The following is a 57671-nucleotide window of genomic DNA, read 5'->3' as shown; positions in this document are numbered from 1 at the left end:
CTCGCCGGGGGCGATGACAATCCGCTTGGCCAGCAAGCGCTCGAACACCCGACGCATGTTCACCGGGCGCGTGGCCTCGACCCAGAATGCGGCACCGCCGAGCGGCGCGAGGATGCGCAACTGACCCTCGGTGTGTTCGTGCAGCAGCTCCTGCATGCTGTGCATGCGTCCGATCAGCAGGCTGCGCAACATCTGCGTGTGCTGATCGATCCGCCGGGTGGTGAACAGCCGGGCAATCGCCTTTTGCCGAATCGGCGACAGACGAAACGCCCGCTCGAGAAACAACCGATGCAGCTCCGGCCCCTGAAACCGGCTCAGCACATAACCGTACGGGGCTTCCGAGCCGATGATCTTGTCGAACGTGGAAAACACCACCAGGCGCTCGGGATCGGCAAAGTCGCGGTAGCGCGTGGCGCCCGGTTCGAAACAGAACTCGCCGTAGCTGTCATTCTCGAACAGCCAGATGCGGCGCTCGGCCAGCCAGCGGCAGATCTGCTTCTTGTCCTCGGCAGGCATCAGGCTGCCATGGGGAATATTCACCGTGGACGACAACACCGCCAGGCTGATCGGCTCGCGCTGCAACAACTGCTGCAACTGCGGCAAGTCAAAGCGCCCGTCGTCAGCCAGCGGCACTTCGATCACGCGAATCTTCGCCGCGTGCAACTGGCGCAGAATCGCCCAGGAACAGGGCGACTCCACCAGCGCCACGGTGCCCGTCAGTTGCAGGGCTTCGAGGGACAGTTCCAGCACACTGCGCAGGTCGGAGCCGATATACACGTGCTCGGCCCGCCAGTAGCAGCGCGTCGAGTGGGTGTAGCGGTCGGCCAGGACGCTGCGCAACTCGTTTTCGCCGAACGGTTGATAGAGCGGCGCATGGGAGCGCGGATACTGGCGCGCCAGTTCGCGTTCGGTCATCAGCAGCGGATTTTCCAGCGACAACAGCATGGCCGGGGCATCGCTGCTGAGCGCCAGCATGCCGGGTTGCCGGGCACTGGCGAAGACACTGTCGAGCAGGTTGGGCGAGCCCTCGCTCACCAGTGCCGAAGGCATTGCCCTGGTGTAGTAACCCAGTTTGGGACGGGCGTAGATCCGCCCTTGGTCTTCCAGGAGTGAATAGGCATATTTGGTCGTGGACACCGACACGTTCAAGCGCTGCGCCAATTGGCGCAGCGACGGCAGTTTCTGCTCTCCCTCGGGACTCGCGGCTTCGATCAGTTCGACGAGATAGCGGTAAACGGCCTGGTAGGTAAATGTCGAATCTTTACTTGGGTTCATGCTCAATCGCTTTAAATCCTGGTGCGTTAGGTACTGCGTCGGCCCGTCGAGTTCAACATCCGGGGCAAACACTTGCACTTGGCCATCCATGCCAACGCTCGGGCATCGTACAGATACCAGTCGGTCTAAAAGCGTCATAGCAGTGGGCGTTTTCGATCGTCACGTCATGTGCCTGAAGAGGATCGGCACGGCATTCTCCCTGAACGAGCGGCGATAGCCAGGCACACGGCATCTTCGGCAGTCGCGGGGCAAATTTCCAGCGTTCAGGGTTGACCCGTTTGGCACAGAGTAGTGCATGCCCACATCGGCGCGATGCGAGAGAGAGGGCGGTTTTCACCCACCTGCGAACGAGCCAGCAGCGCGAGGGGCAGCGCCGGGGATAGTGCTCGCTTTCTTCGGTCGACGCCAACCGTTACCGCGTGCTCCGCAGGGAACACGCGGTGGGCGGCGAGCGATCAGCGGTGATAACGCCGCACCACGCTGCTGTTGCGCAGCACGTGGCCCTTGATTTTATCCATCAGCTCGGCGCGGGTCAGGCCCGCGGGCAAGGCGTCCGGGGCCAGGTCCAGCGCATAGATCTGAATAATGTAGTGGTGGGCACTGTCACCGACCGGCGGGCACGGCCCGACATAGTGGGTGGTGCCTTTGCTGTTGGTGCCGCCGAAACCCTCGAGGTTGGATTTGGCGCCGACGCCGGCCGGAATCTGCCGGGTCGAGGCCTTGATGCCGTAGTGAATCCAGTGATCGACGCCCAGGCCTTTCTGGCCATCCGGATCGTGCATGACGATCGCGTAGCTCTGCGTGCCCGCCGGACCGGCGCTCCAGTTCAGCGCCGGCGACTGGTTCTTGCCGCCGCAACCGGCCGCATCGCTGGCCGCCGCCGAGGTGAACAGGCGGTTGTCGGACACGCCGGGGATGTCCAGGACGAAGCGCTCCTGGGCCGCCTGCGCCGAAAACTGCACGCAAAGGGCGACAGCGACGCCCGCCAGCCAAGGGGTAAGAGAGGTCAATCGGGTCATTCCGGGAGCACCTTGTGCAGTTGGGCCATCAGCGGCCTGCAAACTATAGCTGTACCGTTCGTGCCGTGGCAGTAGCAAATGGCTGAACCTCGCACTCCTGCGCAAACTCGTAAGAGAAATGCCTGCGAGGAACCCGAATATGGCCCTGCACCGTGTCGCCCGTTGCACCGATGTCCCTGATGACCGTGGTCTGCAGGTAGAAATCGGCGACTGCAAGATCGTCCTGCTGCGCGCCGCTGGCCAGTTGCGTGCGTTTCAGGGCGAATGCCCACACGCCGGCGCGCCTTTGGCTGACGGCGCCCTGTGTCACGGACGCCTGATCTGTCCGTGGCACAAGGCGGCGTTCCGTGCCGAGGACGGTGGCTTGTGCGAACCACCGGCGCTCGACAGCCTCAAGCGCTACCCGTTGGAGCTGCGCGGCGAGGACATCTGGGTCGATGACCAGCCGCTGGCCGATGCGCACACGCCGCCGGCCGACGATCCGCGCACCTTCGTCGTGGTCGGTGCCGGCGCCGCCGGTACGGCTTGCGCCGCCGCCCTGCGGGAGAAGGGCTTCGGCGGCCGTATCGTGCTGATCGACCGCGAATCCGAGGCCGGTTACGACCGCACGGTACTGAGCAAATTTGTCCTCGCCGGGGACATGCCGGTCGAGGAAGTCCCGCCGCTGCGCGATGCCGACTTCTACCGCGAGCAGCGTATCGAGCGCCAGCAGGGCGAAATCAGCGCACTGGATGCCCAGGGCAAACGCCTTGAATTGCAGGATGGCCAGACCCTGCAGTATGACGCTGTCGTGCTGGCCACCGGCGGCGAGCCGAATCCGCTGCAGTTGCCCGGCGCCGATCTGCCGCAGGTCTTTCTGCTGCGCAGCAAAGCCCAGGCCGAGCAGATCATGCGTGCAGCCAGCCCCGAGCAGCGCGCGGTAATCATCGGCGACAGTTTCATCGCCCTCGAATGCGCCTCGGCCCTGCGCCAGTTCGGCCTCGACGTCACCGTGCTCGCCCGCCACGCCGTGCCCTTTGCCGCGCAGTTCGGCGAGGCGGTGGGCAAGGCGATCCGCGCACTGCACGAATCACACGGGGTGAAATTCATCAGCGAACACGCGGCCACGGAAATCGTCGGCGACGGCAAGGTCGAGGCGGTGTTGCTGGACAATGGTCTGCGCCTGTCGGCGGACCTGGTGCTGGCGGGCGTTGGCGTGCATCCGGCGACCGCCGCCTTCGCCTCGCTGCCGCGGGAGAAGGATCAGTCGCTGCGCGTCGACGCCGGCCTGCGGGTCACCGATGGTGTGTGGGCCATCGGCGATATCGCTACCTTCGCGCTGAACGGTCAGCCGCAGCGCATCGAACACTGGCGCCTGGCCCAGCAGCACGCGCGGATCGCCGCCGCCAACATGCTCGGGGGCGAGGAGCATTATCTCGACGTTCCGTTTTTCTGGACCTGGCATTTCGGCAAGAACTACGACTACCTCGGCCACGCCGAGCAGTGGGACGAGGTGGAATTTCTCGGCACACCCGAGCAGCCGCCCTTCATCGGGCTGTTCGGCCGCAATGGCCTGGTCGTTGCCGCCGTCGCCTGCGAGAAGGAACGGGCGATGGCGCTGCTGGCGGAGCGGATGAAACAGCCGCTGTCCATCGAGGAGGCGTGGCGGCTGATCGGCGATTGAGCGCCGCAGGCGCCGGTCAGGTTTGCGCCGCCTGCCGAGGATCGGGCTTCAGCGATGCAACGGCTCGCGATTGTCGTCATCCTCGGCATGCAGAAAGATCACCCGTGGGTGTTCGATCGGGGCCAGCGGTGGTGGCAACTGCGCCGGTTCCACCGGCCAGAAATGCGTCACCACGTGACTGATGTCGCCTTCCTGATCGTTGTGAATGGTCATGACCCCGGGCGAACGGAGTTTCTGCAGACGCTCATCGTTGAGCCTGAAGCTTTTGCTCAAGCCGTCGTCGTCGACCACCGGCGCCGGCAGACGGCGCTGGGCGAAGCTTCTGCTTTTGCGCTGCTGATAGCGCGCCCAGGAAATCAGGATCACCGCGTTGACCAATGCAATCCACAGGTACACCTGCAGGGTACCGAGGGCGTCGAATGCCGAGTGGTCGAGGCGCGGCCCGCCGGCGTGGGTTTCGATCAAAGGCCACAGGCCACGGATCAACAGAAACAGCAGGCCGACCCAGGCCAGCACCGTGAGGATCACATCGATCACGACCAGGAACGGTCGCTGGCGGGTCCGGATGATTTTCATTTGATAACCTCCTCTTCGTCGTCGCCGATCGGCTTGATGCCCCGGTCAGGACTGACCCAACGTGCACGTTTCTGATGCTGGCCGAACAACACCTTGGGGAAGCTGACCAGCGTGGTCAGCAGGCTGATCAGCCAGAACACCAACGGATACCAGACCACCCAGAACATGGTGCGGCCCAGGCCCGGCTCGTAGCGCCGGTCGATGATGATGCTGACCGCAAACTGCACCAGGCAGACAAAGGCCAGCAGCAGGCCGGTGAACGCCGGCGGCATCAGGTGATCGACGGCGATGGCTTCGGGCATGACCACGAACTTGCCGACGCCCCAGAAAATCACCGAGAGCAGGAAGGTGAACGCCCAGCCGGTCGACAGGCAGTATTCGAACAGCAGCGGCCACAGGTAGCGATGGCGGTACTGCCAGATGCCGCGAATGTTCTTGAACAGCACTTCGGCGCCGCCCTGGGCCCAGCGCAGACGCTGCTTCCACAACCCGGCGAGGGTTTCCGGCATGAGGATCCAGCACAGGGCGCGCGGCTCATAGAAGATGCTCCAGTGATCCAGTTGCAGCTTCCAGCTGATATCGATGTCTTCGGTGATCATGTCCGGGCTCCAGTAGCCGACCCGGTTCAGCGCGGTACGGCGGAACGCAACGATCACTCCGGACACGGTGAAGATCCGCCCGAACACCCGCTGCGTGCGCTTGATCAGGCCGATGATCGACGAGAACTCACCAACCTGGACGCGCCCGACCAGCGTCGAACGGGTGCGGATCCGCGGGTTGCCGGTCACCGCGCCGAGGCGCGCGTTGTCGAGCATCGGTGCAACCAGATAGGCGGCGGTGTTCGGCGCCAGCAGCGCATCGCCGTCGATGCACACCAGGTATTCGCTGCGCGCGGCAATCGCCCCCATGCGCAGGGCCACGGCCTTGCCCTGGTTTTCCGCCAGGTGCAGCACGCGCAGGCGCGGGTCTTCCTTGGCCAGGCGGTCGAGCACTTCGGCGGTGTTGTCCTTGGAGCCGTCGTTGATCGCGATGACTTCGATGTTCGGGTAATGCTGGGCCAGCGCCGCGTGGATAGTGTCGGCGGCGTTTTCGCCTTCGTTGTAGCAAGGAATCAGGATCGAGATCAGCGGCTCGCCTGCCAGCGGCGGCGGCAGCGTGTCGTCCTGCCATGGCCAGTGGCGTTCCCAGTGCAGCCAGAAATACAGGCCACCGGAAATCCACAACCCGGACATGAACAGGGGGTAGAAGAACACGAAGTCCATCAGGAACTGCCCGGTGACCAGGAAGATCAGCCCCAGCGGCACGCCGAGGACGAGCGCCAGAACAAGCAGGGCTAACAGTCTATCCAGCATGTTATGGATTCCATTTATTGGAGAGCGCCGGCCGCACGGTTTTCAGGTCCGGCAGGTTGTCGAGGAAGTTGTCCGGGTAGTAGCCGAAACTTGTTGCGCCCTGGCGCTTGAGGCGGCCCATCCAGTCCGCCAGTTGGGCACCGTCGATGTCGGCCTGATCCTTTTTCGTCCAGTCGCGGGCCTGCAGCTCGAACACCGTGCGATCCAGCGCGCCGGGGCGCTGCTTGATCTTCGCCACCAGTCCTTCGAGCCACGGGCCGGATTGCGCGTGGGTCTGTTTTTCCATCAGCGGCATGGCCATCGGCGCGGTCCAGTCGTAGGTCACGAGGAAGTCGTCGAGGTTCTGCGCAAACCAGGTTTCGCTCTCAGGATTGAGCACCGGCTCGGCGAAGATGTTGCGTGCGGTCAGCACCTGCGGGCCACGGATCGCACGGACCTTGGCGGTCAGTTCGCGGGTGAAGTCGATCAGGTATCGGCTCTTGAAACGCGTCCAGCGCTGCAGCGTTGCCGGATCGTCGCGCAGGGCGGCGATCGAGCCCGGCAGGCCGTGGGCGGCGTAGGCCTTGAGCGCCGCCGGGCTGGCGTCCTCGAAGTCGGAGAGCAGCGCATCATCGTGGTAGAGAATGCCGTCGACCGACGTCAGGCGCGCCACGTCTTCGTAGATCTCGCCAATGATCCGCCGTACTTCCGGGTCGAATGGCGACAGGCGCTGATACTGATCCGGATCGACCGCAGTGGTGCCAGTCTTCGGATCCCAGCGAGTCACCCGCGGCAGCTTCGCATCGAGACCGAAACTGAGCACCGGCATCCACGCGAAAACCTTCACGTGCGCCCGAGTACGCAACTGCCAGGCAACGCGGTCGAAGATGTCGGCGCGTACCGGCAGGTGACGGTTGGGGAAGTACAGCGAGTCCACCAGGCCGTCGCCCTTGGGATCGGCGAAGGCCTGCAGGAACACCGTGTTGGCGCCCATGTCGGCCATGCGCTGGATCAGTTTGCCAAGGTTGATTTCCTGTTGCGCCGGATCCGGGTCGTAGACGTTGTCCAGGTCGACATGCACCACGCGCATGACGAAATCCGACTGCGCGCCGACCACGCTGTTGGCGAAATGCTCGCCGTCAGGATCTGAGGCGACCAGGAAACGCGGACTGCTCATCAGGTTGTCGAGGGCATCGAGGCCGTCGTCGAGGGTCAGGGCTATTTCGTAGCCCTGCTCGCTGATCACGGTGAGCGATGTACCGTCCGCCGTACCGTACGGCCAGACCCAGACCCGCGGCTTCTTGCCAGTGACCTTGCGGATTTTTTCCGAGATCGCGACCACATCGCTGCGGATCCGCGCCTGGAACTCTGCTTCCGATTCGTAGCGTTTGCTCACCGGGTCATAACGCCGGGTCGCGGCGGCCGGCTGCATGTTGCCTTGCGGGTTGGCGAGGATGCCCTTGTGGCTGGCGTCGGTGTGGGCGGCGATTTCCACCAGCCCGGACTGCGAGATCTCGCGCACCTGATCCCAGGTCAGGAAGTCCGAACGGGCGCGGGGCGTGCCGGCGAAGTCGACCGGCTGATTGAGCGGCGTGTCGATCCAGGTGCCGACCGGCGCCAGCAGCGCATGCCAGTTGTAGGCACGCAGCACCGGCATTACCCGGGTATAAAAGCTCGCATAGCCGTCGTCGAAACTGAGCAGGATGGCCTTCGGCGGCAACTCCGGCCCGCCGTTGCGCGCGGCCATGATCTGGTCGACCGTGACCGGTCGGTAGTTGTTCTCGCGCAGCCACGCCAGCTGTTCGATCATGCGCTCGGTGCGCACCGCCACCACGGCCTGATCGGGATCGCGATCCTCGACGTCATGGTAGGCAATGCCCAGCACATGGTTTTTCGGCCACGGTTGTTCGTTGGCCGCCAGCGGCCGCTTGGACGGCGGCGTGAAGGCCGGGGCTTGCTGGGCGCAGGCGCTGACCAGCAGCACTCCCAGCAGAAGGATGAAACGCGAAATCAAAGGCATCTTCAAACTCTTCTAGAAGCGGAAAGTGAGGTCGACGATCAGGCGCAGATCGGTTTCCCGGTCGCCGTCAAAGGGCCGGTTGATCGCGCTCAACAGGCCGCCGACCTCGAACACGTCGTTCCACGCATAACGTTGGCCGTAACCGAGCAGAAACAGGCCGCCGGTGCCGTGATCACGCTGGCTGTACGTACCCGCGCCCGCCTGGAACTGTTGGCTCCAGGAGGTTTCGTAGCGGTGGTAGAGCACATGGTTGACGTTGACCAGCGGCAGGACGCTGAAGTCGGACTTGGGGTTGAAGTACGGCACGTCATCGGACTTGGAGTTGTGACTGGTGCCGACTTCGAGACCGGCGTCGACCTGCACGTTCGGGGCGCTGTAGATGCCCTCGCGCCCGGTGAGCAACGCCTCGACGCGATTGTTGCCGTCGCTGAAATGCGACGGGCTGACGGCCAGTTTCCACTCGCGGCTTTCATTGGCGCGCCAGCGGATGAAACCGCTGCCGCCGTTGGCCTTGATGTCACTGTTGAGCGCGCGCAGGGGCGTCTCGGCCGACAGGTACTCGAGGCTGCCGCCGTACTGCCAGTGGTCGTCGATGTCGCGGGCGATGGCCAGCCGCGCCCCTTGCTTGTCGCCATAACCGTAGGAGTGGTTGGAGACTTCGGCCTCCAGGGTCATGTCGCGGGTGCGACGTTCCAGGCCGACACGCTGGAAGCGATGGTTGCCGGTGCCTTCGGCAAAATCGCCGGTGGCATAACCGACCCCGGCGAAGAGCCGCCAGTCTTCATTGATCGGCGGGCTGTAGAGGGTGCTCTGGATACCGAAATCCCGGCTGCCGCTGACCGCGCCGGCCCCGCCACTGCCGCCGCCATTGGCCTTGCCGCCGTAGGCTTCGACGCGCAATTCGGCCATGTCATGCACTTCGCGCTCGCGGGCCAGACGCTGCACCTGCCGATTGTCCGGGAAGCGTGCCACCACGTCGTCGGTCAGGGCATCCATCTGCCGCCATTCCTGCAGCTCCATGGCGGTACGGGCCTGGGCGATTTCCAGACCCATGTCGCGCGGCACCATGCTCTCGGTTTCCTTGAGCTGGTTTTCCGCGCGGCGCGGCCAGTTGCGGGCCAGGTACAAATCCGCCTGGGCCAGGCGCAGACCGACGTTGCCGGGCGCCTGATCGACCAGGGCCTGCAGGCGTTCTTCGCCGTGGGGCAAGTCGGAACCGTAGGTGCCGGCCTGCGCCGCGAGTTGCTGGGCGTCCATCCATTCATCGTTGGGATTGCCGATCGGCAGGCCCTTGAGTTCGATCCGCGGCCGCTGGGACTTGGCTGCCTCTTCAGCAACCTTGCGCGCCTCCTCGGCGCGGTCGCTTTCGAGCAGCGAGTAATACAGGGCGGTGGTGTCTTCCAGGCGGTCGCCGACATCGGCATCGGGGGCCGCGAGAACCTGCCGATAGAGCTCGGTGGCGACTTCGGGCTGACGCTGATCGAGATACGCTGACGCCACCCAGCGCAGGGCGTACGTCGGAATACTCACGCCTTCGGCCTGCAGCTGCTGGTATTCGCTGATGACGTCGGCGGTCCGTGCGCGCGCCTTGAGCGCGCCCATGCGGTCGATGCGCCAGCGGGTCACGTCGTCATGGGCCGTGGGGTCCGGCGTCCAGGTAGCGAGCAGTTTGTCGTAGTCGGCCAGCGCCCGGTCAGCGATCACGTAGCGTTCTTTTTCGCTGCGGGTGGCGAGTTCGGCGAGGCGTACACGCTCGGCGGCCAGATCGCCTTCGAGGCGGCGGTGAGTCACCGGGTCGATCAGGTCCGGGCGCTGATTGGCCAGGCGCAGGGCCGGCTCGGGCAGACGCGCGCGTTGCAGCGCGCCGATGTATTCACGGGCGACTTCCGGCTTGCTGCCCGCGCGGCTGAAAGCCTGGTCGTATTCGAACAGGGCGTCGTACTGCTTGCCGGCGCGGGTCAGGGCGTAGCCCAGGGCGAGGCGGCGCGAAGGGTCAGCGGGTTTGGCGGCCACCAGCGCCTTGGCGCGGGTCACGGCCTCATCCGGCTTGCCAGCGTCAGCCTGGGTCAGCGCGAGGCCGAGCTGCAGGTCGGCGTTGTCCGGCTCCAGCGCCAGGGCCTTGTTGTAGACCTGGGTGGCCTGATCCCAGCGCTTGAGGTTGCGGTAGGCGCGGGCGGTGGCGGTCAGTGCCTGGATCGGCAGAACGCGGTCGCGGCCTTCGGTTTCATAGACCTTGACCACTTCGGCATCGAGCCCGGCCCAACTGGCGATCTGCAGGTGATCGCTGACCTGGCCGGTGGTCGACTGGCCCGGCGGCACCTGGCGCAGCACAGTCAGCGCGGGCGTGTAGTGCCCGGCCCGTGCGTCCAGCACCATCTGATCGTACGCCGTATCGGCGAACGCCAGCACCGGCCAGAGCAACTGGCTGCACAGCGCGACTCGGAACAAAGGGCGTAAACCACGATGTAATACGGGAACATCAATACGCGGCATTCGTCAGCATCCTTACATGGCCAGCCGGGTCGCAATGCCCTCCTTGCCCATTCGTAACGGTGGCCGAGCAGAAAACAAACTCAACCAAGCTTAGTCAGGCAGTCTTGCACGCAAGCGTAGACCAATATTCAGAACACAATATTTGTTCAGATTCGTGACGAAGATGCCCGGGCGCGGGGCGCAAACGCGGATGCCAGACAGCAAAACGCCCGGCGTCTGCGTAGCGCAGAGGCCGGGCGTTGCGGTGTCGCGTAAGGGTGTTACTGCTCTTCGCTGACGGTGACGCCAGCGAACTTGCTCATCAGAAATCCGACGAACTGCTCGACGGTCATCTTCTGCCCGTTGAACTCCACCTGATTGGCGGCGTAATGCAGTTTGGTCACCACATTGGTGCCGTCCAGCGTCGCCATCTGCGAGCCGACGGCCATGCCGGCGAACATGTCGGCGGTGGCGCTGGCCTGGTCGACAATGGCTTTGGCATCGGTCTGGCCATCGACCTGCGCCTGCACGCTGAGCAGATCGATCAGCATCGGCTTGGACACTTGCACATTCAGGTCGAGCAACGCGATCAGCTGTTTGCCCAGCTGATCCGGCGGCAGGTCCATCGAGGCCGGTTTGGTCAGGTCAATCACCAGGTTGGCGCGGCTTTCGCCGTTGGCGGTTTTCAGCGAGAGGTTTTCCAGCGCCACTTGCGGACCGGCGGCGAGCAGTTTCTGCAGGTCAGCCTTGACCTGGGCCGACTCGGCTTCGCTCAGGTTCAGCTCCGGCGCCGGCAGACCGGCGGCAGTGGCTTCGGCCGCGGCCTTCTCGTAGGGCTGCAGCTTGGTCTGGTAGATCTGCATCAGCGACATGGTCGACGGGATGTCGAGGTTCTTCAGGCTCATGGTCATTTGCGCAGAGCCGATCTTCTTGTCGTTCAGCGTGACCTCGCCGATCGAGTAGTCGGCACGCCCGGAAGCGTTGGTGCCGGTCTCTTCGGTCTGGTTCTTCATCTCGAACTTTTTCAAGCCCAGCACCGACTGCTTCACGCCGAAGGTGGTCTTGCTGCTGGTCAGTTCCAGGGTGTTTTCGCCGGTGTAGTAGCCGTAGCTGCTCTTGACGAGGTTGCTGGCCAGGGTCAGGCCGTTGAGCTCGACCTGCACCGGCGACTGATCTTCGGCGACGGTGGTCAGGTGCAGGCTGTCCATGTAGCCGTTGGCCTTGACCTTCTGCGCCTGGGCACTGGCGGAGATGTCCATGTTCAGGCCGGAAAACTTCAGGCTGGATTTGTCGTCCAGGGCGGTTTCCAGCGGCAGCAGCTCGAGGTTGCCGGTGGTCGACTGGTCGTAACCGATGTTGACCACACCTTTGAGCGGTGCGGCGCCCTTGGTCGCGGCGAACCATTTTTCCGTGGTCGGGGTCTTTTCCAGCTCGTAGTTACTGGTGGCCATGACCGGCAGCCATTTCAGCGATACCAGGCGCGAAAACGGCAACGGGCCGTGTTCGATATGGTCGACGAACAGCAGCTCGACCGGTGCCTCGCCGAACATCTCGCCTTCGCCCTTGAGGCGATAGTGCGCGGTGCTGCTGAAGGTGTGGCGCTCCAGCGACACCAGTTCCAGCGTCGCCGTGCCGTTGGAGCCGGCCATGGCGGTCTGCAACTCTTTGTTGGCGTCGACGACGGCGTTGTTGAGTACGCCTTCGATCTTGGTGCCTGTGTACCAGGCCCCACCGACGCTGATGGCGCCAATGGCCACGACAATTCCAAGAAGCACGCCTGCTGATTTATTCATGAATGACCTGATCGATATCCGTGGCTGAAAATGTGGTCGTCTTCCCTGAACCCGTGATCGGGTTGCGGCTCGACTCCGCTGAAATTAGCGTTGCAGATTAGCACTGGCGACGCCTGGCGGCCCAATGTTTAAAGGTTAAAGAGTGTCTATGGGGAGTGTGGACAATGAGCAGACAATCAGAGTTTCGCTGTTTTTGCAGACGCCAGCGCTGGCAAGCCAGCTCCCACGGGGTTGGTGGCTGTTCACAAAGTCCTGGAACACCACAAAACGGTGGAAGCTGGCTTGCCAGCGATAAGGCCAGAGCAGTCGCAGACGATCAGGAATACTGAACCTCAATCTCATCCAGTTGATGATCGAAGCTTTTCAGGCGTGCGGTCCAGGTATACACCAGTACTTCGAAGTCGCGGTCGATCACCGCGCCGCCCGGGCCGTCGGCGCGCGGATCGCAGAAATCCAGCTGATAGCGTTCGCGGGCCATGGCCGTGGCTACGTCGGACAACTCGCGCGCATTGTTGAGCCAGTGCCAGCCTTCGTCGGCAATCTGCTTGTCGAGCTCCAGGCATTGTTTTTTCAGGGCTTCGAGGCTTTTTTCCAGCGGCGTGCCGGTGAGCTCGCCCATGACTTCGGCGAAGGTTCGACCGGGCTGCCAGTAACTGCCCCAGAAGTAGCGGTCGAACACGGTTTCGACCCGGCGCAGGGCGACTTTGGTGTCCCAGATCAGCACCAGGGTCTTGCCCTGTTCGAGCTGACGCTTCTTGACCCGCTGCACCTGCACCGAGGCCCAGGCCACGACCACGATGGCCATCACCGCGATCAGCGCGGTGGCGCTGTCGAGGAACACCATCGCCTTGTCGATCTGGTGGGCCAGCATGATGCCGTAGAAATAGGTGGCCGAGAGCAGCACCAGCGCTGCCAGGGCGCACCAGAAGCCGAGAGCGTAAGGGTTTTTCATTATTGTTTCCCCTAGACCAGCGCTAGCGATGTGCGTGGCCGGGGCGCTTTGCTCGGGGCGCCCCGCCAACACTTCAAAGCATAGCAACGGCCTCAGGGTTTGCTGGCGCTCGAGGCTTGCGTTCGTCCGCTTTCCCAGCCGCCGCCGAGGGCAAGGAACAAATCGATCTGGCTCATGGCCACTTGGGTGTTGGCGGCGGCCAGTTGCGCGGTGACATCGGTGTAGGTGCGAGTGGCCTGCAGATCAGCGAGGAACGACGCCCGACCGGCCTGGAAGAAGCGGTGAGTCTGCTCCGCCGCCAGTTTCGCCGACTGCTCGGCTTCGGCCAGCGCATCGCGGCGCTGCAACAATGCGCTGTACTGGGCCAGGCCGGTCTGGGTTTCGCGAATGGCGTTGAGCACCACGCCATCGAAACGCGCCAGCGCGCCCTGGGTGGTCGCTTCGGCTTCGCGGATGCGGGCCCGGGCGCCGTTGGTCGGTACCTTCCAGGTCAGCGACGGGCCGAAGCCCCAGCGGTTGGTCGACGGATCGCCGAGGTCGTCGATGATGCCGACGGTGCCGATGGTCGCGCCGATGGCGATGTTCGGGTACAGCTCGCCCGTGGCGACGCCGATGCCGGCCGTGGCGGCCGCCAGATGCCGCTCGGCCTGGCGGATATCAGGGCGGCGCTTGAGCAACGCGGCACCGTCGCCGACAGGCACCAATTGGGCGATTTTCGGCAGTTCGGCGCAGCTTGCGGTGCCGGCCGGCAGTTGCTCGACCGGTTTGGCCAGCAGCATCGACAGGCGGTACAGCCCGGCCTGCCGCGCCGCTTCATAGCGCGGCATCTCGGCACGCAGGGATTTGAATTGGGTCTGCGAGCGGGTGACCTGGGTTTCATCGCCGCGCCCGGCGTCACGCAGACGCTGGGTCAACGTGGTGCTCTGCGATTGCAGGTCGAGCGAATGCTGGGCGATTTCGCGTTCTTCGTTGGCCGCGCAGACCTGGGTGTAGGCGCGCACCACGTCCGCCACCAGGGTGATGCGCGCGGTATCGGCAGCCGCCTGCGTCGCATCGGCATTGGCCTTCGCCCCTTCGATGCCGCGTTGCAGGGTGCCCCACAGGTCGAACTGATAGGAAGCGCTGAGGCCGATGTCGGCGACGTTGGAAACCGGCACCTTCTCCGGCAGCAGGAAGGCCTGGCCGGACTCCTGCAGACGCTGGGCGCCCATCTTCACCCCGGCACTCCAGCCGCCCGCCGCTTCGGCTTCTTCGACTTGCGCCCGAGCGCGCGCCAGGTTCGCCGCCGCGACCCGCAGATCGGTGTTGGAGGCCATGGCCTGCTGCACCAGTTGATCCAGGCGTGGATCCTGATACAGACGCCACCAATCGGCGGGCACCGGCGCCGACACCACCGGTTTGCCGGCCACCGCCAGCTCGCCCTGCAGATCCGGGCGCTGGATGGCCGCATCCGGCGGCAGGTGATAGTCCGGCCCGACCATCTGACAGGCCGACAGCAGCACGCCCAGGCCGGCGATCAGCAGCGCCCTGCTCATTGCCCGGGCTCCTGCTGTTGATCGTCGATGATCGACACCGTGGCGGTTCGCCCGGCGATCATGCGGAAGTCTGCCGGCACATCGTCGAAAGCGATCCGCACCGGAATGCGCTGCGCCAGGCGGACCCAGCTGAAGGCCGGATTGACGTTCGGCAGCAGGTTGCTGCCACTGGAGCGGTCGCGGTCCTCGATACCGGCGACGATGCTTTCGACATGCCCGCGCAGCCGCGCGCGGTCGCCGATCACGCGGATATCCACCGCCTGGCCGACATGAATGCCGTCGAGTTTGGTTTCTTCGAAATAGCCGTCGATGTGGAACGAATTGCTGTCGACCACCGACAACACCGGGCGCCCGGCGGTGACGAATTCTTGCGTGCGTGGCGCGCGGTCGTTGACGTAGCCGTCCACCGGGCTGCGAATCACCGAGCGGTCGAGGTTGAGCTGGGCGCTGTCCACCGTCACCAGCGCTTCGGCCAGCGCCGACTGCGCGCGGGCCACGCGCGACTGGCTCTCTTCCAGCTGTTCGGCCGGCACCAGGTTGCCCAGGCCACGGTTACGCTTGGCCTCGCGCTGCGCCTGGGCCAGGGTTTCCTCGCGGTCGGCGACCGCCGCCTTGGCCTGACGCAGGGCCAGTTTGAAGCGGTCCTGATCGATGCTGAACAGCACCTGGCCACGCTTGACCAACTGGTTGTCCTTGACCTCCACCTGCTGGATCAGCCCGGACACGTCCGGGGCGATCTGCACGATGTCGGCACGGATGTGGCCGTCGCGGGTCCAGGGCGCGAACATGTAGTACATCACCATGCGCCAGACCAGGACGACGGCGAAGGTCACGATCAGAAGGGTCAGCACCACGCGACCCAGAGTCAAAAACGGTTTTTTCATGTCATCAGGTATCGACTGAGTGAGTCCACGCCGTACAGCAGCACAGCGTAGAGAGCCACGTTGAACAATGCCCGGTGCCAGACCAGACGGTAAAAGTGCACACGCGTCAGCACGCCATGCACCAGCAGAAACAGCACGTAAGTGATGCCCATCAACACCAGCAGGGTCGGCAGGAAAATGCCGCTGATATCCAGGTCACCGATCATAGGGGGGCTCCATCGGGCAGCGGTTCTTCGGCATCGCTGGTGCTGACGAATTCCACGCCGGGCAGCAGCGCCAGGCGCAAACCGCTCAAGGCATGCAACAGGTTTAGCCGGGTTTCTTCGTCGCCGTGGCCTTTGAGCGCGCGGCGCGCGCGGTCCATCGTCATGAGCAACGGACTCGGCGCCGGCAAGCGTTCGCCGGCCTTCAGACACGCGCGGAAATACTCGCCGACCTCAGCCACCACTTGTTGCAGCAGGGCCTTCGGCGCGCCGCTGACCCGTGGCGTGTAAGCCAGCAGATCGAGCAGGTTCAGGCCGACGCGCACTTCACGCATGGCAATCCCGGTGTCCTGGCCGGTCATGGCCAGACGCGGCAAGTGCTGCATCAGACGATCGAGCAACTGCACGCCCAGATGCCGATGTTCGGCCAGATTGGCCGGCTCGGTCATGCGCACGATGTCTTTCCAGCTGAAGCGGGTCAGACGTTTGGCGGCCAGCTCGACGCCGAACGGGCGGGCGATCAGGGTCCAGATGAACGCGAACAACAGGCCCAGAGGGCCGGCCAGGTTGGAGTTCACAAAGGCGAAGAAGTCCGCGTCGTACGCGCCCTGAATGCTGATGAACGACGAGGTGTTGACCAGCGTCAGGAGCATGCCGAGGAAGAAGCGTGGCTGCACCGTCAGGGTGCCGACACAGATGAACGGAACCGCAAACGCCAGTACCAGCATCGGGAAATCGTGCAGGTTCGGCAGAATCAGAAACAGGTAAAGGCTGGCGAACAGCACCGACATCCCGGTCCAGAAAAAGAACCGATATATCTGTGGCGCCGGGTCGTCCATCGAGGCGAAGAAACTGCACGCTACCGCCGCCAGAATCACCGCACTGCCACCGTCCGGCCAGCCGAGCAGAATCCACAGCACCGAAGCGACGATGATCGCCAGAACGGTCGAGGCCACCGAATACAGCATCATCCCGCGGTCGAGAAATGGCGTCAGCCGCCCGAGGCGCCAGTGCCGGTAAACCGCGCGCCAGCTGTCCTGGCGCTCGCAGAGAATCGCGTCCTGCAAACTGCGGCAGTCCTGCCACAGATCGATGAATTCGCCGAGGCGATAAATCGCGTTGGAGAACAGCAATTGCTTGCGATCTTCCAGCGCCTCGCAGCTTGGCTGCAAGGCCTGAAGTTGATCCTTGAGCGCCTGCCAGCGATCCAGATCGGCGTCTTTGTGACCGAGCCATTCCTGGGTCGCGGTCAGCAGTGGGGCAAACTTTTCCACCAGTTCCGGTGTGCGCCGTTCAAGCGCGTAGAGCGAATCTTCCAGAGCGTCGATCACCGGCAGCAGGTGGATCATCCGCCCGCGCAGTTCCTTGGTGTTGCGCACGGTTTGCGGTCGAGCGCCTTCGTGGGGCAACTGGCCGATCATCAATTCGAGGCTGTTGAAATTGGCGACCATGGCCATGCGCAGCGTGGCGATCTGTTCAGGCTGCACGTCGCGGCTGAGAAACTTCAGGCTGTAGGTGGTGGCGTCGGCGAACCACTTGCCCACTGCGTCGTTGAACACCGGCGCCAAGCGACGCGGCCAGAACATCGCGCCGACCACTGCCGCCACGGCGATACCGAGAAAAATCTCTTCGGTACGCGCTTCCGCCACGTCCCACACCGCCAGCGGATTATCCACGGTCGGCAGGGCGATCAGCGGCAAGGTATAACCGGCCAGCATCAGTGCGTAGTTATTGGCGGTACGCAGGTGCAGCGACAGGAACAGCAAAATCCCCGTCCACAAGGCAATCACCACCACCAACGCGTACGGACTCTGCACGAACATCGGCACGAACAGCACCGCCGCCGCCGCCCCGAGAAAGGTGCCGATGGCGCGGTACAGCGCCTTGGAACTGGTCGGCCCGAGAAACGGGCTGGAGACGATGTACACCGTGGCCATCGCCCAGTACGGACGCGGCATTTGCATGAGCATGGCGATGTACAGCGCAATCATCGACGCGGCGAAAGTGCGCACCCCGTAGAACCAGTCGCGTGCCGGCGGAAAACCGGAGAAAAAGCCTTTCACGGGTTGACCACCGCCGGCGGACTCGCCGCCTCGAAAGCCCTGAGTACCCGAAGCGTAGCTTCCAGATCGCTCTGCTCGATGCCTTCGAGCACTTCATGGCGCAGGCGCACCAGTTCGACTTCCACCGCCTGCACCAGCTCGCGGCCGGTGTCGGTCAGGCTCAGGCATTTGGCCCGGCGATCCTGGGCATCTTCGGTGCGGCAGACGTAGCCGGCGTGACACAACTGATCGAGCAGACGCACCAGCGAAGGACTCTCCATCCCCGCCGCCTGCGCCACCTGCACCTGACGCACACCCTCGCCCAGGCGCCCGATCATCAACAACGGGACGGCGCAGGCTTCGGAGATGCCATAGTTGACCAGCGTGGTCTGGCAGATCTTCCGCCAATGCCTGGCGGCCACCACCATGGCACTGCTGATGTTCATCTGGAGAGCGTCGAGGTTATTCGGCACGAGAAAATGCACACACTGTTAGTTTGCTAACTATCAATATCGCATTGCCGGGGAAAATCAGTCAAGTTTTGAAACAAATTGCCAGAGTGAGTCGTTGGGGTGACCACTCATCCAGCTCAACGCTTTTTGGCTGTGGCGTACACGCTACTGCGCTCGCGCTTGCCCACCGCCACGACCGATACGACAACTCGCTCATCAATGACCTGATAGACCAGGCGATAACCGGATGCCTTGAGCTTGATCTTGTAGCAGTCGGGCAGGCCATGCAGCGCGTCAGCTGGAATACGCGGCAGTTCCAGACGCTCCGCCAGCTTCTTCTTGAATTGCTCGCGCAGCGTGTGCCCGAGCTTATTCCACTCCTTGTAAGCGGAAGGCAGGAATTCGAGCTTATAGGTCATCCAGAGTGACCGGTATGGGCGTTTCCTGGCTACGCGAGCGAATGATTTCGGCCAACTCGAGATCATCGAGTCGGTCCATCAACGCTTCATAGACATCCGCGGGAACCATGTAACCCATGACCCGATTGTGGTTCAGGACGGCCACCGCCCCTCCCTGCGCGCCATTCAGCACCGCCGAAGGATTTTTCTTCAGTTCCGAAACGCTGACAGCCATATCGGCAAGAACGCTTTGCATAATAAAGACCTCAATTGAGGTCGTGATTCTGGTCTAAATAAACCTCGCAGACAACCTGTAGTCTCGCCTGGCCTTACGGACGGCATACACCGTTCAAGGTGTCCGCCCCTTACGCAACATCACATCCAACTGATCGACCACCTCCGCCCAATCCGCATCGTCGAGAATCTCGTCGCGCAGGAATTCTGCCTGGCTGGGACTCCAGAAAAACGCGTCGGCCAGGTGCAGTTCGGGTTTGAGCGGCGAGTGACTGGCGATGAACTGGTCGATGCTGACCGGGTCGCTGGCCAGGCCAAGTTGCTTGAACAGGGCGGGCAGGCTGTGCGTGGGCTGTTCCATGGCGGCTCCTGGGGAAAAACGTTGGCGGGCAGCGCAGACCTGACGATTGAAATCCGTGCCCGTGCATGCGCCACTCTCGGCAGACATTCCGGCACGCGCTTCAGCGCTGGACGGTGCTGGAAAGTCTAGCCCGCCAGGCTGGCGGCAGCGCGAAATCCGCCCACTGGCGGGCTGACCACCGGGCAGAATTCAAGCAGACGCAGCCTGAACTAGACTGTAGAGAGAACCCCACGACTCTCGCGGAGGGTCACGTGAACAGCCGATGTTGCGCGTGCGTGCTGTTATTGCTGCTGAGCGGCTCGGCCTGCGCCGCCGACGGCACGCTGACGGCAGTCAATCCCCTCGGCCTGTGGCTGGTCACCTTCGGCATTGCGTTTCTGATCGCGGAAGCGCTGCTGCCCAATTACGGCGTGATCGGGCTGGGCGGAATCATCCTGTTCGTCATCGGCGCGTTGATACTGAGCAATGCCGACTTGCCGGTGCCGCTGATGATCGGCCTCGGCCTGCTCAGCGCGCTGTTGTTGCTGGCACTGATCGTCCGCGCCCTGCGAACCCGGCCGCGGCACGCGGTCAGTGGCGACGCCGGCCTGGTCGGCAGCGTGACCCCCGTCACCAGCGTGCAGGCAGACGACGCGCACAACGGCTGGGTGCAGCTGCAAGGCGAGCATTGGCAGGTGCTCAGCACCACACCGCTGCACACCGGGCAACGGGTGCGCGTGGTCGGGCGCCAAGGCTTATTGCTGGAAGTCACCGCGACGGACGCGGCACTGCACGGAGAGTGATCATGGGTCTTCAAATCGGGTTTGTCGCGCTGTTGCTGTTGCTGATCGCCCTGGCCGGCTCGACGTTTCGCATCCTGCGTGAATACGAACGCGGCGTGGTGTTTCAGCTCGGGCGCTTCTGGCAGGTCAAGGGGCCGGGGCTGATCCTGTTGATCCCGGTGGTGCAGCAAATGGTCCGGGTCGACTTGCGCACCATCGTCCTCGACGTGCCGCCGCAGGATGTGATCACCCGCGACAACGTCTCGGTGAAGGTCAACGCGGTGCTGTATTTCCGCGTGCTCGATCCGCAGAAGGCGATCATCCAGGTCGAAGACTTCCTCAGCGCCACCAGCCAACTGGCGCAGACCACCCTGCGGGCGGTGCTCGGCAAACATGAGCTCGACGAGTTGCTGGCCGAACGCGAGCAATTGAACATCGACATCCAGCAAGTGCTCGACGCGCAGACCGACGCCTGGGGCATCAAGGTGGCCAACGTCGAGATCAAGCATGTCGATCTCAACGAATCGATGGTTCGCGCCATCGCCCGCCAGGCCGAAGCCGAACGGGAGCGACGGGCCAAGGTGATCCACGCCGAAGGCGAATTGCAGGCTTCGGAAAAACTCATGCAGGCCGCCGAAATGCTCGGCCGCCAGCCCGGCGCCATGCAGTTGCGCTACATGCAGACCCTGAGTTCGATTGCCGGCGACAAGAGCTCGACAATTGTCTTTCCGCTGCCGATCGAATTGCTCAAGGGCATGGCTGATCTGTCGGCGAAGTCCTGAGCCCGTCGCGCAATCGCTCCAGCGCCTCGTAAGGCGCACGCGCGAAGTGTTCCACCCGCTCCTGCAACAGGGTCGACGCTTCGCGGCGCTTGGCCTCGGCATCGGGCACGAAGACCTGGGTGGGTTGCTTGGCATGGTGTGGCGCGGCCGCCGATGCCCGCTGCCGCTGCGCCTCGCTCAGGTCGAAGAACGGCGCCAGGCGTCCTGCCATGGCCGTGGGCAACTCGCTGTAGTTCACCGCCACCCCCTGCCAGTCACGGCACTGACGCCAGCCGATATCGAGCAGACGGCCCAGCCGCCGGGCGATGAAATCCTCACGGCCGGCGAACGGCAGACCATCGTCCAGGGCACATGCGCCGAGCATTCCCGGCACCATGTGCATGCCCGGCCGGCGCAGGTGGGAAACGGCGATTTCCAGCGGATCACGGTAGACGAACAGCCAGGGCGTAGCCGGGAAGCACTCGCGCAACAGCGGCCACTCGCCGACGTTCCAGGCGTCGAGCTTGATCACCAGGCGCTGCTCGTGGCCGCAGCGGCGCTGTCCGTAAGCCGAAAGCAATCCGCCAATTGCCGCGCGGCGCTCGCTCGGCGCCAGGTCGCTGCGCAGCAGGGTATCCAGCGGCGGTGGTTCCGACACCACGATGTGGTCGTCGAGCCGCGCCAGCATCTGGCTGATCAGCGTCGAGCCACAGCGCGACGCGTGCAGGATAAACGCGCTCGGCGCCAGGCCAGGGCGTTGCGCCTGCCACTCGGCCAGCGTCGCCAGCGGTGTCTGCCGGCCAAAAGCCTGATTGAACGGCAGGCGCAGCGCGGCGTCGACAGCATCGCGAAAAAACGGTTGCCGCAGCGGCGTGGCACCGAACCAGCACCAATCGACCCGCCACTGTCCGGCGACCTTGCCAATGCGGATCGGCAGCCAGCCGTCGAGATTCAGGCGCTCCATTGCGCATTCCATTGTCGGCGTCCGGCACGCATTGCCGCGCGCAGTTCGGCGCTGGAGAGCAGCAGGCCATGCTCGGCGGCCAGCGCCACGGTACGTTCGATAAACGTCTGCGGATCGTGCAGCGCCTGCAGGCTCGCCGCCAGCGCCGGATCGCCCTCCAGCAGACGCCGAAAACGTTGCAGCGGCGTGTCTGTCACCTCGGGTTCAGGGGTGGTCGGCAGCCCGTCGGCAATCAGCTGTTGCAAGGCGCGGCCGGGGCGGCAGTCGAGCACCAGATGAATGCGCGCCGACGTGTCGCGATTATCGACCCGATGCGGTCGCGCCAGATCGAGAAACCAGCACTCCCCGGCGCTCATCGGCACGCGCTGGCCGTCGAGCCAGAAATCCACGGCGGGCGGACTGAGCAACGGAATGTGCAGGCGCAGGTCGGCGTCCGGGCCGTCCAGATCGTAGTCGCGGTGCTCGTGGATCTGCGCGCCCGGCCCCAGGCGCAGCAAGCGCGCGCTGACAATCGTCAGCGGCAGACCGGCCAGCGCCTGTTGCCAGCGAGGGTCATTCGACCAGGGTCGGCGCGGGAGCGGCGCGCCGCGCCCCGGTGCCAGTTCACTCAGCGCATCGGCCGCTGCGATCAGCGCCACGCCGCTCCAGTCGCCATGAAAGTACGCGCTGTTGAAGTGACTGCGCCACGCTGCGTCGTCAATCGCCGCCAGCGCCTGCAGCAACAACGGCAGATCCAGCGTCACCGGCAGGCGTGAACACGCAGGGCGGCTCATGCCTGGGGCAACACCGCGGATTCGCCCAGCCAGGTCAACAAGCGGTCCAGGCAGGCCTCGACCGACAGCGCTCCGCTTTCGACGATCAGCGCCGCCTGCGCCGGTGGCTCGTAAGGTGCCGAGACACCGGTGAAGCCCGGCAGGTCGCCCCGTCGCGCGCGGGCGTAGTGCCCCTTCGGATCGCGCTGTTCGCACACCGCCAGTGAGGCGTTGCACCAGACTTCGTGATAGTCAGCGCCCAGGCGACGGGCGAAAACGTCACGCAGTTCGCTCAGCGGCGCAATCATGGCCAGAATCACGATCTGCCCGTTTTCCACCAGCAGCGCGGCCAGTTCGCTGGCGCGTCGGATGTTTTCCAGGCGATCGCTGTCGGCGAAGCCGAGGTCGCGGTTGAGCCCGACCCGCAGCCCGTCACCGTCGAGCACCAGGCTTTGCACCCCGCGGCGAAACAGCTCGGCATGCAGCGCCTGGGCGAGGGTCGACTTGCCCGCCGCCGGCAGACCGGTCAGCAGGATCGCCGCCCCCCGATGGCCGTTGCGTGCCTCGCGTTGCGCGCGACTGACGCTGGTGCTCGGCGCCAGGACATTATTTGCCGGCGGCATTGGCCACCACGGGCACCGAGATATCCCCGGCCGCCCACGCCGACTCACGGTTGGCCAGCGCCGTGGCGATCGACTGCACCTGGGTCGACTGCACCTGGTCCGGCAGCGGGTCGAGGCCGGCACTGGCGAAGATCTGCCCGTAGGCGTTACGCAGGTCGGCGTAGGACAGATCACGGCGCAGGTCGGCTTGCAGCGTGTTCAGTTCGCCCTGGATCAGCTCCAGCTCGCCGATCCCGGCCGCCTGATGCCGATTGCGCAGCTGGCCGACGATCTGCCCGTCGATGTCCGACAGCTGCTGGTTGGTCTTGAACTGGCGCAGCGCCTCCTGATAGTTGGCGTTGGCCACATACAACTGGGCCAGCACGGCAATCGACATGGCCTGACGCCGCGCGGTGGCAACCTCTTCGCCAGCCTTGGCAACGTCGATGGCCGCCGGGGCCGAGATCACGTTGAACAGGTTCCAGGTGACTTTGACGCCGTAGTCGGCCCAGCCCTGTTCGACCAGGAACGAGTTGCTGTCGTAGTGCCCGCCGGCGGAGAACTCCAGGCCCGGCAGCAACCGCAGCATGGCCTTGCGGGTCTCGGCGGCCGTGATGCGCGTCTGGTAGTCCTGCTCGCGCAGTTCCGGACGGCTGGTCAGGGCTTCCTGCTCGAGGCGGCTGAGGTCGACCTTGAGTTCCGGAATCTGGTAGCCGTCATCGGTGGCCAGGGTCAGATTGGTGCCCAGCGGCAGGTTGATCAGGGTGGCCAGTTCGGTTTTCGCCAGGGACAAGGCGCGGCGCTGTTCTTCCAGTTGCCGGGTGGCCTCGATCAGCGAACGCTGGTAGCCGAGTGACTGCACCGGGTCGCCGATACGCTGATCGCTCAGGCTCTGGCTGTTGCGCCGGGCGGTATCGACCCGCGCCATCAGACTGTCGATCTGCTTGAGCAGGCGTTCGGCAGCCATTGCCCGCCAGTAGGCCGAGCGCACGTCCTGGACGATGGTGTTGATCACCTTGCGCCGGCGTTCCTGCACGATCAGGCGCTGGTCGCCCTGCTGCTTGGCGCTGATGTAGCTGACGCCGAAGTCGAGGACGTTCCACACCATGGTCAGGTCGGCGACGTCGCGGTCGCGATCCTGCGAGGTCGACGGTTCCAGGGACTGGGTGCCGGTACGCACGCTCTGGCTGCTGGAGGCGTTGACGTTGTTGCGCCCGACGTAACCGGCGTCCAGCGCCATGCGCGGCAGCATGTCGAAACTGGCGAGGTCGAGCTGCCGCTTGGCCAGCGCTTCCTCCATGATTTTCAAGCGGCCTTCGAGGTTGTATTTCACCGCGCGGGCCATCGCCTGGTGCAGGGTCAGCGGGCCGCGCAGCGGCTCCTGATCCTTGTACATGCTCTGCAGATCGCTTTTCGCCCGCTGCTCGCTGACGCTGCGCTCAATCGGCTCACTGGTCACCGCACACCCGCTGATCGCCAGCGCCAGCAGGCTGGCGCCGAACAACTTCTGACTTTTCTTCATCCCTGGATCGCCCCTAGGTCCCGCACAGTGTTGGAGTAGTTATGTGTTTCAGGCCGGTATTTCGCTGATACCGATCTGTTGCAGAGCCGCAGCCAGGTTGTCGACCCGCTGCTGCTCGGTGTCCTTGAGTTGTTGCAACTGCTGCCCCAGGGTCGGCGCGCCGAATACCCCGCGCAGCCCCTGGGTAATGTCAGCGCCCTTGAGCGACTGACTGCCGAAGGCGTTCAACGAATCGCGCTCGGCGCCGCTGTCCTGGTGGAACAGGCTGGACAGCGTGCTGCTGCCGAACACCCCGCCATCGCCGCCGCCGAAGCCGAGGAAGCCATGGCCCGAGCCATCACCGCCGCTGTCGCTGCTGCTGAATACCTGAGCGATGAAGCTCGGGCTCAGCGCCCCGTGATTGATGAAAATGTCGCCCAGCGGCCGGATGCCGTTGCCGAGCACCCGTTGCTCGAACAGCGGCGCGAAGGTCAGTGGTGAACCGAGATCACCGGTCGGCGGCGTGAATACGATCGGTTGCAACGGCACGTACGGTGCCGGTGGCGCAACGACCGGATCGCTGCTGAGGAACAGCGGATCCGGGGTCACCACGATGCTCGGAGTCGTCGGCACCACGGCCGGCACGGTGTTGATCGCGTAGTTGCTGGAGCTGCTGACCCCGCTGCCGGCGTTGCCGGACGCATCGCTGACGCCCGCGGCGTTGACGCTGATGGCGTTGCTGGCACTGCTGACATTGGCGTTCGGCGTCAGGGTCGCGGTCCAGGTCTTGCCGCCGTCGCTGCTGCTCAGGTTGCTCAACGTGCCATTGGCGACGCTGAGGTCGGCCAGGTCGAAGCCGCTGACCGCCTCGTTGAAGGTGATGGTCACCAGGGAGGTCTGGCCGATGCCGAGTTGCGGATTGGCGATCTCTACCGTGGCGCTCGGCCGTTCGCTGTCGAGGGCGTAGTTGTTGGACACCGCCACCGTGCTGCCGGCATTGCCGGCCAGATCGCTGACATTGCTGGTATCGAGCGCGATGAAGTTGCTCGGGTCGGTCACGTTCGCGGTTGGGGTGAACGTCGCCGTCCAGGTCTTGCCGCCATCGCCGCTGGCGAGGTTGCTCAGCTCACCGTTGGTCACGCTCAGGTCGGACAGGTCGAAATCGCTGACTGCCTCGCTGAAGGTGAACGTCACCTGAGTGGTCTGGCCAATGCCCAGGTGCGGGTTGGCAACCAGGATGCTCACGGTCGGCCGGGTGGCATCCAGCGCGTAGTTGTTGGAAATGGCAATGCTCGCCCCGAGGTTGCCGGCCAGGTCCTGTACTCCGGCGGTGTCGAGCACGATCAGGTTGGTCGCATCGTTGATGCCGGCGGTCGGTGTCAGGGTGGCGGTCCAGGTCTGGCCGCCGTCGGCGCTGAGCAGATTCGACAGCACACCGTTGGCCACGCTGATGTCCGCCAGGTCGAAGCCACTGACCGCTTCGCTGAAGGTGATGGTCACCGTGGTGGTTTCGCCGATGCCCAGGCGATTGTCGGCGACCACGATGGTCGCGGTCGGCAGGGCGGTGTCGATGGCGAAGTTGTTCGATACGGTGATGCCGACCCCGGTATTGCCCGAGGCATTGCTCACGCCACTGTTGTCGAGGACGATCAGGTTGCTGGTGTCGGTAATGTTCGCCGTCGGAGTGAAGGTCGCGGTCCAGGTAACGCCGCCGTCGCTGGAGCTGACGTTGCTCAGCGTGCCGTTGGCGATGGTCAGGTCGGCGTTGCTGAAACCGCTGACTGCTTCGCTGAAAGTGATGGTCACGCTGCTGGTTTCACCGGCCTTGAGCGCCGTGTCGGCGATGACGATGGTCGCCGTCGGCACCTCGGTCTGCACCGCGTAGTTGGCCGAGCTGGTGGTGCCCGTGCCGGCGTTGCCGGCCAGATCGCTGATGCCGGTGTTGTTCAGAACGATCAGGTTGCTTGCGTCACTGACGCCGGCGGTCGGGGTAAAGGTTGCCGTCCAGGTAATCCCGCCATCGCTCGAGGCAACATTGCTCAGCGTGCCATTGGCCACGCTCAGGTCGCTATTGTCGAATCCGCTGACCGCCTCGCTGAAGGTGATGGTCACCAGCGAGGTTTCGCCCGGCCGCAGGTCGGTGTCGGCCAGGACAATCGTCGCGGTCGGACGCTGGCTGTCGATCGCGTAGTTGTTCGAATCGGTGGTGCCGCCGCCGGTGTTGCCTGCCGCGTCGGACACGCCGGTGTTATCCAGCGTGATGAGGTTGCTGGTGTCAGTGACGCCCGCCGTCGGGGTGAGGGTCGCCGTCCAGGTGATGTTGTCCGCGGTGCTCAGCCCGGACAGCGTACCGTTGGCCACCGTCAGGTCGGCCAGGCTGAAACCGCTGACGGCCTCGCTGAACGTGATGGTCACTGTGGTGGTCTGGCCCACGCCCAGGGCCGGGTCGGCGACCACGATGGTGGCGCTCGGGCGCTGGGTGTCGATGGCGTAGTTGTTGGAAACGGTGGTGCCGCTGCCGGCGTTGCCGGAAGCGTTCTGCACGCCGCTGTTGTCGAGGGTGATCAGGTTGCTCGCGTCGGTGACGTTGCTGGTCGGGTTGAAGGTGGCCGTCCAGGTGATGCCGCCATCGCTGCTGCTGACCGCACTCAAGGTGCCGTTGGCAATGCTCAGGTCGGCGTTGCTGAAACCGCTCACGGCTTCGGAGAAGGTGATGGTCACCAGCGACGTTTCACCGATGTTCAACGCATTGTCCGCGACCACAATGGTGGCGGTCGGCAACACGGTGTCGATCGTGTAGTTGGTAGAACTGGTCGTCCCGGTGCCCGCGTTGCCCGCCAGGTCAGCGATGGCGCTGTTATTGAGGATGATCAGGTTGGTCGCGTCGCGCACGCCGACGTTCGGGGTGAAGGTCGCTGTCCAGGTGATGCCGCCGTCGCTGCTGCTGACCGCGCTCAAGGTGCCGTTGGCCACCGACAGGTCGCTGTTGTCGAAGCCACTGACCGCCTCGCTGAAGGTGATGGTCACCAGGGAGGTTTCGCCGGCGCTGAGGCTGGTGTCGGCCACGACAATGGTCGCGGTCGGACGCTGGCTGTCGATGACGTAGTTGTTCGAATCGCTGGTACCGCTGCCGGCGTTGCCCGCCAGGTCGGCGATACCGGTGTTGTCCAGGGTGATGACATTGCTGGTGTCGGTGATACCGGCTGCCGGAGTGAAAGTGGCCGTCCAGGTGGTGCCGCCGTCGCTGGAGCTGACGTTGCTCAACGTGCCGTTGGCGACGGTCAGGTCGGCGTTGGTGAAACCGCTCACCGCTTCGCTGAAGGTGATGGTGACCAGCGACGTCTGGCCGATGCCCAGTGCCGTATCGGCGATCACCACGGTGGCCGTCGGGCGCTGGGTGTCGACCGCGTAGTTGTTGGAAACGGTGGTGCCTGTGCCGGCGTTGCCGGAAGCGTTCTGCACGCCGCTGTTGTCGAGGGTGATCAGGTTCGTCGCGTCGGTGACGTTGCTGGTCGGGGTGAAGGTCGCCGTCCAGGTGATGCCGCCGTCGCTGCTGCTGACGGCGCTCAGCGTGCCGTTGGCGATGCTCAGGTCGGCGTTGCTGAAACCGCTCACCGCCTCGCTGAAGGTAATGGTCACCAACGAGGTTTCGCCAATTTTCAGCGCGTTATCGGCGACGATGATCGTCGCGGTCGGCCGCACGGTGTCGACCGTGTAGTTGGCGGAGTTGGTCGTCCCGCTACCCGCGTTGCCGGCCAGGTCGACGATCCCGGTATTACTCAGGATGATCAGGTTGGTGGCGTCGTTGATACCGACCGTCGGCGTGAAGGTTGCCGTCCAGGTGACGCCGCCGTCGCTGCTGCTGACGGTGCTCAGCGTGCCGTTGGCAGCACTCAGGTCGGCGTTGGTGAAACCGGTGACGGCTTCGCTGAACGTGATGGTCACCAGCGAGGTCTCGCCGGCGCTGAGGCTGGTGTCAGCCATGACGATTATCGCGGTCGGGCGCTGGGTATCGATCGCGTAATTGTTCGAATCGGTGGTACCGCTGCCGGCGTTGCCCGCCAGGTCGGCAATGCCGGTGTTGTCCAGGGTCAGCAGATTGCTGGTGTCACTGATGTTGGCGCTCGGGGTGAAGGTCGCCGTCCAGGTAACGCCGCCGTCGCTGCTGCTCACGGCGCTCAGCGTGCCGTTGGCGATGCTCAGGTCAGCGTTGGTGAACCCGGTGACGGCTTCGCTGAACGTGATGGTCACCAGCGAGGTGTCACCGATTTTCAGTGCCGTGTCGGCGAGCACGATGGTGGCGTTCGGGCGCTGGGTGTCGATGGCGTAATTGTTGGAGCTGGTGCTGCCAACGCCAGGGGTGCCGTTGACATCGCTGACGCCGGTATTGTCCAGCACGATCAGGTTGCTGGTGTCGGTGACAGCACTCGTCGGGGTCAGCGTCGCCGTCCAGGTGATGCCGCCGTCGCTGCTGCTCAGGCCACTGAGCACACCGTTGGCCACCGTCAGGTCGGCCAGGGTGAAACCGCTCACGGCCTTGTTGAAGGTGATCGTCACCAGCGACGTTTCACCGATGCGCAGCGCCGAGTCGGCGACCACGATGGTCGCGGTCGGACGCGTGGTGTCGATCGCATAATTATTCGAATCGGTGGTGCCGCTGCCGGCGTTGCCGGCCAGGTCGCTGACCCCGGTATTGTTCAGGGTAATCAGGTTGGTTGCGTCGGTAATATTCGAGGTGGGCGTGAACGTCGCCGTCCAGGTAACGCCGCCATCGCTGCTGCTCACGGCGCTCAGCGTGCCGTTGGCGATGCTCAGGTCGGCATTGGTGAAACCGCTCACGGCTTCGGAGAAGGTGATGGTCACCAATGAGGTTTCGCCGACCACCAGGTTGTTGTCAGCCACGACAATGGCGGCCGTCGGGCGCTGGGTGTCGACGACATAGTTGGGCGAATCGGTGGTGCCGCTGCCGGCGTTGCCGGCCAGATCGGCTACCCCGGTATTGTCCAGGGTAATCAGGTTGGTTGCGTCGGTGATATTCGACGTGGGCGTGAACGTCGCTGTCCAGGTGATGCCGCCGTCGCTGCTGCTCACGGCGCTCAGCGTGCCGTTGGCGATGCTCAGGTCGGCGTTGGTGAAACCGGTGACGGCTTCGCTGAAGGTGATGGTCACCAGCGACGTATCGCCGACCTTCAGCGCCGAGTCGGCCATGACGATGGTGGCGGTCGGCCGCTGGGTGTCGATCGCATAATTGTTCGAACTGGTGGTGCCGACGCCCGCCACACCGTCGGAAATCGCCGCCACGCCGGTGTTGTCCAGGGTGATCAGGTTGGTGGTGTCGGTGATGTTGCTGCTCGGCGTCAACGTCGCCGTCCAGGTCAGACCGCCATCGGCGCTGGAAACCGCGCTCAGTGTACCGTTGGCGATGGTCAGGTCGGCGTTGGTGAAACCGCTGACCGCACGGCTGAAGGTGATCGTCACCAGCGAGGTCTCGCCGATTCTCAATGCGTTGTCGCTGACCACGATGGTCGCGGTCGGCGGTTCCACGTACGCCGTATTGAGCGTGCCGCCGTTGTTGAAGATGGCCGCGAAGGCTGTCGGCACGCTGCCCGTACTGCCCCCGCCCAATGCCGCGCCGCCAGCACCGCTGCCGGCGGCATTGCCACTGATGGCGGCGAAGTTGGCGGCCGTGATCAACACCGTGCCGCCCTGGTTCCAGATGGCGCCGACACCGCGCCCGGCGATGCCGCCGTTGGAGGCGTTGCTGGTAATGCCGCCGCCACCGCCGCCGCCGCCACCCGCACCGAGGTTGTTGCTGATGACCGAGGTGCCGACGATTTTCAGGGTGCCGCTCGAGGCGTTGTAGATACCGCCGGCCGCATTGCCGCCGGCTCCGCCGACTTTGTCCCAGCCGGCGCCGCCACCGCCGCCGCCAATGGACAGGGTGCCGTTGCTCGCCGTGCCGCCATTGCCACCGTTGCTGTAATAGGACACACCCAAACCACCGGCTCCGCCGGTGTTGCTGCCACCGCGACCGCCCATGTGAACCGCATCGTAGCCGCCGCCGTAACCGCCGATGCCTCCGGTGCCAGCCTGCCCGGCCAACGTCCCGATGCCGGGGCCGGCCGTGCCGCCATGGCCGCCGCCCTGACCGCCCAGGCCACCGCCGCCTCCGCCGCCGCCGCCATAAAAGGCACCCGTGACCCCACCGCCGCCGCCACCGCCGGCCGCCGCATTCCCGGTCACCGACACGTTGGTCAGCGTCAGGTTGCCGGCGTTGAAGATCCCGCCACCCATGGCGCCGGCCGCCCCGTACCCGCCATTGCCGCCGTTGCCCGACACCAGGCCACGGGTGATCACCAGACCATCGAGGGTCACGGTGCTGCCGGAGGTGATTTCCACCACGCGGGTCTTGTACTGACCATCGAGGGTGACGTCAGCCACACCGTCGTTGTTCAGGTCACCGTCGACGGTGACGCTCTTGTTGATCAGCAGTTCAGAGGTCAGTTGCACGGTCATGCCGCTGCTGAACGTGACGATGTCGCCGTTCTGCGCCGAGGCCAGCGCTGCACGCAGCGAGCCAACTCCGGTGTTGAGGTTGTTGGTCGCAGTCCACGTGGCCAGGCCCCACTCGTACTCGCTCATGGCCTTGGTCGACAGCACACTGGCGCTCTCAATGTTGCCGGTGGCGATCTCCAGGTCCCAGTCGCCGCCGACGCCGGTGCGGTTGTTCGACGCTGCCACATCGCGCCCGGTGAGTTGCGCCAGCGAGTCGACGAAACTCAGGCCGCGCTCGCCTTCGGCGGTGTAGCAGCCATAGATCAGGATGTCGCCGCCGGCGTTCATGTCCTTGCCGATTTCCGCCAGCACCGCACTGCGCTGGGCGACGTTGTCCGCCGACAGATAACTGTTGCCCAGCCACAGGTCGCCGGCATTGCCGTGGGCAATGATCTGCACCGAGCTGACGCCCTGATGCTGGTCGAGGTAATCGGCGATCTGCTGCAGACCGTCCTTGCCCGCGTCGAGCTTGACCACCTGCGTGCCGGGCGCGACACCCTGCAGCAGACTGTCGGCATCCTTGACCCGCGAATCGACGAACACCACGCTCTGCCCCGGCACCGCGACCGGGCTGGCGGCCGGCGTGGCGTCAGCCTGACCGTGGGTGTCCTTGCTGGCCGTCGGGTGATCGGCGGTGGGCGTCTTCGCCGCATCGGCCGTGGCGTGGGTGTCGGCCTGGGCGGCGGTGTCGGCCACGGTGGCGGCGACGGCACCGTCGAACAACATGCGCGGCTCCAGCGGCATGATCATCGGCGCCGCCAGCGTGCGTTGGCCTGCAGTTCCCTGCGCTTGTTTCTTGCTCCACCACATGTTGCTCACCCGGACTCGAACACAGTTGTTGACGCATCAATGAAAAACGCCGCGATCAATTGATCGCGGCGTCGGACTTCATACGAATGACATTGGCGGCGCTGGCCGAGCCATCGAGCCAGAACGACAGATCGGCGTATTGCTTGAACAGATCCGGCGGCAGGATGGTGCGCCGCGACTGCAGGGCGACCTTCGGCTTGACCTTGTGCAGGCCGGCCACGCCGAGGGCTTGATCGAATTCCGGGGCGTCGTAGGCCAGATGCTCGAAATCGTGCTCGAACCATGGCTCGCCGATGAACTCGTAGACCAGCCGCAACACGCGCTCCGGGGCCTGGGTCAACAGGTCGTAATCGATGATGAGCAGCGATTCGGCGTGCTCGCCGTAATACGCTTCCTTGAGCGCCGCCCAGGCAAACCCGACCAGGCGATTGCGTTGGGCCAGGGTTTCGCAGCGGCTGTAGACGGTATTGCGCTCGACCGCATCGCCAAACAGCTTGGTGTTTTCGTAGGGATTGGCGCGGTACAGGCGCTCGAGGCTGTCCATCACCCAGGCGACGTTGCGCACGCAGGCGATGACCTTGGCCTTGGGAAACAAGTCATTGAGCGCCGGCAGCCGTGCACTCCACTGGCGGTTGGTGTCGAACACCACCGGTTTGTCGGCCTTGTCGGCGTAGTAGGAGGCGAACAGGCCACGCAACAGGCGGCGGCGCATGTCGGTGTCGATGACTGCGCCGAACTCGCTGCCGGCGCTGCACTGCTCGAGGATGCCGGAAAACAGCGCGCCCACCGGGCTGGTCATCCCGGCGTGAAAGCGCGGGTTCTGCAGCAGGATCGCAGACAGCAGGGTCGAACCCGAGCGCGGCAAGCCGGAGATAAAGTGGAACTGCTGCAATCCCTTCACCTTTCAGTTAATTCCTTTTGTGCGACGAAGCGTAGCTCAAGGATGCCCTTACGACTAGTGGTGTTTTGATATCAAATCGAAGCAAATCTGGTTCGAAAAGACAGTTCCGCGCATGAGCCGCCAGATGAACCGTTTAAGCGCTCAGCGCCCCGCTTCCTCGACTTGCGGGCGCAGATACAGGCGGGCATAGGCGCCACCGGCATGAACGTCGCTGGTGCGCTGCCAGCCGCCAGGCAGCGGGGCGAATTCATCGGGTTCGTCGAGCGTGCCGATCAGCCAGATGCGCTGGCTGTTGCCGGGCAGATCGGCGAGCCGGTCGAGGTACACGTCGGCGCTGACCAGAGTGCCAAAGCCATACTCGTTGGGGCGGGTCGAACGACCATCGGCGGTGGCTGGTGTGTACAGCCGCACAGGGGCATCGGTGCGGTTGTAGTAGACGTAACTGAGGTACCAGAGCATGTCGCTGGTGACAATCTGGTCACCGCTGACAAAGTGCTGGTTGACGTAATTGACCATGCGATTGAACTGGTCCTCTGGATCGACCGTGGCATTGGTGTTCACGCCGACCATTTCCACCGCGGCGACTGCCAGCAGCACCGCCACCGCAACCATCCGCGCGCGCCGGTACAAACGATCGATGGCCAACGCCACGAGCATCGGCAGGCCCAGCGCATAGGCCGTCAGGTAGCGCTCGATGAACACCGGGGTAATCAGTGAAACGGCGAACACCAGCAGCAACGGCACGCCGGTGTACAGCGCCAGCAGCACGCTGCCGCGATTGACGCTGCGATCGCGGGCCACGGCGATCCACGTCAGCCCCAGCATCGCCAGCGGCACGCTGGCAAAGACCAGCCACGGCAGGTGCTCGCCGTCATCCTGGATCAGCCAGGTCCAGATCATTCCGGGCAGTGACGCCAGGGTTACCGGGTCTTCCCAGCCGACATCGCCGCCGACCTTGAGCTGTTCGATGTGCTGCAGCAGATTGAGCAGGTTCGGCAGCCACGGCAGGTAAAGCACGACAATGCCCAGATTCGCCAGCCACCAGTCCGGGCGCTGGATATGCCGCAGGCGATAGCCCGGTTGCAGGCGCACCAGCCCCAGGTACAGCCAGTGACTGAGCGCCGCCAGCACCGCGAAGTAATGGGTGTAGAACGCCGCGCTCATCAGCAGTGCGTAGATCACCAGATAGCGGGTGCGCTGCGGTTTGCGCAGCCAGTAGACCAGCGCCAGCGTGCCTGCGAGCAGCAGCAGTCCGAGCAGCGAGTACATGCGCACTTCCTGGCTGTAGCGCACTGCCGTCGGCAACAGCGCCAGCAGTACCCCGGCGATCATCGCCGCCCGCCGCGTGGCCAGTCTGTCCACCAGCCAGACTCCGACACCCACTGCGCCAATGCCGGCCACGGCGCTCAGGCAGCGGATGGCAAAGATGCCGTCGCCGAACAGCCCGATCCAGGCGTGCAGCAGCATGAAGTACAGCGGCGGGTGCACGTCGAACGCGGCGTGGTTCCAGATACCACCCAGCGAATAATTCGCCAGCAGCAGGCTCGAGCCTTCATCGCCCCAGATGGCTGCGGCGGTGAGGTCATAAAAACGCACCAGCGTCGCCAGCAGCAGAATCGGAATCAGGCCATGCCGACGCGCCCAGCGCAGCAGTCGCCGCAGAGGCGCCCCCGGTGCGGCGAACGGATCCTGGGTATCGCCCAGCGGTGTTTCGCGACGCGCTTCCATCAACTCCCCTTGTTGTCAGCAATGAAAAAACCAGCCGCAGCCTAGCGCTCACTTTAGGCCAGCGACGAAGACGATGCGCTGTCGCGACGACATCCGGCAAGTCCGCTGATCCGGGTCTACGCTACGGCATGGCGTGACCTGCCCGCGCAAAAAGACGCGCCAACACGGCACTTTTTACCTGCCCGGCAACAGGGCCCCTGCGCGGCGCGCCAACCACATGACAGAAGGATGAGGAACCATGGAAGTCTTTATGGGTACGATTCAACCGTTCGCCTTTCAGTTCGCTCCCCGCGACTGGGCCTGGTGCAACGGCCAGATTCTTTCGATTGCACAGTACAACGCCCTGTTCGCCTTGCTCGGCACCACCTATGGGGGCAATGGCCAGAGCAACTTCGCCCTGCCCAACCTGCAGGGGCGCCTGCCGATGGCCCAGGGCAACGGCATCGGCCTGACACCGCGGACCATGGGCGAAATGTCCGGCACCGAAAGCGTCACCGCCACCATCGCCAACATGCCCAACCATACGCACGCCATGACCGGTCTCACGGCCAACACGGCGCTGTCACTGGCCGTCCCGGCGAGCAACCCGGCGACCGTACCGACCGCCACCAATGCCTACCTCGGCGCTTCCGGCGGCGGGCCCGGCTCGGCCAATATCTATTCCGATGCCCAGGGCGCCACGCCGGTACCACTCAAAGGCGTCACCACCACGGTCACCGGAGACATTTCCCCGGCCGGTGGCAGTACGCCGATGGGCGTCCTCAACCCCTACCTGGTACTCAACTTCAGCATCGCCCTGAACGGCATTTTCCCGTCGCGCAACTGAGTTGACGGCCGGGGGCCCGCGCCCCCGGCCGTTTTCACGTCACTGGAGCCCCACCATGTTGCAAGCGGTTCAAAGCCAGCATTTCCAGGCCCTGCCAGGGCAGGACGGCACGCTCTACCTGCCGGACGGGTCGGCCCTGTCGATTCATATCGAGCACTTCGAAGAAGTCCCGTCAGCCAAGATGCGCCACAGCGAGCGCATGCCTTTCAGCCTCGAATTCAGCAGCCGGGTGCCGACTGACTTCGTTGACGGTCTGTGCGCACTGCATCTGCCCGAACTGGGCCGCGTGGAGGATATTTTCGTTTCGCGCATGCCGGCGATGGGGCGCGACCCGCGCCTGGGCTATTTCTGCATTTCCTTCAACTGAACGCGTGTTGAAGCGGGCCCTGCTCGCTTCAACCCTGCTGCGCGGTTCTCAGCCGTGCGGATACCACACCAGCCGCTCCGCCGTCGGCGTGCGCTCCTCGATGGCAAACCCCAGCGCCAGATAATGCTGGCGGGCATGCGGGTTGTTGACCCAGACCACCGTGGCCACCGGGCAGCGCAACTGTTGCGCGGCTTTCTGCACGCCTTGCAACACGGTGCGGCCATAACCCTTGCCCCGCGCCTGGGGGATGAATGCCAGGTACAGCACGCGAATCTCGTTGGCGCCGAAATCGGTGCTCAGCGCGCCGATTGCCGTGCCGAGCTTCTCGACCACGTAATGCATGGCATTGGGGTAGTTGTCGCCCATGCCCTGCTCCTGCACGTGAAACTGCTGGGCGACCACCTGTTGCACCAGCTCCTGATCACCGTCGATCCATTGCAGATCCGGCCGCGCCGACTGATACAGGCTGTGCAGGAACGGCGCGTCCGTGGCCCGCGAAGGGCGCACCACCAGTCCGTCTGCTGCCACCGCTGCGTTGTCCGCCATCGTCACCCTCCCTCAGAAACCGCTTTCCCTGACCCCCAGCGCCGCCAATCGCCGCCAGGCCACGCCGAGCAGCGACTCGCCGCTGCCCTGCAACACCACCACGCCACGCAGAGGCTGCACCGGCGTCGGTGTCGGCTGCAGCGTGGTCAGCCGCGCGCCATATTGCGCCTGAACCGGTTCGGCGCGCTGTTGCTGATCGCGGCGCACGGCAATCGGCCCGTGGTGATCGGAAGTCAACGCTTCCTGATCGACGTAGGCGACGCCATTGGTGTCGATTTCGTCCAGTTGCACGGCCACGGCCGGGTGCATCGGATCGTCGGCGATGAAGCGTCCGGTGGCACCGGACTCGACCCGCCACAACTCGGCCTCGGCCAGATAACCGCGCAAGCGCGTACCGTCCTCGACTACCCGCGCCAGCGTCTCCTTGTTCGACAGCCAGCGGCCGACGCTCAGGTTCGGCAGCAGGTCGCGCACCGTCCCGGCGTGCGGGGCGCGCAGCAGCAGGCGTTCGCGCTGGGCGGCCAGACCACGGAATTCGGCCACGGCTTCGGCCAGCCGCTGCTCGACGATACCGGCATCGGCAGCCGTTTCACTGCGCCCGGCCTGGCGGCGCATCAGCAACTGCTGGATCTGGATCTCGCGGCGCACGATGGCTTGGCGCGAGTCGAGATCCGGCGACTCCAGCTCGACCAGCACGTCGCCCTGGGCCACCTTCTGCCCATCCGCGACCTTGACGGCCCTGACCCGCGCCGACGTCGGCGCGTGCAGGGCACTCGCCCGCCCGCCTTCGAGCATGGTCGGCAGCTCCACCGAGCTGCGCCAGGGCACGCTCAGCGCCAGCAACAGGCCCAGCAACGCCAGCGCACTGAGCAGCACACGCGGGCCGTGAGCCTGTTCACGGCGGCTCCACCACTGGCGCCACTCACGCATGATCGGCAGCACGATGAACCACACCAGCTCCACCAGCATCAGGAATATCCCCAAGACCTTGAAGAACAGGTGATAGACCGCCAGCGCGATCCCGAAAAACAACGCCGCACGCCATAACCACGAGCCATACCCCCAGATCAGCAGACGCCGTTGCATCTGCGGCGACCACGGCTCCGGCGCCGGTGCGCCGTAACCGAACAGAAATTCGCGCAGGCGCCAGCGGCACAGGGCAAACGCCCGCCCCTGCAAATTGTCGACTTGCCACAGATCGCTGAGCAGAAAGTAACCATCGAAACGCATGAACGGATTGAGATTGACCACCAGCGTGGTGATCCAGGTCGCGCTGGCGAGCATGAACGCCGCCGTACGTCCGGGGCCATCCGGCAGCAGCGACCAGGCCAGCAGCGCGATGCACGCCAGGAGCAATTCCGCCAGAACGCCACCGGCACCGATCAGCAAGCGTGCGCGGCGATCATTGACCCGCCAGGCATCGCTGACATCGGTGTAGAACATCGGCAGCAGCACCATGAACACCACGCCCATGCTCTGTACCCGACAGCCGGCGCGCTTGGCCATGAACGCATGGCCGAACTCGTGGCAGAGCTTGGCGAAAAACAACGCCACGGCAAACGCCAGCGCCCCGCCGAGGCTGAACAGGTGCGGGAAGGTGCCGACAAAGCGCTGCCAGTCACGCGACACCAGAAACACCCCCAGCCCCAGTGTCGCCGGCAAGCCGTAGCGCAGCAGCTTCGGACCGAAACGTTGCAGCCAGGGCCAGGCACGATTGAGAAACGCATCGGGACGCCACAGTGGAATGCGGAAAAACAGGTATTGATGCAGCAGGATCTGCCACAGGCTCTGGCGCTGTGCGAGCGCCTTGAGCCGATAACTGGCGCGCTGCTGCTCGTCGAGGGCGCTGATCAAATCGTGGCCGCGGAGAAATTCCAGCAACTGCTCCAGTTCGCTGCCATCCAGGGGCAGGCCCGGTTCGCGATTGGCCGCGCGCAGCACCTGTTCGGCATCGCCAAGCGCCCAATGGCGCAGCAGCCGCATCGCCGCGCTACCGAGTTTGAAATAACGCCCGCGCACCGGATCGGCCAGGGTCCAGCGCGGCGAACCGTCGAGGGCCGGCGCCGCGGGCGACAGTTGCAGGTCGGCACGCAGGCTCGGCAGGTGCATTTACAGGCCCACGCTCTGCCGCAGACCCGCCAGGGGCCGGCGCAGCAGGTACAACGCCAGCGGCGCGCGATCGCCGAAGATTTTCGCCGTGCCACGCAAGCCGATGCGCGGAGGGGTGGCGGCAAAATTGGCATCGAGCCGGTAGGCCAGTTGCCCGCCCGCCGTGGGCTGCGCCTCGTAGGCCGAACGCTCGAGGGTGGCGCGATGACGCTGCAACGGATCGCTGTCGAGAAACAGCGCGACTTCGGCACCGGGTTCCAGCGCGATCGCGTCGCCCACCGCCAGTTCGATGCGCAGTTCGGCCTGGTTCGGATCGGCGATCTCCATCAGTCGCTCGCCGGTCTGCAGCGGTTTGCCGGTCAAGCGCTCGGCGTCGGCGAACACCGCGATGCCGTCACGTTCGGCACGCACTTCACTGCGATTGAGCAATTCGCGGGCGTAATCGCGTTCGGCGCGCTTCTGCTCGACCCGCGCCGCCAGCAGGTCCAGCCGCGAGCTGGATTCGGCATCGGCGAACGAACGCTGGGAATTGGATTTCAGTTCGGCTTCGGCCACGCCCAGGGCGCGTTCAGCGACATCGGCCTGGGCCTTGAGCGTGGTGCTCTCGAAACGCAGCAGCAGGTCGCCGCGCTTCACCGGCTGGTTGGGCTTGACCAGAAATTCGGCAATCACCCCGTCCAGCGGTGCCGCCACCACGCGACCGCCCTGCGGCACCACTTCGGCCGGGGCCAGCACCGACTGGCGCACCGGAATCAACAAGCCGAGCAGCAACACCGCGACCAGGGCCACCTGACGCTTGCGTGTCCAGCGCAGTCGCCACGGCTTGCGCGGTTGCAGCGCCAGCCAGGCGTGGCTGCAAGTGTCGCCGAGTTGCGCCAGCAGCACCTGTTCAGAAGGGTTCCACGGCACATCGCGGGCCAGCCACAAGCCGCCGAACACCTCGCCCTGGCGATCGATCAGCGGCAGCCAGAACACCTGTGCCGCCGACAGACTGCGCCAGTCGGCCTGGATCGATTCGCCGAGCAGCTGCGGGGCAATCACCCGTGCCTGGTGCAACACACCCTGTTTGAACAGCTGCGCCACGGCCTGCTCGACGAACGCCACGAACGGTGCATTCGGCTCCACGGCGCTGACGCCGGTCACCGCCTGCACCTTGCCGGCGATCAGCAACGCGGCATGGCGGTAGCCGAACAATGACTGACCGTCGTTGACCAGGCTGTAGGCCAGTTGCGACGGATCGCGGGCGGCGCGGGTCTGGCGTTCGAGATCGAGAAACCGCGCGAAGACCTGCTCGGCACCGCCGTTCGCCGGGGCGTTCACTTGAGCTCCGGAAAACGCGCGGTGCCACTCATGCCGGCGAGCAGGCCCTTGGTCTCGGGCAGTGTGGCGACCAGCAACAGGGTCTGGCTGCCTTCGTCGATACGCGCGCCGAGGCGTTTGACCGTGGCGTCCAGCGGTTGCCCGGTTTCATCGGGAATGAAACTGAAGGTCTGCCCCGGCTTGAGGCGCGCCATCCAGCGCGACGGCACCAGCAGATGGATTTCCAGGGTGCGGTTGTCGACCACGTCCAGCAGCGGCGCACCGGCCGGCACGCTCTCGAAGCGCTGCACCTTGCGTTCGACCACTTGCCCGTCGAACGGCGCGATCACGCTGCAACGCTTGACCTGCACCTGATACACCTGGGATTGCGCCTGGGTTTCGCTGACCTTGGCCTCGGCCCTGGCCACTTCGAAACGTCCCACGGAATTGAGCGCGGCCAGCTGCCGGTTGTGCGCCAGCTCCTCACCGGCGCCACGGCTGGCGGCTTGCGCGGCATTGAGTTGGGCCTGATAGGCCGCACAATCGAAGCGCGCCAGGGTGTCACCCTTCTTGAACGATTCGCCCTCGCTGAACGGCAACTCGACAATCCGCCCGGACAACTCACTGGCCAGCACCGCTTGATCGCGAGCACGCAAGACACCCCGTGCCTCACTGCTCGCCGGCGCTGCGCCGGTTGCGCCGTTATCCAGCAGCGGATCGTCTGGCCCGGGCGTTTGCGCCTGAACGGCAGCCGTTACAAAGGTCAATCCGATAACCCAACCACGAAAACGCCGCATAACCGCTACTCCCTGACGGATGTGCGGAGTCTACGACAGCGGGGTTTAGCGTCAAGCGAAAGGCCATCATTGCCCTGAAATGCGATGTTGCAAAAACATCTGGATGTGCAGTTTTGCTGTCGAAACGTTGCAGCCATGTAGGACCACAGATTTTTCCGACAAGGGTCGGACAACAAACGCTCAATGAACCCTGATAGTGATTACAAGCTAGAAGTTTCCTGCCTTTGTGCCGCAACAACCGCTAATAAAGAAACCACCGAACGGCTTGACCAACGCCCTGTATGACCAACAAAACTGGATGGCCGGCGCTGGGAAGTTCCAGCGGAGGGAGGTAACGATCGGACGTCGGTTGACCTGCATGACGCGCTCAATCTAGGATGGCCTCACTCAACCCCGTACGCAGCGATTCAGTTCGCTGGCCGTTGGGGTGAAAAAACCGGCTCAGGCCGGTTTTTTCGTTTCTGAGGAATCATGTGTGCGCACCGCTTTCTTTGTTGATGGCTATAACCTGTTCTACGGACTGCTCGCTGGCACACCCTACAAATGGCTGAACCTTGAAAGTTTGCTGGCCCATGTAGCGCTTGTTGAAAACCCGCAGAACAGCGTCGTCTCGATTGATTACTTCACGTCTTCGATCAAGCCGGAACTCGCGACGCTCGGTCGCGTGTCCAAGGAAGCCCAAGACACCTACATCAGGGCTTTGCGCGCGACCAATGTCACCGTGCACTTTGGTCGCCATCAACTTCAGCCGGCCAAAGCCCCACGATTTGTCGACAGGAACACCAAAGCCTCACGCCAGGACAAAGTCGATATCTGGAAGCTTGAAGAAAAGGAAACCGACGTTCATATCGCAATCAGCATGTACCGCACGGCATGGCGCCAGGCAACGCTGGACCGGCAAACGCGTATCGAGCAGCTTGTCCTGGTATCGAGCGACACGGATATGACGCCGGCATTGAAAGCCATTCGGGCGGACTTCCCTCACATCATCGTCGGCGTCATCCTTCCGCATAGAGCGGGATTGAACCGCCCATCCCCTGGTTCTCTGAAAGACCATTCGCATTGGCTACGGCGCGTCATCACCCCTGAAGAGCTGTTCCTGCACCAGTTTCCCGAACGAGTGGCCACTGGCAAGAAACCCGCCTTCAAGCCGGATTACTGGTAGGCGAACCTTGCGCCGGATACACCGACTCCCATCCCCCACCCAACGCCCGATACAACCCGACCATCGCCAGCGACACGCCGGTGGAGCTTTCCACCCACTGCTCCTGGGTCGCCAGCAACGCGCCTTGCACGGTGAGAACATTGACGAAGTCGGCCACGCCTTCGACGTATTGCTGTTGCGCGGTGCGCAGGGCGATCTGGTTCTGGCGTACCGCTTCGGCGAGGCTGTCGCGGCGACGCTGGCTGGCGTTGTAGGCGGTCAACTGGTCGTCGATCTCGTGCCAGGCACGCAGCACGGTTTGCTGGTAGGCGATCGCCGCTTCCTGTTGCTGGGCTTCGCGCAACTGCAGGACGCCGCGCAAGCGTCCGCCGTCGAACAGCGGCAGGCTGAACTGCGGGCCGAGGCCGAAGGCGCGCGAACCCCACGAACCGAAATCGCTGAGCTGCATCGCTTGCGATCCCAGGTTTCCGGACAGCGTGATGCGCGGATAGAAATCGCCTTGGGCGACACCGATATTGGCGGTGGCGGCGTGCAACCGGGCTTCGGCCTGACGGATATCCGGGCGCCGTTCCGCCAATTGCGACGGCAGGCCGATGGCGACTTGCAGCGGCGACTGCGGCACGGTGGCATCTGTGGATAACTCCTTGGCCAGCGCTTGGGGCGCTTCGCCCATCAACAGGCTGATCGCGTTGATCAGTTGCGACTGGCGTTGTTCGAGCGCGGGCAGACGCGATTCGATGGCCGCGACTTGCGCTGCAGCCTCGGCGACGTCCAGATCGGTCGCCACACCATCGTTGAGCCGCAGTTGCGAGAGCTTGAGGCTGTGGCGCGCGACGTCAAGGTTCTGCTCGGTGACTGCACGAGTGTTCTGCACACCGCGAAGTTGAATGTAGTTCTGCGCGGTGTCGGCCAGAACCGCAAGCAGCACGCCGCGACGATCGTTTTCGGCGACTTCGAGGTTGGCGTCGGCGGCCTCGGTTTCCCGGCGCACGCGGCCCCAGAAATCCAGCTCCCACGACGCGGAGAAACCGGCATCCCACAAATTGAAGGCGGAATCGCCGTTATGCCCAGACGGATCGCTCAAGCCTTTGCCGCTGTTGCGTTGGCGGGCGTAGCTGCCGGTCGCCGCAGTGGTCGGATAACGATCCGCGGTGATCACTTGCCGCGCGGCGCGACTTTGTTGCAAGCGGCTGCTCGCCAGTTGCAGGTCGAGGTTGCTGTGCATCGCCCGCTGGGTCAGGGCCGACAGTTGCGCATCATGGAAGACCTCCCACCAGCGCTCGTTCAGCGGTTCGCTGACAGCCTGGCTGGGGGCTGATTTGGCGGGTTTGGCCCAGTCGGTGATTTGTGTGGCTTCGGGCTTGTGGAAGTCCGGGCCGACGGTGCAGGCGCTGAGGCCAAGGGCGAGCAAGGCTCCGAGGGTGAGTTGTTGCCACTGGCCTCTTCGCTGGCAAGCCAGCTCCCACAAAGAGCTCTGTTTGGAATGAGGATCCCGGCCAGTCTGCACACCCTCTGTGGGAGCTGGCTTGCCAGCGATGGCGCCAGCCGATTCAACAAAAATCATCGCTGCGTCACCTCGCGCTGCGCCGGCGCCGAACGACGGGTATCGATACTCGCCTCCACCGACATGCCCACGCGCAGCCGCTCGGCCAACGGCTGACCGGGCTCGAGGACGATCTTCACCGGAATCCGTTGCACGACCTTGGTGAAGTTGCCCGTGGCGTTGTCCGGTTTCACCGCCGCGAAGGTCACGCCAGTGGCCGGGGCAATACTTTCGACACGACCGTTCAAGGCCTCACCGCCGAGGCTGTCGACGCGCACCTGCACCGCCTGTCCCGGGTGGACATCGGTGAGCTGGGTTTCCTGGAAGTTGGCCACCACGTACGCCTGCTGCAGCGGCACCACGGCCAGCAGCTTGCTGCCCGGCGTCACGTAAGCGCCGACGCGCACCGCACGCTCGCCGACCATGCCATCCTGCGGCGCGGTGATGCGCGTGTAGGACAACTCGAAACTGGCGATCTCCAACGCCGCCTGCGCGTGCTTCAAGCCCCCTTCGGCGGCATCGCGTTGCGCGCTGAGAATGTCGATCTGCTTGCGCTCCGCCGCCAGTCTGGCCGTGGCCGTATCCAGTCGCGCAGTCGCCTGATCGATCCGCGTACGCGCCTGCTGCGCGTTCTGCACGGTGCCGGCGCCGACGCCTGCCAAATGGTTGTAGCGATTGAGTTCCTGCTGGGCGAAGGCCATTTGTGCCTTGGCCGAAACCACCGCTGCCTGCGCCTGAGCGATCACTGAAGCCTGACGCTCCAACGTCGCCCGGGCGTTCTGCAACTGCGCCCGTGCCACCAGGGTCTGCGCATCGGCCGCTTCAGCGGCGGCGCGCAGGTCGCGGTCATCGATCAGGGCCAGCAACTGCCCGGCCTTGACCTGCTGGTTGTCCTCCACCAGCACCTCCTTGATGAACCCGGCCACACGCGGCACCACCAGGGTGAAGTCGGCGGACACGAATGCATCATTGGTGTTTTGCTGTGTGCGCTGGCCAAACAGGCCGGGCACCGCCAGATACAGCAGCACGCCGACGGCCAGGGCAGCCGCCACGGCCACGGCGATTTTTTGCTTTGCTTGAGTCGTCATAAAAACCTTCTGTTCCCGTACAGCCATCAGGTCGGCGCGCGCGGCGGGAAAATCCGCGTCGGCAGCCAGAAAATCAGCAGGATCAGCGCCACCGCGACGCCGGCCATGCACACATAAAGATCGGAAGAAGTCAGCACCACGGCCTGTTCGTGCAAACGATGGGCAAGGCCCGGATCGCTGCGATCGGCCAAAGGTGAATTGCCGAGGTTGTCGATCAACATCGTCGAGTGGAAATGCAGGCGCGCCGTGGTCAGCGCTTCGATCACGCCCGTGGCGACCACCGCGGCCAGGCCTTTCACCGTGTTGAACCATGCGGAGGCGAACGGCCCGTCCTGCGGCTGGATGCTGCCGGTGGACAACATCAACAGCGGCAGCACCGACATCGGCTGACCGAAGATCTGCAACCATTGCAGCACGTAGAAGTTGTCGCGAATCCATTGCGACGTCAGCAGCGAGCCGCCCAGGCAAGACAGCACCAGCATGCTCAAACCGATGCCGAGCACCCAGCGGCAATCGACCCAGCGCAAGTTGCACAGCGCCGCCACCAGCGGCAGCGCGATCAGCTGTGGCAATGCCGCGATCAGCATGATCGGCGCGGTCTGCACCGGGCGATAACCCTGTATCTGCGCCAGGTAGCTCGACGGAAGCAACACCACCGCCTGCAACACCACCAACACCCCGGCGAGGGTCATCAGCGCAAAAGACAGGTTGCGAATGCCGAGCATCTGCAACTTGAAAAACGGGATCGGCTGCGACCACTCGTTGATCAAAAACGCCAGCAGCAACAATGCACCGGCGCCGAGCAACGCGCAGATCAGGTTCGATTCGAACCAGTCCAGCCGATTGCCCTGGAGCAGGCCGATCACCAGCATGCAGATCGCCGGGAAGCCCAGCAGCAGGCCCTGCCAGTTGAACGTCTTGAGACGTTCCAGGCGCAGCGGATCCTGCGGAAGGCCCCAGGCGACCATCGCCATGGCAATCAGGCACGGCACGATAATTTGCCAGAACGTCCACTGCCAGCCGACGTATTCGCTCCACAGGCCGGCCAGCGGCGTGCCGAGGCCGGGGCCGAACGTCGCCGTCAGCGCGTAACCGGCCAGGCCATAGAGCTTGAAATTGGCCGGCAGGAAACGCAGGGCAACGGTCATCAGCATCGGCGGCAACGCCCCGCCGGCAAGGCCTTGCAGGGTGCGCATCAGCAGCAGGCTTTCGTAGTTCGGGGCGAACGGGCACAACACGCCGAGCAGCGTGAACAGGCTGATCGCGCAGAGGGTGAAGCGACGCAGCGAAAAGGTCACCGAGCACCACGGCGCGAACGCCATCGCCGCCACCGAGGTCGCGGCATAACAGGCGACCAGCCAGGTGCCTTCGTCGTAGCCGATGTTCAGCGCGCCTCGGATGTCGGCGAGCGCGACTTTGGTCACCATCTCGTTGAGGCCCGAGACCAGCACCGCCAGCAGCACACCGACCAGGCCGGTGATGATTCGCACGCCGAACACCGGTGGCGTGGCCGCCGTCGCCGGACTGGCCGCGGCGACAGGTGCCGGGGCCGTCAGGGAAGTCATGAATACACACTCCGGAGGGAAAAATACCGGAGCATATTAGTCGGGCTTAGTGCTGACGAAAATTGACTTATCGGCAGGTTATAAGTGCATCAGACACAACTGTTTATCGCCAGATAGAAAGGTGCCAAGGCTGACTCGGCTTGCGTATTCAGGGTTGGGCGGCCAGCCACGTTTCGTCGCAACAGGTCTTGAGCGTTTCGCGCAGCCAGCGGTGCGCCGGGTCCTTGTCGAAGCGCGGATGCCAGGCCTGGGTCAGCATCAGGGTCGGCAACGGGATCGGCAGGTCGAACGAGCGCAGTTTCAGGCCCAGCCGCCGCACGCTCAGCAGCGCTTCCTTGGGCACCGGCAGGATCAGGTCGGAGTCCGGCAAGGCGAACATCGCCGCATGGAAGCTCGGCGCGATCACCGCCACCCGCCGCTCCAGGCCCAACGCATTCAGGGCGGTGTCGATCGGCCCGCGGGCGATGCCGCGGCGGGACATGCTGATGTGGGAAAAACCGGCATAACGCTCAGCGGTGATTTCGCCGTCGAGCAACGGATGATCGGCGCGCACCAGCCCGACGAAATGCGTGGAAAACAGGTTCTGCACCTTCACTTCCGGCGTCACCGGGCGGGTGTTGCTGACGCTCAGGTCGATCCGCCCTTCGCGCAGCGCTTCATCATCTCCGTCGCCTTCGGGGACGAAACGCAGCTCGCAATGCGGCGCCTGCTGGTCGAGGGTGTCGAACAGCTTGCCGCCGTACACCCCGACGAAAAAGTCGTTGGCGCGGATACTGAAGCGCCGACGCAGGGTGCCGAGTTCCACGGCGTCCGCCGAGCGAAACAGCAGCGCCGCCTGCTCGACCACGTCGCGCACCTGTTCACGCAGCGCGAGGGCTTTGGGCGTTGGCACCAGACCGCGACCGGCACGTACCAGTATCGGGTCGCCGATGGCCTCGCGGATTCGCGTCAGGGTGCGGCTCATGGCGGCGGGACTGAGGTTCATTCGCCGCGCCGCACCGACCACGCTGCCCTCGTCAAGCAAGGCGTCGAGGGCGACCAACAGGTTCATGTCCGGGAGTTGCATGCTGAGCACTCGTGGCTGATCTGAATTGATCTGGGTGCAATGCTAGCAAACATCCCTGGCGCCTGGCGGTGGTTGCAAGGGCGCCATCGCCGGCAAGCCAGCCCCCACAGGATTTTCGCCGGTCACAGAATGAGTGAACACACAATCCCTGTGGGAGCTGGCTTGCCAGCGATGGGGCCAGGTCAGTCAATACACATCAGCGCTGCATACCCCAGCGCTTCACGGTGATCCTCTCCAGCGTATCGAACACCAGGTTCTCCACCAGCAACCCGATCAGGATCACCACCGCCAGGCCGGCAAACACCTTGTCGGTGTACAGTTCGTTGCGGTTCTGGAAGATGTACCAGCCCAGCCCGCCCTTGCCGCTGGTGGCGCCGAACACCAGTTCGGCAGCGATCAGCGTGCGCCAGGCGAAGGCCCAGCCGATTTTCAACCCGGCGAGGATCGACGGCAGCGCCGCCGGAATCAGAATGAACAGCACAAAGCGCATGCCCTTCAGACCGTAGTTGCGCCCGGCCATGCGCAGGGTTTCCGAGACACCGAGAAACCCCGCGTAGGTGTTCAACGCCAGCGCCCACAGCACCGAATGCACCAGCACAAAGATCAGGCTGTTCTGCCCCAGGCCGAACCAGAGCAAGGCCAGCGGCAACAGGGCAATCGCCGGCAGCGGGTTGAACATCGAGGTCAGGGTGCTGAGCAAATCCCGACCGAGCTGGGTCGACACCGCCAGCGTGGTCAGGGCAAACGCCAGCACGATGCCGATCAGGTAACCCTTGACCAGCACCACCAGGGAAATCCACACCTTGCCCAGCAACTCGCCGCTGAGCAGGCCGTCGTACAAGGCGTGACTGGTCTGGAGGAAACTCGGCAGCAGCAGATCGTTGTTCTGCACCCGGGCGATCACCTCCCAGAGCACCGCGAGCAGGATCAGGATCAGGCTTTTACGCAGCCAGCCCTGCTGCCACAAACGCTGGCCCAGCGGCAATTCGCGCTCCAGCGGCACGCTGGTCAGTGGCTGCAGAACGGTTTCGAATTCTTCACGTAAAGGGGATGAATGGCTCATCGGGCAAATCCTCCAGGCCGCTCAATAAGCGATGCGAATGTCGTTGAAGTCGTGGTCGCGCTCGGTTTCCGCCGGCTGGCCTTCGTCGAACAGCAGGCGATGAATGCGCCGCGCCGATTGCTGAAACGCTACCCCGCCGAGGCTGTGCAGGTCGTATTGATGACTGTGCACTTCGGCCCTGACCCGTCCCGGATGCGGCGACAACAGCAGGATGCGGTTGCCGACCACCAACGCCTCTTCGATCGAGTGGGTCACGAACAGCAAGGTGAACCGCACCTCCTCCCACAGCAGCAACAATTCTTCCTGCATCTTGCGCCGGGTCAGCGCGTCCAGCGCGGCGAACGGCTCGTCCATCAGGAGGATTTTCGGCTGCATCGCCAGCGCCCGGGCAATCGCCACCCGTGCTTTCATGCCGCCGGACAACGTGTGCGGATAGGCATCGGCGAAGGCTGCCAGGCCAACCTTGTCCAGATAGTGCAGCGCCCGCTCTTCGGCCTCTCTCTTTTTCAACGTGCGCGAGGCCAGCAACGGAAACATCACGTTCTGCTTCACGGTTTTCCATGGCGGCAGTTGATCGAATTCCTGGAACACTACAATCCGGTCCGGCCCCGGTGCGTCGACGCGCTGGCCTTGCAGACGAATTTCGCCCTCGGACGGGGCAATGAACCCGGCGACGGCTTTGAGCAACGTCGACTTGCCGCACCCGGACGGGCCCAGCAGGACGAAGCGGTCCTCCTGATCGACCTCGAAGCTGACCTGGTGGGTGGCTCGCACGACGCGCTGCGGCGTACGGTATTCGAGGCTGACCTGGTCGACCGCCAGCAGCGCCTGCGCCGTGGCGATCGGGTTGCTGGCCGCGTGGCCTTGCAAGGGGGCGTTCATCTCGATCAGCTCCCCTGCAGCGGTTTGGCATCCTGGAAGAAGTAGTCCTTCCACGATTGCGGTTTGTTCTTGATCGCGCCGACGCGGTAGAGGAATTCCGCCAGCGGGTAGGTGTTTTTCGGCGTGACGCTGAATTCGAACTGCGGGTTGTCGATGATTTTCAGCAGCTCGGCACGGTCGATCTTGGCCTTGGTCACGCGGATGTAGGTGTCCGCCGCCGCGCCTTTATCGTTCTGCGCAAATTGCGCGGCTTCGGTCAGCGCCTCGACGAAGGCTTTGTAGGTTTTCGGATTGTCGTTGCGGAATTTCTCGGTGGCGAACAGCACCGTCGGCGAGTTCGGGCCGAGCACGTCATAGGAATTGAGCACCACGTGCACGTTGGGGTTCTGCAGCGCCTGGTCCTGGAACGGCGGGTTGGAGAAATGCCCGGTCAGCTCGGTGCCGCCGGCGATCAGCGCGGCGGTGGCATCCGGGTGCGGCACGGCGATGGTGTACTTGTCGAGACGATTGAATTCTTGGTCACCCCACTGCTTGGCCGCCGCGTATTGCAGGAAGCGCGACTGCACGGACACGCCCACCGCCGGCACCGCGATGCGATCCTTCTCGGTGAAGTCGGCAATGGTCTTGACCTTGGGATTGTTGCTGACCAGGTAGTACGGGAAGTTACCGAGCGAGGCGACTGCCTTGACGTTCTGCTTGCCGCGGGTGCGATCCCAGATCGTCAGCAGCGGGCCGACGCCGGCGCCGGCAATGTCGATGGAACCGGAGAGCAACGCATCGTTGACCGCCGCGCCGCCCGAGAGCTGCGTCCAGTCGACCTTGATATCGAGGCCTTCCTGCTTGCCGTACTTCTCGATCAGGCCCTGATCGCGCACCACATTGAGCAACAGATAGACAATGCCGAACTGTTCGGCGATGCGGATTTCACCTTCGGCGTGGGCCGCGGTCGGCGCCACCAGGCTGCCGGCAACCAGGCTCAGGCCCAGGCCGATGGCGGCGGCCAGCGGCGCCAATGGAAGACGTTTGGACATGATCGGATCTCCGGCAATCAGAAAGGCGCGTCGCCCTGGATGGTGGTGCGATACAGCTTGCGGCGCAGGTGTGCGGGGCAGCCGGCAGCCAGGTGAATCAGCGAGCGGTTGTCCCAGAACACCAGGTCATGGGGCCGCCACTGATGGCGGTAGATGTTCTCTGGCAGCACGCTATGGGCGTAGAGCTCGGCGAGCAGCTGTTGGCTCTCGTCTTCGGGCAGGCCGACGATGCGGGTGGTGAAGCCTTCGCTGACGAACAGTGCCTTGCGGCCGTTTTCCGGATGGGTGCGAACCACTGGGTGTATCACTTCGGCGACCTGGGCCAGCTGCTCTGCCGTCAGGGTCGGGCGCCAGTTGCCTTCGAATTTGCTTTCGCTGTAACGCGCGGTGTAGGAATGCGCCGCCGAGCGCCCCTCGACCGCTTTGCGCAGTGCCTCGGGCAGGCTGTCCCAGGCCTTGTGCATGTCGGCGAACAGGGTGTCGCCGCCCTCGGACGGCAGCTCCTGGGCATGCAGCATCGAACCGAGGCTCGGCAGCTCTTTATAGGAGAGATCGGAGTGCCAGAACTTGCCGGCGTCGCCCAGGCCGATGTTCTGGCCGTTCTCGACGATGTTGGAAACGATGAGGATTTCCGGGTGATTTTCCAGCAGGAACTGCTTGAGCACGTGTATCTGCAACACGCCGAAGCGGCGGCTGAAGTCGATCTGCTGTTGAGGGGTGATGCGCTGGTCGCGGAACACCACGACATGGTGATCGAGGTGCGCGCGGTGGATGCGCGCGAAGTCGTGTGCGTTGACCGGCAGGGCCAGGTCCAGGCCGATGATTTCGGCGCCGACGGCACCGCTGAACGGGCGAATCTCGAAGGTTTGCGGCGCGGCAGTCGCGGCGCTCGGGGTAGCAGTAGCTGCGGACATCAGAAAATCTCCCACGCACGGCGCGCTCACGGGCGCGCACGTCGATCAGAAACTCACGCTGGATTGCGTGTTCGTTCAGGTCGTGCGGCGCGCCGATTGGTCGGCAGGTACGCAGGAGATTGACTTTATAGATATAAGAAGTGGAATTTAAATACTGTTAATGAATAACGATATGGCGATTGGTGAGGAATGAACCGATTGGTGAGTGACGATTCGTGTCACTTACTGACAGAGATGTGGTGTTCAAACTGACGCCATCGCTGGCAAACCAGCTCCCACAGGGATCTCGGTGAGAACACAATTGTGTGCTCATTAAAGAACTCTGTGGGAGCTGGCTTGCCAGTGATGAGGCCGGCAAGGCCAGTGAAGCTCTAGCGCTCGTGCAACGCCTCGGCCCGGGCGCGGATGATCGGCTTGAGCAGGTAGCTCAGCACGGTTTTCTTGCCGGTGATGATATCCACCGACGCCACCATCCCCGGGATGATCAGCAACGGCTTCTCGTCGGTGCCGAGGTGGCTGCGCTCGGTGCGCAGCTTGATGATGTAGTAGGTGGTTTTCTTGTCTTCGTCGGTGATGGTGTCGGCGCCGATCTGTTCCAGCTTGGCCTTCAGCCCGCCATAGATGGTGTAGTCATACGCGGTGAATTTCACCGTGGCTTCCTGGCCCGGGTGCAGGAAGGCGATGTCCTGCGGGCGGATCTTGGCTTCGACCAGCAGGGTGTCGTCCAGCGGCACGATTTCCACCAGGTCGCTGCCCGGCTGGATCACGCCGCCGATGGTGTTGACCAGCATCTTGTTGACAATGCCGCGCACCGGCGAGGTCACCAGCGTACGGCTGACCCGATCCTCCAGGGCCTTGCCGGTGGCCTGGGCCTTGTTCAGGTCAGTGCGCGCCTCATTGAGCTGGGTCAGCGCCTCGCTGCGGAATTTGCCGCGCGTCTCGTCGATCTTGCGCTGGACTTCCTTAATGGCCGACTCGGCACGCGGGATTGCCAGCGTGGTCGCGTCGAGCTGACCGCGGGTTTCGACTTCGGCACGCTTGAGCCGCAGCACCTCCACCGGCGATACCGCGCCCTGGGCCACCAGCGGCTCGGACATGTTGATTTCCTGGCGCTGCAAACCGAGTTGCTGGCGATATTGCGCCTGCTTGGAGGTGAATTCGCGCAGCTCCTGCTGACGCTGGATCAACTGTTCCTGCAGGCCGCCGACTTCATCGTGCAGTTGCTGGCGGCGGCTGATGTACAGCGATTCCTCGCTTTTCGCCTGGCCCGGCACAGCCTTGAGCACGTCTTCGGGGAAATTCAACGGACGGTCATCGACCTCGGCGCTCAGGCGTTCGACGCGCAGCAGCATCGACAGCCGATCGGCCTCGGTTTCGCCGACGTTGGAGGCGAACCGCGTGTCGTCCAGGCGAATCAGCGGCGCACCGGCCTCGACGATCTGGCCTTCCTTGACGAACAGTTCGGAGACGATCCCGCCCTCGAGGTTCTGGATCTTCTGGATCTTCGACGAGGGAATCGCCTTGCCGTCGCCCTTGGTCACTTCGTCGATCACGGCGAAGTGCGCCCACAGCATCAGGAACACGAAGAAGCCGATGATGGCCCAGATCGTCAGGCGCACCACGCGCGGCGCATCCTCGATCAGCGCCTTGTTGACCTCCGGCAGCGGCTGGCCCTGCAACGAGGCAGAGCCCTTGAAGTAGCGACGGATCGAATCCTTGACACCCGACTTAAGCAACACTGATCTGCCCCTTCTTCAACGCTTCCATCACGGCGGCTTTCGGCCCGTCGGCGAGAATCTGCCCGCGGTCGACGACCAGCAGGCGATCGACCAGCGACAACAGCGACGCCCGGTGCGTCACCAGCACCACGGTCTTGTTTTCAACCACCGCCGCGAGGCGTTGCTTGAGGCGTTCCTCGCCGGTGTTGTCCATGGCACTGGTCGGCTCATCGAGCAGCAGGATCGGCGGATTGAGCAGCAGCGCCCGGGCCAGGGCGACGTTCTGCCGCTGGCCGCCGGACAGGTTCTGGCCGCGCTCGCCGACTTGCAGTTCATAGCCTTGTGGGTGCAGGCGGGCGAATTCGTGGACGCCGGCCAGTTCGGCCGCTTGCAGCACCAGTTCGTCCTCGACATAACGTGCGCCGGAGACCAGGTTGTCTCGCAGGGTGCCGGCCAGCAGCTGGATGTCCTGCGGCACGTAGCCGATGTTGTAGCGCAACTCGCTGACGTCGATCTGGCGGATATCCACACCGTCCACCAGCAGCGCGCCGTCGTCCGGCTGATACAGGCCCACCAGCAGTTTGGCCAGCGAACTCTTGCCCGAACCGCTGCGGCCGATGATGCCGATTTTCTCGCCGGGGCGGATCACCAGGTTGATGTTCTTCAACGCCGGGTTCTGCTGCTGCGGATAAGTGAAGCTGAGCTGACGGCACTCGATCGCGCCTTGCAGCACCTTGCGGCTCAGCGGACGCTCTTCGAAATTGCGTTCCTGCGGCAGCTCCATCATCTGGTCGACCGAGGTCATGGTGACTCGCGCCTGCTGGTAGCGGGTCAGCAGCCCGGACAGCGACGCCAGCGGACTCAACGCACGACCACTGAGCATGTAGCAGGCAATCAGGCCGCCCATGCTCAGGTTGCCGGCGATGATCTGGTAAACGCCGAAGACAATCATGATCACCCCGGCCAGTTGCTGGATCAGCAGGGTGATATTCATCGCCAGGCCAGAGAGCATTTTCACCCGCAACTCGAGGCGGCTGAGGGTGCCGATGGTCTGTTCCCACTGGTACTGGCGTTCGCTTTCGGCGTTGTTGACCTTGACCGCGTCGAGGCCGGCGAGGGTTTCGATCAGGCTCGACTGGCGCTCGGCGCCCAGCGCCATGGTTCGTTCCATGGTCGCCACCAGCGGCTTCTGCAAGGCGTAGCCGATGGCCAGGGCAATCGGGAATGCCAGCACCGGAATCCACACCAGATGCCCGCCGAGAATGGCGATGACGATGAAGATCAGGATAGTGAACGGCAGGTCGATCAGGCTGGTCAGGGTCAGCGAGGCGAGGAAGTCGCGCAGGCTCTGGAATTCATGGATGTTCTGCGCAAAGCTGCCGACCCGCGCCGGGCGGTACTTCATGGCCATGCCGACGATGCGTTCGAACAGCGTGGCGGAGATGATCAGGTCGGTTTTCTTGCCGGCCAGATCCAGGCACAGGCTGCGCAGGCTCTTGAGGATCAGGTCGAAAACATAGGCGCCGGTGATACCCAGTGCGAGCACCCACAGGGTGGCTTCCGCCTGGTTCGGCACCACGCGGTCATACACGTTCATGACGAACAGCGGCGCCGCCATGGCGATGATGTTGATCAGCAGGCTGGCGGCGATGGCGTCGGCGTACAGCCAGCGCGAACGCTTGAGGGTGTCGCGGAACCACGAGCGCGCGCGCGGAATCAGCGTGCCGTGGTTGACGTCGAATTTGTGCTGCGGCTGGGCGAAGAACACTTTGCCGGTGTAGTCATCGGCCAGCAGTTCGCGACTGACCAGGGATTCGCCGCCATCGCTTTCGCTGAGCAGCACCCGCGCCTCTTGCTCGCCCTGCCAGCCGAGCAGGACAGCGCTGCGGCCATCCTTGAGCAGCAGCAGCGCCGGCATGGCGATGGCCGGAATTTCTTCGAGCTTGCGCTGCAGCACCCGCCCTTGCAGGCCGGCGCGCGCCGCCGCACGGGACAGCAGTTCGACGCTCAGGCGTTGCTTGGGCAATGGCAGGCCGGTAGTCAGCATGGCCGCGCTGGCGGGTTTCTGGTGCAGCATGCACAGGGCAAGCAGACCATCCAGCAACGGATCGTCGTGCAACGCGCGTGGATCATGACTGAGTTGAACTCGACTGACTTCTGATTCCACGCTCGGCACTCTTTAACGGTTGAAAAGGGACAAACTCAATTCATCCCAGGCAGCTGCACCTTGGGCTTCACGTCGTTCTGCACAACGGATGCCAACGGCGCGACCACGCCCTGGCTCTTGAGCAATTCGCCCATGGTCGCCTTGATTCGGTATTGAGTAAATAACTGAATGTTCTTGATTTCGGCCAGACGCCGCGAAGCGGTGAACAGTTCGTTTTCACTGTCGAGCAAATCCAGCAGGGTGCGCTCGCCGAGGCTGAACTGACGCTGGTAGGCGGTGCGCACCGCCGTGCTGTGATCGACATACTGCTGGGCGATCGGCACCTGGGCGTTGGCGTTGTTCAGGGCGTTCCAGGCCAGGCCCAGCTCTTCGTTCAGCTGGCGCAGGGCGTTGTTGCGGATGTCCAGGGCCTGGTTGGACAGGTACGACTTGGATTCCAGGTCAGCCTTGTTGCTGCCGCCGGAATACAGGTTGAAGCGCATGCGCAGCATGGCTTGCCACTCATTGTTGTGACCGTTCTGGCCATCGAGGTCGTTGTCGGCGGTGCGGCCCAGTTCGGCGTCGAAACGCGGGTAGAACGTCGACTTGGCGGTTTCGTACTGTTTCTCGGCAGCCGCGATGTCGGACTCGGCCGAGCGCAGGATCGGGCTGTTTTCCAGCATCTGCGTGCGGGCTTCGTTGAGGTTGGCCGGCATCATCGCCATGAACGGCGCCGGGCGCTCGAGCTGATCGGGCATCTGGCCGACCGCGCTGAGGAAGTTGGTTTCCGAGTCGGCGAGGTTGGTCTGCTCGGTGATCAGGTTGTTGCGCGCCTGCGCCATCCGCGCTTCGGCCTGGTCGAGGTCGGCGCCACTGCCGACGCCACGCTGGGTGCGCAACTGGATCTGGTCGTAGATGCGCTGGTGGCTCTTGAGGTTTTCCTCGGCCAGGCGCACGAACTCGCGGCGGGTCAGCACGTCCAGGTAGACCTGGGCCACGGTCAACGCGGTGCGCTCGGAAGTGCCGAGCAACGAATAGGCGCGCGAGTTGACGGTGGCTTGTTGACGCCCGACTTCGCTGGACGTCGCAAAACCGTCGAAGACCATTTGCGAGAGACGCAAACTTGACTCGCTGCGGTTCAGTGTTTCCCAGTGATTGCCGCCGCCATTGGCGCGGGTGGTCACGCTGTCGGTGCCTTCACGACCATAACCGCCCAGCAGATCGACCTTCGGCAGGTATCCACCTTTGGCGGCCTTTAATTGATAATCCGCGGCCAATCGGCTGTTGACCCCTGCCTGGATTTCCGGATGGACATCCAATGCCTGTTGCATGGCTTCTGGTAAGGATTGTGCTTGTACGAAAGAGGCGGCGAGAGCGAAAGGTAGAGCCTTGAACAGGTGCACACGCATGGTAAAGATTTCCCAGAACTTCTTGTCTTGAATCACAGCGAAATGTGCTGCTGCGTCGGATGATGGCAACCGGAATGACCGTATGTCGGAAAGTTCAAATAAGGAACTGGATCACACGCTGAAGGACAGGTCGCCGCGGAAATATCAATGTGACATTAGTGGGGCGATTGTTTAGGATGGCACCCATAAGGTCAATAGTTTGGCATAAAGTTAATAGCGAAAGAATCTAGCCAAATTATTGACGAACCGCCGCGTCAAACTTGTTTCATCTTTTTTTAAAAGTACGTCCAGACTGAATCGGCCAGACGCCCCTTTCAGGTCTATGGAAGTCAACTGAACGTGACACCCCGGAGAGTCTTCAATGAGCAGTGTTGTTGCCATCGTCAAAAGCATTGTTGGTCAGGTTTTCGTGGTGTCCCCGGAGGGCATCCGCCGCGTACTCGTTGAAGGCGACCGATTGTTCGCTGGCGATCAGGTCGACACTGGCGTCGCCGGCGCCGTATCGCTGGAACTGGCCGATGGCCGCACTATCGATCTGGGTCGAGACACCCAGTGGAGCGCCGACGCGCCGGACTCCAGCACCGACCTGGCCGAAGCCACGGCGCAAGCCGCGCCGTCCGTGGAAGAACTGCAACAGGCGATCGCGGCCGGCGTCGACCCGACCACCGCTCTTGACGCAACCGCTGCCGGCCCGAGCGCCGCGGGCACTGGCGGCGCCGCCGGTGGCGGTCACAGCTTCGTCATGCTCGATGCCACCGCCGGCCGTGTCGATCCAACCATTGGCTTCCCGACCGCGGGTATCGACGCCGGCGCCCAGGCCGCGCAGAACATCACCGCTGGCCAGACCACCGACAGCACCGCCAACGCCCTGCGCGATTCGACCCTGAGCCTCAGCGCCACGCCGACCATCACCGAGGCCGGTGGCGTGCTGGTGTACACCGCGACCCTGACCCAGGCGCCGCTGACCGACCTGACCGTCACCCTGTCCAACGGCTCGGTGATCGTGATTCCGGCAGGCTCCACCACGGGCAGCGTCAACGTGCCACTGGCGCCCAACGACACCGTTTATAACGACGCGACCCAGATCGACGTGACCGTCACCGGCACCACCGGCGGCAACGGCATTACCGTGACGGCGCCGACCGTCCCGGCCACCACCCAGGTCACCGACACCATCGACACCACGACGGTCACCCTGGCCGCCGGCAACAGCGTCACCGAAGGTGGCCAGATCACCTACACCGCGACCCTGACCAACCCGGCGCAGACGCCGGTGACCGTCACCCTGTCCAACGGTTCGACCATCACCATCGGCGCTGGCCAGACCACGGGCACCGTCAACGTGCCGACTCCGGCCAATGACGTCTACAACAATGGCAGCACGGTCACCACCACGATCACTGGGGCCACGGGCGGCAACTTCGAAAACCTGGTGCCGAACCCGACGCCGGCGACCACTACTGTCACCGATTCGATCGACACCACCAGCGTGAGCCTGAGCGCCACCGGCACGGTCGTCGAAGGCGGGCAGATTACCTACACCGCGACATTGACCAACCCGGCGCAGACGCCGGTCACCGTCACTCTGTCCA

Annotated in this window: 45 protein-coding genes (1 of these 45 running past the window's edge); 7 read left to right on the top strand and 38 right to left on the bottom strand. The window is 64.1% G+C overall.

The window, feature by feature from the left end; genetic code table 11:
• Nucleotides 1–1275 carry the 5' portion of an aminotransferase-like domain-containing protein gene (locus QRN70_RS19280; protein WP_285419515.1) on the bottom strand. It extends 120 nt beyond the left edge of the window, so 1275 of the gene's 1395 nt are visible here — the first part of the coding sequence; the start codon lies at nucleotides 1273–1275; its stop codon lies beyond the left edge, outside the window.
• 455 nt (nucleotides 1276–1730) lie between these two features.
• Nucleotides 1731–2294 (bottom strand): YbhB/YbcL family Raf kinase inhibitor-like protein, encoded by a 564-nt coding sequence (locus QRN70_RS19275; protein ID WP_285419514.1) that lies wholly within the window; start codon nucleotides 2292–2294, stop codon nucleotides 1731–1733.
• 139 nt (nucleotides 2295–2433) lie between these two features.
• Here QRN70_RS19275 and QRN70_RS19270 point away from each other — a divergent pair, with 139 nt between their 5' ends.
• Nucleotides 2434–3957: an FAD-dependent oxidoreductase gene (locus QRN70_RS19270; RefSeq protein ID WP_285419513.1), complete on the top strand. Its 1524-nt coding sequence runs from the start codon at nucleotides 2434–2436 to the stop codon at nucleotides 3955–3957.
• A gap of 48 nt (nucleotides 3958–4005) precedes the next feature.
• On the opposite strand, the gene pgaD is transcribed toward QRN70_RS19270, so the two are convergent.
• From pgaD to QRN70_RS19200, 14 genes are all read right to left on the bottom strand, one after another.
• Nucleotides 4006–4533: a poly-beta-1,6-N-acetyl-D-glucosamine biosynthesis protein PgaD gene (gene pgaD, locus QRN70_RS19265; protein ID WP_285419512.1), complete on the bottom strand. Its 528-nt coding sequence runs from the start codon at nucleotides 4531–4533 to the stop codon at nucleotides 4006–4008.
• The gene (gene pgaC, locus QRN70_RS19260) at nucleotides 4530–5885 is read right to left on the bottom strand and encodes a poly-beta-1,6-N-acetyl-D-glucosamine synthase (RefSeq protein ID WP_285419511.1); all 1356 of its coding nucleotides are present in this window, start codon (nucleotides 5883–5885) and stop codon (nucleotides 4530–4532) included. Before pgaC ends, pgaD begins: the two co-directional genes overlap by 4 nt.
• 1 nt (nucleotide 5886) lies before the next feature.
• A complete protein-coding gene (pgaB, locus tag QRN70_RS19255) occupies nucleotides 5887–7884 on the bottom strand; it encodes a poly-beta-1,6-N-acetyl-D-glucosamine N-deacetylase PgaB (protein WP_285419510.1) in 1998 nt (665 codons plus the stop codon).
• 12 nt (nucleotides 7885–7896) lie between these two features.
• A complete protein-coding gene (gene pgaA / locus QRN70_RS19250; RefSeq protein ID WP_285419509.1) occupies nucleotides 7897–10377 on the bottom strand; it encodes a poly-beta-1,6 N-acetyl-D-glucosamine export porin PgaA in 2481 nt (826 codons plus the stop codon).
• A 260-nt stretch (nucleotides 10378–10637) separates the two neighbouring features.
• Nucleotides 10638–12149, bottom strand: a complete 1512-nt coding sequence (locus QRN70_RS19245) for a YdgA family protein (RefSeq protein ID WP_285419508.1) — start codon at nucleotides 12147–12149, stop codon at nucleotides 10638–10640.
• 316 nt (nucleotides 12150–12465) lie between these two features.
• The gene (locus QRN70_RS19240; protein ID WP_064117438.1) at nucleotides 12466–13101 is read right to left on the bottom strand and encodes a hypothetical protein; all 636 of its coding nucleotides are present in this window, start codon (nucleotides 13099–13101) and stop codon (nucleotides 12466–12468) included.
• Nucleotides 13102–13193: 92 nt separating this feature from the next.
• Nucleotides 13194–14636, bottom strand: a complete 1443-nt coding sequence (locus QRN70_RS19235; RefSeq protein ID WP_285419507.1) for an efflux transporter outer membrane subunit — start codon at nucleotides 14634–14636, stop codon at nucleotides 13194–13196.
• Nucleotides 14633–15520, bottom strand: a complete 888-nt coding sequence (locus QRN70_RS19230) for an efflux RND transporter periplasmic adaptor subunit (protein WP_285419506.1) — start codon at nucleotides 15518–15520, stop codon at nucleotides 14633–14635. Before QRN70_RS19230 ends, QRN70_RS19235 begins: the two co-directional genes overlap by 4 nt.
• Nucleotides 15517–15726: a DUF1656 domain-containing protein gene (locus QRN70_RS19225; protein WP_047601052.1), complete on the bottom strand. Its 210-nt coding sequence runs from the start codon at nucleotides 15724–15726 to the stop codon at nucleotides 15517–15519. Before QRN70_RS19225 ends, QRN70_RS19230 begins: the two co-directional genes overlap by 4 nt.
• Nucleotides 15723–17786, bottom strand: coding sequence for an FUSC family protein (locus QRN70_RS19220; protein ID WP_285419505.1), 2064 nt, complete (start codon nucleotides 17784–17786; stop codon nucleotides 15723–15725). The genes QRN70_RS19225 and QRN70_RS19220 overlap by 4 nt, the downstream gene beginning before the upstream one ends.
• Nucleotides 17783–18211: a MarR family winged helix-turn-helix transcriptional regulator gene (locus tag QRN70_RS19215; RefSeq protein WP_285419504.1), complete on the bottom strand. Its 429-nt coding sequence runs from the start codon at nucleotides 18209–18211 to the stop codon at nucleotides 17783–17785. Before QRN70_RS19215 ends, QRN70_RS19220 begins: the two co-directional genes overlap by 4 nt.
• A gap of 143 nt (nucleotides 18212–18354) precedes the next feature.
• A complete protein-coding gene (locus QRN70_RS19210; protein WP_285419503.1) occupies nucleotides 18355–18636 on the bottom strand; it encodes a type II toxin-antitoxin system RelE family toxin in 282 nt (93 codons plus the stop codon).
• A complete protein-coding gene (locus QRN70_RS19205; RefSeq protein ID WP_285419502.1) occupies nucleotides 18626–18871 on the bottom strand; it encodes a type II toxin-antitoxin system Phd/YefM family antitoxin in 246 nt (81 codons plus the stop codon). Before QRN70_RS19205 ends, QRN70_RS19210 begins: the two co-directional genes overlap by 11 nt.
• A 93-nt stretch (nucleotides 18872–18964) precedes the next feature.
• Nucleotides 18965–19210 carry a DUF2789 domain-containing protein gene (locus tag QRN70_RS19200; RefSeq protein WP_285419501.1) on the bottom strand — a complete coding sequence of 82 codons (246 nt, stop codon included), beginning with the start codon at nucleotides 19208–19210 and terminating at the stop codon, nucleotides 18965–18967.
• 251 nt (nucleotides 19211–19461) lie between these two features.
• On the opposite strand from QRN70_RS19200, the gene QRN70_RS19195 reads away from it, so the two are divergent.
• Together QRN70_RS19195 and QRN70_RS19190 are read left to right on the top strand one after the other, a co-directional pair.
• Nucleotides 19462–19992, top strand: coding sequence for an NfeD family protein (locus tag QRN70_RS19195; protein WP_285419500.1), 531 nt, complete (start codon nucleotides 19462–19464; stop codon nucleotides 19990–19992).
• A 2-nt stretch (nucleotides 19993–19994) separates the two neighbouring features.
• Nucleotides 19995–20753, top strand: coding sequence for a slipin family protein (locus QRN70_RS19190; protein WP_285419499.1), 759 nt, complete (start codon nucleotides 19995–19997; stop codon nucleotides 20751–20753).
• Here the strand turns inward: QRN70_RS19190 and QRN70_RS19185 are convergent.
• The 7 genes from QRN70_RS19185 to QRN70_RS19155 form a co-directional block, all read right to left on the bottom strand.
• Complete coding sequence (locus QRN70_RS19185) at nucleotides 20719–21696, bottom strand: sulfotransferase family protein (RefSeq protein ID WP_285419498.1); 978 nt, start codon at nucleotides 21694–21696, stop codon at nucleotides 20719–20721. The two genes, QRN70_RS19190 and QRN70_RS19185, sit on opposite strands and share 35 nt — an antisense overlap.
• Nucleotides 21684–22469 carry an aspartyl/asparaginyl beta-hydroxylase domain-containing protein gene (locus tag QRN70_RS19180; protein WP_285419497.1) on the bottom strand — a complete coding sequence of 262 codons (786 nt, stop codon included), beginning with the start codon at nucleotides 22467–22469 and terminating at the stop codon, nucleotides 21684–21686. The genes QRN70_RS19185 and QRN70_RS19180 overlap by 13 nt, the downstream gene beginning before the upstream one ends.
• The gene (gene cysC, locus QRN70_RS19175; RefSeq protein ID WP_285419496.1) at nucleotides 22466–23071 is read right to left on the bottom strand and encodes an adenylyl-sulfate kinase; all 606 of its coding nucleotides are present in this window, start codon (nucleotides 23069–23071) and stop codon (nucleotides 22466–22468) included. The genes QRN70_RS19180 and cysC overlap by 4 nt, the downstream gene beginning before the upstream one ends.
• Nucleotides 23055–24572 (bottom strand): TolC family protein, encoded by a 1518-nt coding sequence (locus QRN70_RS19170; protein WP_285419495.1) that lies wholly within the window; start codon nucleotides 24570–24572, stop codon nucleotides 23055–23057. The genes cysC and QRN70_RS19170 overlap by 17 nt, the downstream gene beginning before the upstream one ends.
• A gap of 48 nt (nucleotides 24573–24620) precedes the next feature.
• A complete protein-coding gene (locus QRN70_RS19165; RefSeq protein WP_502941648.1) occupies nucleotides 24621–31832 on the bottom strand; it encodes an Ig-like domain-containing protein in 7212 nt (2403 codons plus the stop codon).
• Nucleotides 31833–31971: 139 nt separating this feature from the next.
• Nucleotides 31972–32817, bottom strand: coding sequence for a sulfotransferase family protein (locus QRN70_RS19160; RefSeq protein WP_285419494.1), 846 nt, complete (start codon nucleotides 32815–32817; stop codon nucleotides 31972–31974).
• Between the two features lie 141 nt (nucleotides 32818–32958).
• Complete coding sequence (locus QRN70_RS19155) at nucleotides 32959–34545, bottom strand: glycosyltransferase family 39 protein (RefSeq protein WP_285419493.1); 1587 nt, start codon at nucleotides 34543–34545, stop codon at nucleotides 32959–32961.
• Nucleotides 34546–34783: 238 nt separating this feature from the next.
• Here QRN70_RS19155 and QRN70_RS19150 point away from each other — a divergent pair, with 238 nt between their 5' ends.
• Together QRN70_RS19150 and QRN70_RS19145 are read left to right on the top strand one after the other, a co-directional pair.
• Entirely contained in the window at nucleotides 34784–35371 is a 588-nt protein-coding gene (locus QRN70_RS19150) for a phage tail protein (RefSeq protein WP_285419492.1), read from the top strand.
• A 55-nt stretch (nucleotides 35372–35426) separates the two neighbouring features.
• A complete protein-coding gene (locus tag QRN70_RS19145; protein WP_285419491.1) occupies nucleotides 35427–35738 on the top strand; it encodes a DUF6916 family protein in 312 nt (103 codons plus the stop codon).
• A 48-nt stretch (nucleotides 35739–35786) separates the two neighbouring features.
• Here the strand turns inward: QRN70_RS19145 and QRN70_RS19140 are convergent, their stop codons facing one another.
• The 4 genes from QRN70_RS19140 to QRN70_RS19125 are packed head-to-tail and all read right to left on the bottom strand — an operon-like array spanning nucleotide 35787 to nucleotide 40489.
• Nucleotides 35787–36284 carry a GNAT family N-acetyltransferase gene (locus QRN70_RS19140; RefSeq protein WP_285419490.1) on the bottom strand — a complete coding sequence of 166 codons (498 nt, stop codon included), beginning with the start codon at nucleotides 36282–36284 and terminating at the stop codon, nucleotides 35787–35789.
• Nucleotides 36285–36296: 12 nt separating this feature from the next.
• The gene (locus QRN70_RS19135) at nucleotides 36297–38393 is read right to left on the bottom strand and encodes a site-2 protease family protein (protein ID WP_285419489.1); all 2097 of its coding nucleotides are present in this window, start codon (nucleotides 38391–38393) and stop codon (nucleotides 36297–36299) included.
• Entirely contained in the window at nucleotides 38394–39713 is a 1320-nt protein-coding gene (locus tag QRN70_RS19130; RefSeq protein WP_285419488.1) for an efflux RND transporter periplasmic adaptor subunit, read from the bottom strand.
• Nucleotides 39710–40489: an efflux RND transporter periplasmic adaptor subunit gene (locus QRN70_RS19125; protein WP_285419487.1), complete on the bottom strand. Its 780-nt coding sequence runs from the start codon at nucleotides 40487–40489 to the stop codon at nucleotides 39710–39712. Before QRN70_RS19125 ends, QRN70_RS19130 begins: the two co-directional genes overlap by 4 nt.
• Before the next feature lie 475 nt (nucleotides 40490–40964).
• Between QRN70_RS19125 and QRN70_RS19120 the strand changes: the two genes are divergently transcribed.
• Nucleotides 40965–41654, top strand: a complete 690-nt coding sequence (locus tag QRN70_RS19120) for an NYN domain-containing protein (RefSeq protein ID WP_285419486.1) — start codon at nucleotides 40965–40967, stop codon at nucleotides 41652–41654.
• Here QRN70_RS19120 and QRN70_RS19115 read toward each other — a convergent pair.
• The 11 genes from QRN70_RS19115 to QRN70_RS19065 form a co-directional block, all read right to left on the bottom strand.
• Nucleotides 41635–43218 (bottom strand): efflux transporter outer membrane subunit, encoded by a 1584-nt coding sequence (locus QRN70_RS19115; RefSeq protein WP_285419485.1) that lies wholly within the window; start codon nucleotides 43216–43218, stop codon nucleotides 41635–41637. The genes QRN70_RS19120 and QRN70_RS19115 overlap by 20 nt on opposite strands.
• Entirely contained in the window at nucleotides 43215–44285 is a 1071-nt protein-coding gene (locus QRN70_RS19110) for an HlyD family secretion protein (protein WP_285419484.1), read from the bottom strand. Before QRN70_RS19110 ends, QRN70_RS19115 begins: the two co-directional genes overlap by 4 nt.
• A 26-nt stretch (nucleotides 44286–44311) precedes the next feature.
• On the bottom strand, nucleotides 44312–45850 hold the full coding sequence (locus QRN70_RS19105) for an MFS transporter (protein WP_285419483.1): 1539 nt from the start codon (nucleotides 45848–45850) through the stop codon (nucleotides 44312–44314).
• 148 nt (nucleotides 45851–45998) lie between these two features.
• A complete protein-coding gene (locus QRN70_RS19100; RefSeq protein WP_285419482.1) occupies nucleotides 45999–46916 on the bottom strand; it encodes a LysR family transcriptional regulator in 918 nt (305 codons plus the stop codon).
• A gap of 196 nt (nucleotides 46917–47112) precedes the next feature.
• Nucleotides 47113–47979, bottom strand: coding sequence for an ABC transporter permease (locus tag QRN70_RS19095; RefSeq protein WP_285419481.1), 867 nt, complete (start codon nucleotides 47977–47979; stop codon nucleotides 47113–47115).
• Between the two features lie 21 nt (nucleotides 47980–48000).
• Nucleotides 48001–48861, bottom strand: coding sequence for an ABC transporter ATP-binding protein (locus QRN70_RS19090; RefSeq protein ID WP_285419480.1), 861 nt, complete (start codon nucleotides 48859–48861; stop codon nucleotides 48001–48003).
• Nucleotides 48862–48866: 5 nt separating this feature from the next.
• Nucleotides 48867–49892, bottom strand: coding sequence for an ABC transporter substrate-binding protein (locus tag QRN70_RS19085; protein ID WP_285419479.1), 1026 nt, complete (start codon nucleotides 49890–49892; stop codon nucleotides 48867–48869).
• 17 nt (nucleotides 49893–49909) lie between these two features.
• Nucleotides 49910–50806: a TauD/TfdA dioxygenase family protein gene (locus QRN70_RS19080; protein ID WP_285419478.1), complete on the bottom strand. Its 897-nt coding sequence runs from the start codon at nucleotides 50804–50806 to the stop codon at nucleotides 49910–49912.
• Between the two features lie 371 nt (nucleotides 50807–51177).
• Entirely contained in the window at nucleotides 51178–52545 is a 1368-nt protein-coding gene (locus QRN70_RS19075; protein ID WP_285419477.1) for an HlyD family type I secretion periplasmic adaptor subunit, read from the bottom strand.
• The gene (locus QRN70_RS19070) at nucleotides 52535–54691 is read right to left on the bottom strand and encodes a type I secretion system permease/ATPase (protein ID WP_285419476.1); all 2157 of its coding nucleotides are present in this window, start codon (nucleotides 54689–54691) and stop codon (nucleotides 52535–52537) included. The genes QRN70_RS19075 and QRN70_RS19070 overlap by 11 nt, the downstream gene beginning before the upstream one ends.
• 35 nt (nucleotides 54692–54726) lie before the next feature.
• A complete protein-coding gene (locus QRN70_RS19065) occupies nucleotides 54727–56079 on the bottom strand; it encodes a TolC family outer membrane protein (protein ID WP_285419475.1) in 1353 nt (450 codons plus the stop codon).
• A 361-nt stretch (nucleotides 56080–56440) separates the two neighbouring features.
• Between QRN70_RS19065 and QRN70_RS19060 the strand changes: the two genes are divergently transcribed.
• The coding region (locus tag QRN70_RS19060; protein ID WP_285419474.1) for a retention module-containing protein at nucleotides 56441–57671 on the top strand (1231 nt) is incomplete at its 3' end.

Origin of the sequence: Pseudomonas sp. efr-133-TYG-5 (assembly GCF_030209175.1) — a bacterium.
GTDB lineage: Bacteria > Pseudomonadota > Gammaproteobacteria > Pseudomonadales > Pseudomonadaceae > Aquipseudomonas.
The sequence above is the reverse complement of the archived record's forward strand: the minus strand, read 5'-3'. Positions and strand labels throughout refer to the sequence as shown.

Bases quoted from the DNA above. Each gene is read 5' to 3' on its own strand.
- QRN70_RS19215 (WP_285419504.1), bottom strand. From the start codon at position 18,211: ATGAACATCAGCAGTGCCATGGTGGTGGCCGCCAGGCATTGGCGGAAG.
- QRN70_RS19080 (WP_285419478.1), bottom strand. From the start codon at position 50,806: ATGTCCGCAGCTACTGCTACCCCGAGCGCCGCGACTGCCGCGCCGCAA.
- QRN70_RS19230 (WP_285419506.1), bottom strand. From the start codon at position 15,520: ATGAAAAAACCGTTTTTGACTCTGGGTCGCGTGGTGCTGACCCTTCTG.
- QRN70_RS19135 (WP_285419489.1), bottom strand. From the start codon at position 38,393: ATGCACCTGCCGAGCCTGCGTGCCGACCTGCAACTGTCGCCCGCGGCG.
- QRN70_RS19115 (WP_285419485.1), bottom strand. From the start codon at position 43,218: ATGATTTTTGTTGAATCGGCTGGCGCCATCGCTGGCAAGCCAGCTCCC.
- QRN70_RS19090 (WP_285419480.1), bottom strand. From the start codon at position 48,861: ATGAACGCCCCCTTGCAAGGCCACGCGGCCAGCAACCCGATCGCCACG.
- QRN70_RS19225 (WP_047601052.1), bottom strand. From the start codon at position 15,726: ATGATCGGTGACCTGGATATCAGCGGCATTTTCCTGCCGACCCTGCTG.
- QRN70_RS19240 (WP_064117438.1), bottom strand. From the start codon at position 13,101: ATGAAAAACCCTTACGCTCTCGGCTTCTGGTGCGCCCTGGCAGCGCTG.
- QRN70_RS19085 (WP_285419479.1), bottom strand. From the start codon at position 49,892: ATGTCCAAACGTCTTCCATTGGCGCCGCTGGCCGCCGCCATCGGCCTG.
- pgaC (WP_285419511.1), bottom strand. From the start codon at position 5,885: ATGCTGGATAGACTGTTAGCCCTGCTTGTTCTGGCGCTCGTCCTCGGC.
- QRN70_RS19275 (WP_285419514.1), bottom strand. From the start codon at position 2,294: ATGACCCGATTGACCTCTCTTACCCCTTGGCTGGCGGGCGTCGCTGTC.
- QRN70_RS19205 (WP_285419502.1), bottom strand. From the start codon at position 18,871: ATGCAAAGCGTTCTTGCCGATATGGCTGTCAGCGTTTCGGAACTGAAG.
- QRN70_RS19110 (WP_285419484.1), bottom strand. From the start codon at position 44,285: ATGACGACTCAAGCAAAGCAAAAAATCGCCGTGGCCGTGGCGGCTGCC.
- QRN70_RS19210 (WP_285419503.1), bottom strand. From the start codon at position 18,636: ATGACCTATAAGCTCGAATTCCTGCCTTCCGCTTACAAGGAGTGGAAT.
- QRN70_RS19145 (WP_285419491.1), top strand. From the start codon at position 35,427: ATGTTGCAAGCGGTTCAAAGCCAGCATTTCCAGGCCCTGCCAGGGCAG.
- QRN70_RS19245 (WP_285419508.1), bottom strand. From the start codon at position 12,149: ATGAATAAATCAGCAGGCGTGCTTCTTGGAATTGTCGTGGCCATTGGC.
- QRN70_RS19170 (WP_285419495.1), bottom strand. From the start codon at position 24,572: ATGAAGAAAAGTCAGAAGTTGTTCGGCGCCAGCCTGCTGGCGCTGGCG.
- QRN70_RS19190 (WP_285419499.1), top strand. From the start codon at position 19,995: ATGGGTCTTCAAATCGGGTTTGTCGCGCTGTTGCTGTTGCTGATCGCC.
- QRN70_RS19165 (WP_502941648.1), bottom strand. From the start codon at position 31,832: ATGTTGTTCGACGGTGCCGTCGCCGCCACCGTGGCCGACACCGCCGCC.
- QRN70_RS19100 (WP_285419482.1), bottom strand. From the start codon at position 46,916: ATGCAACTCCCGGACATGAACCTGTTGGTCGCCCTCGACGCCTTGCTT.
- QRN70_RS19235 (WP_285419507.1), bottom strand. From the start codon at position 14,636: ATGAGCAGGGCGCTGCTGATCGCCGGCCTGGGCGTGCTGCTGTCGGCC.
- QRN70_RS19105 (WP_285419483.1), bottom strand. From the start codon at position 45,850: ATGACTTCCCTGACGGCCCCGGCACCTGTCGCCGCGGCCAGTCCGGCG.
- pgaD (WP_285419512.1), bottom strand. From the start codon at position 4,533: ATGAAAATCATCCGGACCCGCCAGCGACCGTTCCTGGTCGTGATCGAT.
- QRN70_RS19140 (WP_285419490.1), bottom strand. From the start codon at position 36,284: ATGGCGGACAACGCAGCGGTGGCAGCAGACGGACTGGTGGTGCGCCCT.
- QRN70_RS19270 (WP_285419513.1), top strand. From the start codon at position 2,434: ATGGCCCTGCACCGTGTCGCCCGTTGCACCGATGTCCCTGATGACCGT.
- QRN70_RS19180 (WP_285419497.1), bottom strand. From the start codon at position 22,469: ATGAGCCGCCCTGCGTGTTCACGCCTGCCGGTGACGCTGGATCTGCCG.
- pgaB (WP_285419510.1), bottom strand. From the start codon at position 7,884: ATGCCTTTGATTTCGCGTTTCATCCTTCTGCTGGGAGTGCTGCTGGTC.
- QRN70_RS19150 (WP_285419492.1), top strand. From the start codon at position 34,784: ATGGAAGTCTTTATGGGTACGATTCAACCGTTCGCCTTTCAGTTCGCT.
- QRN70_RS19125 (WP_285419487.1), bottom strand. From the start codon at position 40,489: ATGCGGCGTTTTCGTGGTTGGGTTATCGGATTGACCTTTGTAACGGCT.
- QRN70_RS19200 (WP_285419501.1), bottom strand. From the start codon at position 19,210: ATGGAACAGCCCACGCACAGCCTGCCCGCCCTGTTCAAGCAACTTGGC.
- QRN70_RS19185 (WP_285419498.1), bottom strand. From the start codon at position 21,696: ATGGAGCGCCTGAATCTCGACGGCTGGCTGCCGATCCGCATTGGCAAG.
- cysC (WP_285419496.1), bottom strand. From the start codon at position 23,071: ATGCCGCCGGCAAATAATGTCCTGGCGCCGAGCACCAGCGTCAGTCGC.
- QRN70_RS19065 (WP_285419475.1), bottom strand. From the start codon at position 56,079: ATGCGTGTGCACCTGTTCAAGGCTCTACCTTTCGCTCTCGCCGCCTCT.
- QRN70_RS19155 (WP_285419493.1), bottom strand. From the start codon at position 34,545: ATGGAAGCGCGTCGCGAAACACCGCTGGGCGATACCCAGGATCCGTTC.
- pgaA (WP_285419509.1), bottom strand. From the start codon at position 10,377: ATGCCGCGTATTGATGTTCCCGTATTACATCGTGGTTTACGCCCTTTG.
- QRN70_RS19095 (WP_285419481.1), bottom strand. From the start codon at position 47,979: ATGAGCCATTCATCCCCTTTACGTGAAGAATTCGAAACCGTTCTGCAG.